Annotated in this window: 58 protein-coding genes (2 of these 58 running past the window's edge); 33 read left to right on the top strand and 25 right to left on the bottom strand. The window is 70.5% G+C overall.

The annotated features are described in order from the left end of the window. Positions 1-1,785 carry the 5' portion of a glycoside hydrolase family 2 TIM barrel-domain containing protein gene (locus ADL03_RS44280; protein WP_053739655.1) on the bottom strand. It extends 861 nt beyond the left edge of the window, so 1,785 of the gene's 2,646 nt are visible here — the first part of the coding sequence; the start codon lies at positions 1,783-1,785; its stop codon lies beyond the left edge, outside the window. Positions 1,786-1,935: 150 nt separating this feature from the next. Here ADL03_RS44280 and ADL03_RS44275 point away from each other — a divergent pair, with 150 nt between their 5' ends. The 5 genes from ADL03_RS44275 to ADL03_RS44255 all read left to right on the top strand — a co-directional run bounded on the left by ADL03_RS44275 (position 1,936) and on the right by ADL03_RS44255 (position 6,803). Beyond that, the gene (locus ADL03_RS44275; RefSeq protein ID WP_082374087.1) at positions 1,936-2,523 is read left to right on the top strand and encodes a DUF3558 domain-containing protein; all 588 of its coding nucleotides are present in this window, start codon (positions 1,936-1,938) and stop codon (positions 2,521-2,523) included. A gap of 124 nt (positions 2,524-2,647) precedes the next feature. Then, a complete protein-coding gene (locus ADL03_RS44270) occupies positions 2,648-3,013 on the top strand; it encodes a PE domain-containing protein (RefSeq protein WP_063798914.1) in 366 nt (121 codons plus the stop codon). 18 nt (positions 3,014-3,031) lie between these two features. After that, the gene (locus ADL03_RS44265) at positions 3,032-4,300 is read left to right on the top strand and encodes a PPE domain-containing protein (protein ID WP_053739652.1); all 1,269 of its coding nucleotides are present in this window, start codon (positions 3,032-3,034) and stop codon (positions 4,298-4,300) included. Continuing rightward, entirely contained in the window at positions 4,297-5,103 is an 807-nt protein-coding gene (locus ADL03_RS44260; RefSeq protein WP_053739651.1) for an ESX secretion-associated protein EspG, read from the top strand. Before ADL03_RS44265 ends, ADL03_RS44260 begins: the two co-directional genes overlap by 4 nt. A 56-nt stretch (positions 5,104-5,159) precedes the next feature. Then, positions 5,160-6,803, top strand: a complete 1,644-nt coding sequence (locus ADL03_RS44255; RefSeq protein ID WP_053739650.1) for a glycosyl hydrolase family 28-related protein — start codon at positions 5,160-5,162, stop codon at positions 6,801-6,803. 49 nt (positions 6,804-6,852) lie between these two features. Here the strand turns inward: ADL03_RS44255 and ADL03_RS44250 are convergent, their stop codons facing one another. Further along, positions 6,853-8,406: a hypothetical protein gene (locus ADL03_RS44250; protein WP_053739649.1), complete on the bottom strand. Its 1,554-nt coding sequence runs from the start codon at positions 8,404-8,406 to the stop codon at positions 6,853-6,855. 88 nt (positions 8,407-8,494) lie between these two features. On the opposite strand from ADL03_RS44250, the gene ADL03_RS44245 reads away from it, so the two are divergent. Beyond that, entirely contained in the window at positions 8,495-8,842 is a 348-nt protein-coding gene (locus ADL03_RS44245) for a sterol carrier family protein (protein WP_197289194.1), read from the top strand. A gap of 7 nt (positions 8,843-8,849) precedes the next feature. On the opposite strand, the gene ADL03_RS44240 is transcribed toward ADL03_RS44245, so the two are convergent. Both ADL03_RS44240 and ADL03_RS44235 read right to left on the bottom strand, forming a co-directional pair. Then, the gene (locus ADL03_RS44240; RefSeq protein ID WP_053739647.1) at positions 8,850-10,832 is read right to left on the bottom strand and encodes an alpha/beta hydrolase; all 1,983 of its coding nucleotides are present in this window, start codon (positions 10,830-10,832) and stop codon (positions 8,850-8,852) included. Further along, entirely contained in the window at positions 10,829-11,152 is a 324-nt protein-coding gene (locus ADL03_RS44235) for a type VII secretion target (RefSeq protein WP_053739722.1), read from the bottom strand. The genes ADL03_RS44240 and ADL03_RS44235 overlap by 4 nt, the downstream gene beginning before the upstream one ends. Positions 11,153-11,247: 95 nt before the next feature. Here ADL03_RS44235 and ADL03_RS44230 point away from each other — a divergent pair, with 95 nt between their 5' ends. From ADL03_RS44230 to arfB, 6 genes are all read left to right on the top strand, one after another. Beyond that, on the top strand, positions 11,248-11,994 hold the full coding sequence (locus tag ADL03_RS44230; protein ID WP_053739646.1) for a maleylpyruvate isomerase N-terminal domain-containing protein: 747 nt from the start codon (positions 11,248-11,250) through the stop codon (positions 11,992-11,994). Beyond that, the gene (locus tag ADL03_RS44225; protein WP_053739645.1) at positions 11,994-12,332 is read left to right on the top strand and encodes a hypothetical protein; all 339 of its coding nucleotides are present in this window, start codon (positions 11,994-11,996) and stop codon (positions 12,330-12,332) included. Before ADL03_RS44230 ends, ADL03_RS44225 begins: the two co-directional genes overlap by 1 nt. A gap of 130 nt (positions 12,333-12,462) precedes the next feature. After that, positions 12,463-14,040 carry an amidophosphoribosyltransferase gene (purF, locus tag ADL03_RS44220; RefSeq protein WP_197289186.1) on the top strand — a complete coding sequence of 526 codons (1,578 nt, stop codon included), beginning with the start codon at positions 12,463-12,465 and terminating at the stop codon, positions 14,038-14,040. Between the two features lie 63 nt (positions 14,041-14,103). Then, positions 14,104-15,165 (top strand): phosphoribosylformylglycinamidine cyclo-ligase, encoded by a 1,062-nt coding sequence (purM, locus tag ADL03_RS44215; RefSeq protein ID WP_053739643.1) that lies wholly within the window; start codon positions 14,104-14,106, stop codon positions 15,163-15,165. Between the two features lie 53 nt (positions 15,166-15,218). Beyond that, on the top strand, positions 15,219-16,367 hold the full coding sequence (locus ADL03_RS49205) for a SigE family RNA polymerase sigma factor (protein WP_197289185.1): 1,149 nt from the start codon (positions 15,219-15,221) through the stop codon (positions 16,365-16,367). 9 nt (positions 16,368-16,376) lie between these two features. Then, complete coding sequence (gene arfB, locus ADL03_RS44205; RefSeq protein WP_053739642.1) at positions 16,377-16,799, top strand: alternative ribosome rescue aminoacyl-tRNA hydrolase ArfB; 423 nt, start codon at positions 16,377-16,379, stop codon at positions 16,797-16,799. Here the strand turns inward: arfB and ADL03_RS44200 are convergent. Next, positions 16,782-17,453 carry a response regulator gene (locus ADL03_RS44200; protein WP_053739721.1) on the bottom strand — a complete coding sequence of 224 codons (672 nt, stop codon included), beginning with the start codon at positions 17,451-17,453 and terminating at the stop codon, positions 16,782-16,784. The two genes, arfB and ADL03_RS44200, sit on opposite strands and share 18 nt — an antisense overlap. Beyond that, on the bottom strand, positions 17,450-18,979 hold the full coding sequence (locus ADL03_RS44195; protein WP_053739641.1) for an ATP-binding protein: 1,530 nt from the start codon (positions 18,977-18,979) through the stop codon (positions 17,450-17,452). Before ADL03_RS44195 ends, ADL03_RS44200 begins: the two co-directional genes overlap by 4 nt. Before the next feature lie 135 nt (positions 18,980-19,114). On the opposite strand from ADL03_RS44195, the gene ADL03_RS44190 reads away from it, so the two are divergent. Genes ADL03_RS44190 through ADL03_RS44180 form a run of 3 tightly spaced genes read left to right on the top strand, consistent with a single transcriptional unit; the run spans position 19,115 to position 22,134 of the window. Then, positions 19,115-20,095 (top strand): tripartite tricarboxylate transporter substrate binding protein, encoded by a 981-nt coding sequence (locus ADL03_RS44190; protein WP_231642862.1) that lies wholly within the window; start codon positions 19,115-19,117, stop codon positions 20,093-20,095. Further along, complete coding sequence (locus ADL03_RS44185; protein WP_053739639.1) at positions 20,092-20,622, top strand: tripartite tricarboxylate transporter TctB family protein; 531 nt, start codon at positions 20,092-20,094, stop codon at positions 20,620-20,622. The genes ADL03_RS44190 and ADL03_RS44185 overlap by 4 nt, the downstream gene beginning before the upstream one ends. Before the next feature lie 54 nt (positions 20,623-20,676). After that, positions 20,677-22,134, top strand: a complete 1,458-nt coding sequence (locus ADL03_RS44180) for a tripartite tricarboxylate transporter permease (RefSeq protein WP_053739720.1) — start codon at positions 20,677-20,679, stop codon at positions 22,132-22,134. Between the two features lie 105 nt (positions 22,135-22,239). Here ADL03_RS44180 and ADL03_RS44175 read toward each other — a convergent pair whose 3' ends face one another. Next, complete coding sequence (locus ADL03_RS44175; protein ID WP_053739638.1) at positions 22,240-23,733, bottom strand: CoA-acylating methylmalonate-semialdehyde dehydrogenase; 1,494 nt, start codon at positions 23,731-23,733, stop codon at positions 22,240-22,242. Further along, positions 23,730-24,731 (bottom strand): LacI family DNA-binding transcriptional regulator, encoded by a 1,002-nt coding sequence (locus tag ADL03_RS44170; RefSeq protein WP_053739719.1) that lies wholly within the window; start codon positions 24,729-24,731, stop codon positions 23,730-23,732. The genes ADL03_RS44175 and ADL03_RS44170 overlap by 4 nt, the downstream gene beginning before the upstream one ends. Before the next feature lie 133 nt (positions 24,732-24,864). Here ADL03_RS44170 and ADL03_RS44165 point away from each other — a divergent pair, with 133 nt between their 5' ends. From ADL03_RS44165 to ADL03_RS44120, 10 genes are all read left to right on the top strand, one after another. Continuing rightward, a complete protein-coding gene (locus ADL03_RS44165; RefSeq protein WP_053739637.1) occupies positions 24,865-25,860 on the top strand; it encodes a Gfo/Idh/MocA family oxidoreductase in 996 nt (331 codons plus the stop codon). Positions 25,861-25,862: 2 nt separating this feature from the next. Next, positions 25,863-26,723, top strand: coding sequence for a TIM barrel protein (locus ADL03_RS44160; RefSeq protein ID WP_053739636.1), 861 nt, complete (start codon positions 25,863-25,865; stop codon positions 26,721-26,723). Between the two features lie 14 nt (positions 26,724-26,737). Continuing rightward, a complete protein-coding gene (locus tag ADL03_RS44155; RefSeq protein WP_053739635.1) occupies positions 26,738-27,724 on the top strand; it encodes a sugar ABC transporter substrate-binding protein in 987 nt (328 codons plus the stop codon). A gap of 14 nt (positions 27,725-27,738) precedes the next feature. After that, positions 27,739-28,788 carry an ABC transporter permease gene (locus ADL03_RS44150; RefSeq protein WP_053739634.1) on the top strand — a complete coding sequence of 350 codons (1,050 nt, stop codon included), beginning with the start codon at positions 27,739-27,741 and terminating at the stop codon, positions 28,786-28,788. Next, a complete protein-coding gene (locus ADL03_RS44145) occupies positions 28,785-29,555 on the top strand; it encodes an ATP-binding cassette domain-containing protein (protein WP_053739633.1) in 771 nt (256 codons plus the stop codon). Before ADL03_RS44150 ends, ADL03_RS44145 begins: the two co-directional genes overlap by 4 nt. Continuing rightward, on the top strand, positions 29,552-30,484 hold the full coding sequence (iolC, locus tag ADL03_RS44140; RefSeq protein ID WP_053739632.1) for a 5-dehydro-2-deoxygluconokinase: 933 nt from the start codon (positions 29,552-29,554) through the stop codon (positions 30,482-30,484). The genes ADL03_RS44145 and iolC overlap by 4 nt, the downstream gene beginning before the upstream one ends. Further along, the gene (locus ADL03_RS44135; protein ID WP_053739631.1) at positions 30,481-31,386 is read left to right on the top strand and encodes a hypothetical protein; all 906 of its coding nucleotides are present in this window, start codon (positions 30,481-30,483) and stop codon (positions 31,384-31,386) included. Before iolC ends, ADL03_RS44135 begins: the two co-directional genes overlap by 4 nt. Next, the gene (iolB, locus tag ADL03_RS44130) at positions 31,383-32,270 is read left to right on the top strand and encodes a 5-deoxy-glucuronate isomerase (RefSeq protein ID WP_053739630.1); all 888 of its coding nucleotides are present in this window, start codon (positions 31,383-31,385) and stop codon (positions 32,268-32,270) included. The genes ADL03_RS44135 and iolB overlap by 4 nt, the downstream gene beginning before the upstream one ends. Continuing rightward, complete coding sequence (gene iolD / locus ADL03_RS44125; RefSeq protein ID WP_053739629.1) at positions 32,267-34,120, top strand: 3D-(3,5/4)-trihydroxycyclohexane-1,2-dione acylhydrolase (decyclizing); 1,854 nt, start codon at positions 32,267-32,269, stop codon at positions 34,118-34,120. The genes iolB and iolD overlap by 4 nt, the downstream gene beginning before the upstream one ends. A gap of 120 nt (positions 34,121-34,240) precedes the next feature. Further along, entirely contained in the window at positions 34,241-35,236 is a 996-nt protein-coding gene (locus ADL03_RS44120) for an NADH:flavin oxidoreductase/NADH oxidase (protein WP_053739628.1), read from the top strand. A gap of 72 nt (positions 35,237-35,308) precedes the next feature. Here ADL03_RS44120 and ADL03_RS44115 read toward each other — a convergent pair whose 3' ends face one another. Then, entirely contained in the window at positions 35,309-35,494 is a 186-nt protein-coding gene (locus tag ADL03_RS44115; protein ID WP_053739627.1) for a DUF3073 domain-containing protein, read from the bottom strand. Between the two features lie 371 nt (positions 35,495-35,865). Here ADL03_RS44115 and ADL03_RS44110 point away from each other — a divergent pair, with 371 nt between their 5' ends. Beyond that, on the top strand, positions 35,866-36,531 hold the full coding sequence (locus ADL03_RS44110; RefSeq protein WP_231642860.1) for a hypothetical protein: 666 nt from the start codon (positions 35,866-35,868) through the stop codon (positions 36,529-36,531). Here ADL03_RS44110 and ADL03_RS44105 read toward each other — a convergent pair. The 5 genes from ADL03_RS44105 to ADL03_RS44085 are packed head-to-tail and all read right to left on the bottom strand — an operon-like array spanning position 36,474 to position 40,678. Next, positions 36,474-37,655, bottom strand: coding sequence for an MFS transporter (locus ADL03_RS44105; RefSeq protein WP_053739625.1), 1,182 nt, complete (start codon positions 37,653-37,655; stop codon positions 36,474-36,476). The two genes, ADL03_RS44110 and ADL03_RS44105, sit on opposite strands and share 58 nt — an antisense overlap. A 57-nt stretch (positions 37,656-37,712) precedes the next feature. Further along, positions 37,713-38,282 carry a hypothetical protein gene (locus ADL03_RS44100; protein ID WP_053739624.1) on the bottom strand — a complete coding sequence of 190 codons (570 nt, stop codon included), beginning with the start codon at positions 38,280-38,282 and terminating at the stop codon, positions 37,713-37,715. 60 nt (positions 38,283-38,342) lie between these two features. Further along, positions 38,343-39,167, bottom strand: a complete 825-nt coding sequence (locus tag ADL03_RS44095) for a 3-keto-5-aminohexanoate cleavage protein (RefSeq protein WP_053739623.1) — start codon at positions 39,165-39,167, stop codon at positions 38,343-38,345. Between the two features lie 18 nt (positions 39,168-39,185). Beyond that, a complete protein-coding gene (locus ADL03_RS44090; RefSeq protein ID WP_197289184.1) occupies positions 39,186-40,283 on the bottom strand; it encodes a folate-binding protein YgfZ in 1,098 nt (365 codons plus the stop codon). Beyond that, positions 40,244-40,678: a Fur family transcriptional regulator gene (locus ADL03_RS44085; RefSeq protein WP_082374085.1), complete on the bottom strand. Its 435-nt coding sequence runs from the start codon at positions 40,676-40,678 to the stop codon at positions 40,244-40,246. Before ADL03_RS44085 ends, ADL03_RS44090 begins: the two co-directional genes overlap by 40 nt. Positions 40,679-40,704: 26 nt before the next feature. Here ADL03_RS44085 and ADL03_RS44080 point away from each other — a divergent pair, with 26 nt between their 5' ends. Continuing rightward, the gene (locus ADL03_RS44080) at positions 40,705-41,547 is read left to right on the top strand and encodes an aminodeoxychorismate lyase (RefSeq protein ID WP_053739621.1); all 843 of its coding nucleotides are present in this window, start codon (positions 40,705-40,707) and stop codon (positions 41,545-41,547) included. A 1-nt stretch (position 41,548) separates the two neighbouring features. On the opposite strand, the gene ADL03_RS44075 is transcribed toward ADL03_RS44080, so the two are convergent. The 11 genes from ADL03_RS44075 to ADL03_RS44030 all read right to left on the bottom strand — a co-directional run bounded on the left by ADL03_RS44075 (position 41,549) and on the right by ADL03_RS44030 (position 50,462). Then, positions 41,549-44,083, bottom strand: coding sequence for a glycosyl hydrolase family 18 protein (locus ADL03_RS44075; RefSeq protein WP_082374084.1), 2,535 nt, complete (start codon positions 44,081-44,083; stop codon positions 41,549-41,551). Between the two features lie 84 nt (positions 44,084-44,167). Continuing rightward, the gene (locus tag ADL03_RS44070) at positions 44,168-45,019 is read right to left on the bottom strand and encodes a biotin-dependent carboxyltransferase family protein (RefSeq protein ID WP_053739620.1); all 852 of its coding nucleotides are present in this window, start codon (positions 45,017-45,019) and stop codon (positions 44,168-44,170) included. Continuing rightward, positions 45,016-45,603: a 5-oxoprolinase subunit PxpB gene (gene pxpB, locus ADL03_RS44065; protein WP_053739619.1), complete on the bottom strand. Its 588-nt coding sequence runs from the start codon at positions 45,601-45,603 to the stop codon at positions 45,016-45,018. Before pxpB ends, ADL03_RS44070 begins: the two co-directional genes overlap by 4 nt. Before the next feature lie 70 nt (positions 45,604-45,673). Continuing rightward, positions 45,674-46,285, bottom strand: a complete 612-nt coding sequence (locus tag ADL03_RS44060; RefSeq protein WP_053739618.1) for an FABP family protein — start codon at positions 46,283-46,285, stop codon at positions 45,674-45,676. 267 nt (positions 46,286-46,552) lie between these two features. Continuing rightward, positions 46,553-46,852 carry a DUF1416 domain-containing protein gene (locus ADL03_RS44055; RefSeq protein WP_053739617.1) on the bottom strand — a complete coding sequence of 100 codons (300 nt, stop codon included), beginning with the start codon at positions 46,850-46,852 and terminating at the stop codon, positions 46,553-46,555. A gap of 5 nt (positions 46,853-46,857) precedes the next feature. Next, entirely contained in the window at positions 46,858-47,703 is an 846-nt protein-coding gene (locus ADL03_RS44050) for a sulfurtransferase (protein ID WP_053739616.1), read from the bottom strand. 32 nt (positions 47,704-47,735) lie between these two features. After that, complete coding sequence (locus ADL03_RS44045; protein WP_053739615.1) at positions 47,736-48,122, bottom strand: DUF4395 domain-containing protein; 387 nt, start codon at positions 48,120-48,122, stop codon at positions 47,736-47,738. 124 nt (positions 48,123-48,246) lie between these two features. Further along, the gene (locus ADL03_RS50995) at positions 48,247-48,318 is read right to left on the bottom strand and encodes a putative leader peptide (RefSeq protein ID WP_355300619.1); all 72 of its coding nucleotides are present in this window, start codon (positions 48,316-48,318) and stop codon (positions 48,247-48,249) included. 85 nt (positions 48,319-48,403) lie between these two features. Then, positions 48,404-48,814 carry a thioredoxin family protein gene (locus ADL03_RS44040; RefSeq protein WP_053739614.1) on the bottom strand — a complete coding sequence of 137 codons (411 nt, stop codon included), beginning with the start codon at positions 48,812-48,814 and terminating at the stop codon, positions 48,404-48,406. Then, a complete protein-coding gene (locus tag ADL03_RS44035; protein WP_053739613.1) occupies positions 48,811-49,650 on the bottom strand; it encodes a DUF2993 domain-containing protein in 840 nt (279 codons plus the stop codon). The genes ADL03_RS44040 and ADL03_RS44035 overlap by 4 nt, the downstream gene beginning before the upstream one ends. Next, entirely contained in the window at positions 49,647-50,462 is an 816-nt protein-coding gene (locus tag ADL03_RS44030; RefSeq protein WP_082374080.1) for an alpha/beta hydrolase, read from the bottom strand. The genes ADL03_RS44035 and ADL03_RS44030 overlap by 4 nt, the downstream gene beginning before the upstream one ends. Before the next feature lie 88 nt (positions 50,463-50,550). Between ADL03_RS44030 and ADL03_RS44025 the strand changes: the two genes are divergently transcribed. The 6 genes from ADL03_RS44025 to pstB all read left to right on the top strand — a co-directional run. Beyond that, positions 50,551-51,297: a response regulator transcription factor gene (locus ADL03_RS44025; RefSeq protein WP_082374100.1), complete on the top strand. Its 747-nt coding sequence runs from the start codon at positions 50,551-50,553 to the stop codon at positions 51,295-51,297. A gap of 10 nt (positions 51,298-51,307) precedes the next feature. Further along, positions 51,308-52,183 carry a mycothiol synthase gene (gene mshD, locus ADL03_RS44020; RefSeq protein WP_053739610.1) on the top strand — a complete coding sequence of 292 codons (876 nt, stop codon included), beginning with the start codon at positions 51,308-51,310 and terminating at the stop codon, positions 52,181-52,183. Positions 52,184-52,381: 198 nt separating this feature from the next. Beyond that, positions 52,382-53,488, top strand: coding sequence for a phosphate ABC transporter substrate-binding protein PstS (gene pstS, locus ADL03_RS44015; protein WP_053739609.1), 1,107 nt, complete (start codon positions 52,382-52,384; stop codon positions 53,486-53,488). A gap of 33 nt (positions 53,489-53,521) precedes the next feature. Then, on the top strand, positions 53,522-54,586 hold the full coding sequence (pstC, locus tag ADL03_RS44010; protein WP_082374076.1) for a phosphate ABC transporter permease subunit PstC: 1,065 nt from the start codon (positions 53,522-53,524) through the stop codon (positions 54,584-54,586). Continuing rightward, entirely contained in the window at positions 54,583-55,497 is a 915-nt protein-coding gene (pstA, locus tag ADL03_RS44005) for a phosphate ABC transporter permease PstA (RefSeq protein WP_053739608.1), read from the top strand. Before pstC ends, pstA begins: the two co-directional genes overlap by 4 nt. 10 nt (positions 55,498-55,507) lie before the next feature. After that, positions 55,508-55,922: the 5' portion of a phosphate ABC transporter ATP-binding protein PstB gene (pstB, locus tag ADL03_RS44000; protein ID WP_053739607.1), read on the top strand. 362 nt of this gene lie beyond the right edge of the window; 415 of the gene's 777 nt are visible here — the first part of the coding sequence; its start codon is at positions 55,508-55,510; its stop codon lies beyond the right edge, outside the window.

Genomic DNA, 55,922 nt, shown 5'->3' with positions numbered 1-55,922 from the left:
GCGGACGAAGTCCTCGACGGTGGACGGCTTGCCGTAGCGGTTGTCGAGCGCGGTGCCCCAGAAGGTCAGCTTGTTGAACGTCGACGACGGCGACAGGTGGTACTGCGTCGCGTTGTAGTTCGTCAGCTTGTCGATCTCGGCCTGGGACAGGAACTTCCGCAGCTCGTCCAGCTCCGGGACGGTCGCGCCGGGGCCGATCTCCGAGGCGAACCCGGCCGCGCCGCCGAGCTGCTTGTTGTGCCAGTAGACCGGCGGTTCCCACCAGTACGGGCCGTCCATCTTCATGCCGGGGCTGCCCAGCTGCGGCGAGCCGATGTTCTTGGCCGACGAGATGACCGGCAGGTTCCACTCGGCCCGCTTGAGCGCGTCGAGGTAGATCTTCTCCAGGTCCGCGCCGGGTGCCGCGTCCGAGCCGATCATGAACCCGATCATGCTGGGGTGGTTGCGGACGCGCCTGGCCTCGCTCTCGGCCGACTCGCCGGCGACCCGGTTGTCCTCGGCGTCGAACGAGTCGTAGTCCTCCCACTTCGAGCAGCACTCCCAGCCGGTCAGGACCATGATGCCCCTGCGGTCGGCCAGGTCGTAGAGCTCGTCGTTCTCCGGCTTGCCCTCCAGCCGGATGGTGTTCATGCCCATGGCCTTCACGAGGTCGAGCTGGTCCTCGATGTAGCGCACGTCGGTGCGGAGGAACAGGTCCGACGCCCAGCCGCCGCCGCGCACCAGGAACGGCTTGCCGTTGACGGTGAACTGCCGGCCGCTGCCGCGAATGCCGGAGCCGACCTCGCGGACACCGAACGTCGTGCTCGCGGTGTCTGACTCGGCCGTGCCCACGTTCACGGCGACCGCGGCCTGGTAGAGCGGCTGCGCGCCCATCTGGAACGGCCACCACACCTGCGGGTTCTGCAGCGTCTGCTCGAACGTCACGGTCCTGGTCTGGTTCGCGCTCAGCTGCACCTGCTGCCGCAGCACCTGACCGGCGACGGTGGCGGTGACGTCGGCGGTCACCGGCTGGCCGGTGTTGTTGCGCGCGTCGACCTTCGTGGTGATCTTGGCGCTGGTCAGGCTCGGCAGCGGCAGGTCGGTGTCCACGCGCGGGTTGCGCAGCGAGACCGGCCCGCTCGGCTCGAACGTGACGTCGCGGAAGATGCCCTGGTTGCGGTCGGGTGGCAGCTGCGCCCAGTCGATGAAGTGGATCAGCAGGTCGCTCTGCGGGTCGGCCGGCGACGCCTTGATCGCGAGCGCGTTGTCGCCCTTGCGCAGCAACGGGGTCACGTCGAACTCGTGCGTCGGGTACGCGCCGACGACCTTGTCGGTCCCGGCGACCTTGGTGCCGTTGAGCCAGATCTCACCGCGCGCGATGATGCCGCCCTTGAGCTTCAGGAACGTGTTCACGCCCGGCTGCGGGTCGGCGCTGAACACCTTGCGGTACCACCAGCCGACCTTGAAGTCGCCGGCGTTCACCTGCTTCAGGTTCTCGGAGTAGCGGACGTCCGGGTACCGGTTGTTGGCGATCAGGCCGGCCATGACGGTCGACCGCGCGGGCACGGTCAGCCAGCCGCTGTCCGAGTATGCCGGCCCGGAGATCACCTGCCCGGACTGGGTGGCCCTGGCGCTGCTCTGCATGCGCCAGTCGGGGACGGTGGAGGCGGTGCCCGGCCTGGCGGCCACCGCCAGCGCCGCTCCCGTGCCGGGCACGGGGCCCGCGTTGGCTGAGGTGCCTGGCACGAGCAGGGCCAGACCCACCGCCGCCACGACCAGTACCGGTAGTGGTCGGTTGCGCAGCATGTCGCTCCTCGACGCATCGGGGCGGCGGCGCTTCGGGGTATCGTAAAGAAGGTTTCCTTTTTGTGTGGTCACCGGCAATGCGCCTTCCGGGTGACCCGCCTCACGCCGATCGCGACACTCCGTGCCCGGCGATCCGTTACGTTGACCGTCATGCGTCGAGTGGTGACCCTGTTCCTGCTGGCAGCGGTATTGGCCGGGTGTTCGTCGACCGAACCCGGTACGCCCACCGCGGGCGGGCAGACGCCGACCGGGACCTCGACCGGGACGACCGGCAAGAGCGCCCCGGTGAACCGGCCGAAGGTCGTCGACCTCAAGACCGTCGACCCCTGCGCGCTGGTCACGCCGGAGACGAAGACCGCGCTCGCCATCGCCACCGTCGAGCCGCGCAACCCCAAGGCCGAGTACGGCGAGGGCAGCAAGACGTGCGGGGCGAGCTATGTGGACCACAAGTACACGTGGAGCCTCTACACGATCGTCAACGGCGGTGCCGCACGGCTGAAGGAGACCACGCCGGGGATCACCCCCGTGCAGGTCGCCGGCTACCCCGCGTTCCAGGCCAAGGGGCCGTCAGCGGCCACGAAGTCGCCGGAGTGCGAGTTCTACCTGGACGTGCATGACGAGCGGCTGTTGCGGGTATCGGTGGTCGGGGGCTGGGGTGAGCAGACCACCGAGGACGGTGCGTGCGAACGTGCCAGGCCGCTCGCGGAGGCCGCCGGGAAGGTGCTGGCCGCGGGGTGAACGGATGAGTAGAACTACTCCTCCTTTACCGGGAACCGGTCACCCGCGTCATGCATCAGAGTTAAAGTCGTTCCAAAAGCACACGCGGCCTGGACCCTGTGGGCCGTACTGAGGAGGGTGTGCCGTGTATCTCGCGGATGGTGGGGGCACTTCGTCGACTCCCCCGGAGTTCGGTCAGCGCAAGCTGCGGGTGGACCCGTCTGCCATTCCAGAGGCGCGGAAGGCGTTCGAACACGCTCTGTCGGAGTTCGACAACAAGATCAAGCAGGCGGTCGAGGACCTGCCCACCAGGCCGTGGGCCGGTGACCCGATCAGCAGTGAGACCGCCAAGGCGTTCAACCAGCAGACCTCGGACGCGGCCCTCACCGCGCTGGCGACCTACCGCAAGCAGCTCCAGCAGGTCGTCGACCAGCTGACGAAGATCGAGGAGCAGTACCGGATGGTCGAGGGCGACAACACCGCCCTCTGGGGAAAGCACCTGCAGGGCTGAGAGGAGGGGGACTGACCGATGAGCGACCACCGCTTCCAGGGGTACGCACACCCCGAGCTGTACGAAATGATCAACTCCGGCCCCGGCGTCTCCGCCTCCATCCCGGTCGAGGCCGGGTGGAAGACGATCGCGTCGACGCTCGCCGAGATCGACGAGAACCTGCACACCGCACTGGCCAAGATGGGCGCGGACTGGGAGTCCGACGCCGCCGACGCCGCGAACGCCGCGCTGTCGCCGCTGGCGGAGTGGGCCGGGTTCGCGAACCAGGGCGCGACCACGATGGAGAGCTCCGCGCGGCTGCAGGGCGAGTTCATCGCCGACGCGCGCAAGAAGATGCCCGAGGTCGTCCCGGTCACGACCGAGAAGCCGGGCCTCCTCGACATCGCCGGTGGCGCGCTGACCGGCCCGGCCGGCATCGCGCACGTCATCGGCCAGCAGCGCGACCACGAGCGGCAGGAGGCGGCCGCGGACAACGCCGCCGCCCAGGCCGTGAAGGTCATGGAGGACTACCAGGCCGACAGCCGGTGGAACTCCTCGACGCTGGGTGAGTTCCCCGACCCGCCGCAGGTCGTGATCGACACGCCGCCGCCCGGCCAGACCGGCACGCACAACCAGCACGTGGGCTACACCCCGACGGGCGTGAGCTCGCCGTCGGGCAACGGCCACACGGGCACGACCACGCCGTCGTGGACGGCGCCGCCGACCGGCACGGTCGTCTCCCCGACGCCGACCTGGACGCCGCCCGGCGACAGCACGCACACGTCGTGGAGCCAGCCGACGCCGCCGCCCGTCACGACCCACCTGCCCCCGACGACCCTGCCGACGCCGGAGCCGAAGCCCCTGCCGACGCCGGGACCCGGCCCGGTCTTCACCCGCCCGACCACGGGCGTGCCCGGTGGCGGCCGCGGTGGCTCCGGCGGCACCGGTGGCGGTCGCAGCGGACCCGGTGGCGTTCGCGGTGGTCAGCTCGGCGGCGGCAAGCCGTTCGGCCCGATGTCCGGTTCGCTCGGCGCCTCCGGCCAGGCCGGTGCCGGCCAGGCGGGCGGCGTCAAGGCCGGCGGCATGATGCCCGGTGCCGAGGCGATGCGCGGCGGAGCCGTGGGTGCCGGTGGTGCCGGCAAGGGTGCCGCGGGTGCCGGCATGGGCGCCGGTGGCGCACACGGTGCCAAGGGCGAGGGCGAGGACGACCTCGAGCACAAGGCGGCCGACTACCTGGTCGAGACCGACGACGTGTTCGGCGACGACCGCCTGGTCGCGCCTCCGGTCATCGGAGGCCTGCCGGAGTGAGCCTGTTCGGCGGTCCGGCGGAGAGGGAGCCGATCACCCTGTCCGCCGAGGAGTTCGACGTGGTGTGGGAGCGGCTGAACGCCGGTCCCATGCCGCTCGTGCTCAAGGTCCCGTCACCTGGCCGGACGCGCGACGAGCGGATCGCGCTCGAGAACCGCGTCCACCAGCAGCTGGACCACCGCCGGCTCGGCAACTCGCGTGGCCTGGCACCTGAGCTGGACGGCCTGCTGCGCATGTTCGTCAAGCCCGAGCGGGAGGCGGACGGCCGCCTCTGGCTCGGCCACAGCCTGCGCGTCCTCGCCGTCGCGAACGGCGACTACGGCGCGCTGGCGACGTTGCGGGACGACCGGCTGACGTTCCAGCCGTGGGCGGGCTCCGGCCTGGCCTCCGCGGTGCTGTCGGTGCTGCCGCAGCACGCCGCCGGCACCGGCCTGTCCGTCACGCTGCCGAGCGCGGACATCGAGAAGGCGGCCGCGCAGACCGACGGCTCGCCCAAGTCGATGGAGGCCGCGTTCCGCGGCATCGGCCTGCGCGAGGACGACGCGAAGGCGCTGGTCAAGATGTTCACCGGCGTCGTGCGGACCGGGAACTTCGGTGCCGCCGCCCGGGACAAGTACGGCAAGCGCTGGCGGCCCGAGCGCGTGATCTCGTTCTTCGACACCGAAGAGGGCCGCTACCTTCAGCAACGCCGTTCCGCCAACGGCCAGCCGCCGTGGAGCACCTTCACGCCGACCGACGGCCGCCGCCTGCTGCACCAGGTCGACGAGCTCGTCGCGGAAGCGGTTCGTTCCGCATCCGGCTGACATCTGGTTTGATCTGACCACCGCCGCCGTGGCCAAGACCCCTTGGAGACGGCGAAATGAACATCGGCAGACGGCAGTTCCTCCTGGCCACCGGGGTTGCTGTGGTCGGGTCGCCGGCGTGGGCGGGGACGGCTTGCGCCGAGTCCTCCGCCGCGCTGTGGCAGGAGTTCGTTGCCAACCCGTACGACCACCCGCAGATCCCGAACGTCGCCTACGCCGGCCACCGCACCGGTGAGCGCCCGCCACGCCGTCCGGTGCTGGCCAACGTGCTGTTCTTCGGTGCCCGCCGCGACGGCTCCGCGGACGCGTCCGGCGCGATCAACCGCGCTGTCGAGTTCGTCGGCCGGCTGGGCGGTGGCACGGTCCTCGTGCCACCGGGCCGGTACCGCATCGACGACATCATCCGCATCGGCTACGACAACGTCGTGCTGCGCGGCGCGGGCAGCACGAAGACGACGTTCTACGCGACCCGGTCGCTGGAGCAGATCGTCGGCATCAACCGCAGCCGCTACGGCTCGGAGAACTCGGCGTGGAGCTGGTCGGGCGGCCTGGTGTGGATCTGCCACCGCGACCGCTACCGGCCGCTGGTCGACGCGATCAAGGCGAAGAAGTGGCCGTTCGAGGGCTGGACCGGCAACGAGCTGGAGCTCGGTTCCGTGCTGACCGAGGTGACCGGATCGGCGGCGCGCGGCGCGTTCGTGATCACTGTCGCGAATGGACAGAACCTGCGTGCGGGCCAGCGGGTCCTGCTGCGCCTGGACGACTCCGGCTACTCGCTGCCGAAGCACCTGTGCGGCGACATCCCCGGCACCGCGAGCTACCGCTGGGACGACAAGACGAAGCTGCTGTCCTACTTCCCGTTCCTGTGGCCGGTGCGGGTGGAGTGGGTGCGCGGCAACCGGGTCAAGCTCGCGCAGCCGCTGCCGCTGGAGCTCCGCCCGGAGTGGAAGCCGCGGCTCACCACGATGGCTCCGGTGGTCACAGGAGCCGGCGTCGAGGGCATCAAGATCGAGATGTTCAAGGTGCCGACGCCGAAGCACCTGCAGGACAAGGGGTACAACGGCGTGGCGTTCCAGTGCGCCTGGGACTGCTGGGCCGACGACGTGCACGTCCACGACGTCGACAACGGCTTCCTGCTGGTGTCCGCCAAGGGGATCTCGCTGCTGAACACCCGTGTCTCCGGCCGTGGCCACCACCACGCCTACGCGACCCGCGAGCAGTCGCACGACAACCTCACCGATGGCTTCGTCATCGAGGCACCGTCCGAGCCCTCGCAGGCGGGCGCCGGCAACCACGGCCTCAACGTGGAAGGCCTGTCCTGCGGCAACGTCTGGACGCGCGGCAGGATGGACCACGACGTGTTCGACACCCACCGCGGCCTGCCGTTCGGCAACGTCCGCACCGAGATCACCATCACCAACGTCGGTGCCCACGGCGGCAGCGCGGACGCCGGCCCGTTGTACGGCGCCAGGTTCACGCACTGGAACGTCACCGTCACCAACCAGCGCGCCGGCAACGTCCGCATCGACCAGGTCGCACCGTGCAGCGCCACGGTCGCGATCTCCGAGGTCCGCGACTTCGGCCAGGTCGACAAACCGGACTTCACCGGGCCGCTGAACTCGCGGCTGGAGCTCTACGGCACGACGGACGTGGTGCCGCGCAACCTCTACGACGCGCAGAAGCGGTTGCGGCGCCGCTGAGTCACGGCGCCCCTGGGGCACGGCAGCGCTGAGTCACGGCAGCGCTGGGTCACGGCAGCGCGATCCGCACGGGCAGCCGGTGGGGCACGGACAGGCCGAACCCCGGCCGGTCCGGTACCCGGCCGGCTGCCCGCGCGTCGACCAGCGACGTGGCCGGGTCGTCGAGCCGGAACTCGATGCCGAACGCCAGGCTGTCCCTGATGAACGGTGGCACCTCGTCCCAGGACCGCGCCGTCACGACGATGTGGCGGCTGGGGTCGAGCGGCTCGCCAGGGCCGTCGAGCAGCTGGTAGTCGCTCAGGTCGCCGAGCACGGTCGCGAGCGTCTGCAGCGTGGTGGTCTTGCCGGTGCCGGGTTTGCCGACGATCGCGCCGTGGCGCAGTTCCTGCGTGAACATCGGGTGGAGCACGTCACGGCGTTGCTCGAAGGGCCTGTCCAGGATGCCGATCGCGCCCTGCGGCAGCATGTCGAGGGTGGTGTCGGTGCCGTCGTGGTGCAGGGGCGGCAGGACGATCTCGTGTGCGGGCGGGCCGTCGGCCAGCGCCCGCGGCAGGGTCCCGGCCACGTCGGCGAGGTCGTGCGCGGGTGTCGCGTGCGGCCACCCCGGGATCCGGACCGCCAGCTGGGACGGAAAGGTGTCGCCGGAGAACAGCATGCGGATGCCGAGGAGCCGGCCCACGCGCACGAGGGACTCCAGCACCTGCTGGTAGCCGCGCGGGAGCAGGAGTTCGGCGCTGTCGACGCAGATCAGCAGGTCCGGCAACGGGTCGAGCTCGGCGCCGGCGTCGCGTTTGGCCCGGTAGTCGCCGCTGTTGCGGCACTGCCCGACGCTGTGGATCAGCAACTGGCGCCGGTTGATCTCGCCGTGCAGGCCCGTCGTGAAGCGGTCGAACCACTCCTCGTCGTCCCGGCCGGTGAGCACGAACGTCGCGTGGGCCGCGCTCGGCAGGTCACCGAAAACGCCGTTGTCCTGCATGTCGAAGAACGCGATGTTCAGGTCCTCCGGCGAATGCGTGACCATCAGGCCGAGCAGCGCGCTCTGCAACCGTTGTGCGCGCTCGGCAAGAGGGCCGAGGTACGTGCCGCTGTAGCCGTGTCCGTTCACGCTGATGTCGAGGTACACGGGCCAGCCCTGCGCGTCGACGCCGACCGCGGTCTTGAAGTCACGGCGCTGCCACCTGTCGTGCAGGTCGGCCGAAACCCCGTGCAACGCCAGGAAATCCGTCGCCTCGCCGTGCAGGTGCCTGCGCAGCCGCCTGGGCAGGACGTCCCAGTCCCGTGCCGTCACCACGGTCTGCACTCCGCGTGCGGGCCCGAAGGCGGCGATCCACTCCACCGCCTGGTCGAGCCCGGGATCCATGTCGGCGCACAGCGCCCAGTCGTCGACCAGCAGCACCGCCCCCGACGGCGCACCCCGTTCGAACCAGTCCAGCAGGCTGCGGCACCCCGCCTGGTCGGCCGGGTCGAACGTGGCCGAGACGGGTAACGGGTCCGCACCTCGCCCGATGCGGTAGACGGACAGGTCAGGCGCGGCCGCCAGCGCCGCCGACAGCCGTTCCCTCGTCGCCGGCCCCGGCCCCACGACGGCGAAGTTCCTGATCACCGTCCAGATATACCAACAGCGCCAAATCGGCGGCCGGTACTTCGCTAATCTTGCCCCCGTGCCAGCCAAACCCGTCGACCCGGCGCAGATGCGCGCCGCGGTCGAAGCCGTCCTCCCGTGGCTGCACGGCACCGCCGACCAGCCGGAACGGTCCGTCCTCGCCGCCGCGGTCCGCCTGAGCCTGCGCACCCTCGAACAGGTCGCGCCCGGACGCAGCGTCGAGGTCCGCGTTCCGCCGTTCGCCGCCGTGCAGTGCGTCGAGGGCCCCCGGCACACCCGCGGCACGCCCCCGAACGTGGTCGAGACCGACCCGCGCACCTGGCTCGAACTGGCCATCGGCGCCCTGACCTGGCCCGACGCCGTGGACACGGCCCGGGTCACCGCCTCCGGCACCCGAGCCGACCTGTCCGCGCTGCTGCCGGTCGTGAAGTTCTAGGACCGTTCTAGAACCACGACCCGATCTTGCTGCCGATGCCCTTCACGATCCCGATGCCGCCCTCGACGACGTCGCGGCCGGCCTCGACCGCGTTGCCCACGGTGTCGACCACGACGTCACCGACGTCGCTCGCCACCTCGCCGACGGTGTCGGCCGCGTGACCGGCGGCCGCGCCCCAGTTGCCGCGGGAGATGTCGTCGGCGACCTGGCCGCCACCGCGCCAGACGTCCTCGCCGATGTCGACGACCTCCTTGCCGGTGTTGACGCCCCAGTCGAGCACCGGGCCCACCACGGGCAGGTCGGAGCCGGGCACCTCGACCGGCGTCGGCGAGTCCTGCCAGCGCTGCTCGCTGACCTGGCCGCCGTGGCCGGTGGCGATCTTCGCGAGGTTGTCGAGCGACTCGGTGCCCTTGTCGTAGTACGACGAGTGGGCGTGGCCGATCCAGGACTCGCCGGACGTGCCGAACTGCTTCGCGCCGAACGACGAGTCGTACGGGCCGGTCGAGGACCCGTCCTTGGTGAACCAGTCACCGCTGGTGGCCTGGACGACCGGGTCGTGCTCGGTGCCGCCGACGTACACGTGGCCGGCGCCGACCGACAGCTGGTTCACGTTGGACGCGCCGACACCGGGTGAACCGACGAACGCGATGTCGTCCGCCTTCAGGCCGTGCTCCATCGAGGCGTAGCCGACCACCGTGCTGCCGTAGCTGTGGCCGATGACGGTGACGTGCGCGCCGGGGTTGCGGTCGCGGTACTCGGCGACGTCCTGGGCCAGGATCGCCGCGCCCTCCTTCGCCTGCGCCGGGTCGTCGACCTGGCCGGGCAGGAACTCGGGCGCGTCGTAGCCGAGCCACTGGATCGCGGCGCCGTCGGCACCCATCTTCTGGCTGAGGTTCGCGGCCTGGTCGAGGCCGAAGTCGCCGAGCTTCGACGTGGTTCCGGGGACGCACACGGCGAGGTTGGCCGCAGTGTCCGGGTTGCCGAACGAGACCGCCATCGCGCCCTCCTTGGCGCCGGGGCCGTCGGGGCTCCACTTGAGCACGTAGGCGTCCTTGCCGATCGCCGCCGCCTTCGCGTCGGCGTCCTTCACCGACTTGACCGCGTTGTCCGCGTTCGTCGCGCGGCGGGCGGCCTCGTCGTACTGCTGCATCAGCTGCGAACCCTGCGGGTCGTTGCGCAGCGCGCGCTGACCGTCGGAGGAGTTCGGGTCGACGCCGAGCTGGGCGGCACGGTCCGCGAGCTGCGCCTTCAGGTCGTTCTTCTGCTGGTTGAACCGGATCTGGTCCTGCCTGATCCGCTCGCGGTTGGCGCCGTCGAGGCCGTCGGCGGGCAGGCCCTTGAGCTGGCTGAGCTCCTCGTACTTCGCCTTGACCAGGGCGTCCTTCTCCGCCTGGCTGAGCTTGTTCCACCAGTCGGCGACGGCCTTCGGGTCGCTGCCGGGCGGCGGCATCGGCGGCAGCGCGCCTCCGCCGCCACCGCGCTGGGCCGCGCGGTCCCAGCCGCAGTCGGTCCGCGCGGACTCCTCGAAGCCGGGCGGGATCTTCGTGAGCGCGCCGGCGTACGACCGCAGCACGTTGTCGTAGCCGGACTTGACCCGGTTCAGCGCGTCGTTGACCTGGTTGGCCAGCTGGCGGGTCTGCTGCTCGTCGAGACCGGGCGGGCGGCTGCGCCACACACCGATCGCGTGGTCGGCGGCGCCGCGCATCTGCCCGTAGGCGCGGGAGGCGGCCTGCACGATGTCCACGCCGGCACCGAGGCGGTCGCGGACGGCCTTCGTGGCGGTGCCGGACAGCTCGGCGCGTGCGGAGAACTTCGTGGCGCTCTCGCCGACCCAGCTGCTGACCGCGGTCCTGCCGCCGGCCGCGACCGACTCGGCGGCCCTGCCGACCGCGCTGATCGCGCCGGTGATCGGGTCGGCGGCGGCGGCGATGCGGCCGACGTCCCCCGAGGCGAGCCGGCCGTACAGGCCCTCAGGATCGATGTAGCTCACTTGCCGCCCCCCAGTCCGTTCATGATCTTCGTCAGGAACGAGGCGTGGTCGTCGTCCGTGCGCTGGTAGGCGTCGGCGTTCGACACGAGCCCTTCGGCCGCGTCGGTGAACCAGGCGGAGCCGCGCTGGAGGTCCTGCGAGTGGGTGCCGGCGAACCTCGCGAGCGCGGACGCGAACTCGGCCGCGGCGTCGACCCCGCCGAGCGCTCCGGCGTCGAGCTGGAGCATCGAGATCATCTCCGCCGCCTCGCGCACCGCCTCGGAGCCGTTGCCGAACTCCTTCGACGCGTTGCGCAGCAGCTCGGGCTCAACGCCGAACATCGCCACCCCCTGGTTGGTCGTTGATCCATGCGACGCACCAGCATCATGACCGGTTCCCCGCTCGTGCGCGGAGGGTTTCGGGCACGATGTCGCGCATGGTGCAGACAGGGTGGACGGCCCAGCGGTGGACCGCTGTGTTCGTCGAGCAGGCGGAGATGTTCCGCAAGGCAGTGACCGACGCCGACCCGGCCGCCGAGGTGCCGACCCGTCCGGGCTGGACCGTGCAGGACCTGGTTGTCCACCTGGCGCGGTTCCTGGAGACCTCCACCGCCTACCTGCGCACCGGCAGCCGCAACCCCGTGCAGCCGCCGCCCGCGCCCACCGGCCTCGCGCCGCTGCAGTACCTCGACGAGCAGCTGGTCGCCGCCAGGGAGATCCTGGCCGCCGTACCGGGCAACCGGCCGGTGTGGACCTTCTCGCCGGCCGCGCCCGACCTCGCGTGGGTGTGGCACCGCCGCATCGCGCACGAGACGGTGCTGCGCCGGTTCGACGCGCAGACCACGGTCCGCGAGGTGGCCGCCACCGACGCCGACCTCTGCGCCGACGGCATCGACGAGGTCCTGACCACGATCGTCGCGGCCAAGGTCGCGGGCGACGTGCCGAGCGAGGTGTCCGGCACCGCCGTGGTCAGCCCGACCGACGTGCCCGAGTCGTGGCTGATCTCGCTCACCCCGGCCGAGGTGCCGCAGGTCCGTGCCGCCGCTCCCGGCGAGGAGGGCGACGCGCAGGTGACCGGTGACGCCGAGCTGGTCTACTTCTGGCTGTGGAACCGGATGAACCTCAGGGAGATGACCGGCGACCAGCGCGTGCTGGACGTCCTGCAGGTCGGACGGGGGCACTGATGCGCGGGACGGTCGCGGCCCTGCTGGGCTGCCTCGTGCTGACCGGGTGCGCCTCCGACTGGCAGGCGGAGGTCACCTACGAGGTCACCAAGGTCTACGACTACAAGATGTCGGCGGGCTCCGACCCGGTGAAGCGCGCCCAGCTGGAGCTCTCCGGCTCCGCACCGAGCGGCGTGCTGGCCAAGGACTCGCTGTCGCCGCAGACCGTGGACCTGGCCGACATCAGCGGCTCGGCCGAGGTGGGCGACAAGGTGACCTGCACCGCCAAGCAGCACTCGCGGGGCGCGACGCAGACCAACCCGGTCCAGACCGAGCTGAGCGGGTGCCGCAAGGCCTGACGGGAACGACCGCGGCGGGGTGGTCGGCCTCACCGGACAACGCTCGATCGGGTGTCGCGGACCGGCGAAGCCCAGATTGGGCGCTTCTGCGTGCCGAAGGCATGAGTTTCATCACCTCATCGGGGGTGCGATGGGGGTATATCGGCCCCCGCTCCACATACACTCGGAGAGCAGCCAGCCCCGTCGTGAGGGAGCCAACTCGGTGGTCGCCGACCATTCCCAGCCCGAACAGGAACCTCGTGAGGAGTGCGGCGTCTTCGGCGTCTGGGCTCCTGGCGAGGACGTCTCCAAAATGGCCTACTACGGCCTCTACGCCCTGCAGCACCGCGGGCAGGAGGCAGCGGGCATCTCGGTCGGTGACGGCGCTCAGGTCGTCGTCTTCAAGGACCTCGGGCTCGTCAGCCAGGTGTTCGACGAGCAGGTCCTGCAGAGCCTCAAGGGCCACGTGGCCGTCGGTCACTGCCGCTACTCCACCACCGGGTCCACGACCTGGGAGAACGCGCAGCCGACGTTCCGCACCACCGCCGCGGGGTCGGGGCTCAGCCTCGGCCACAACGGCAACCTGGTGAACACCGCCGAGCTGCGGGAGAAGGCGCAGGAGCTGGGTCTGACCAGCCGCAACGGCGCCACGACCGACTCGGACATCCTCACCGGGCTGCTCGCGCACACGGCGGCGGACAAGGGCATCGAGCAGGCGGCCCTGGAGCTGCTGCCGACCGTCCGCGGTGCGTTCTGCCTGGTCTTCTCCGACGAGAGCACGCTCTACGCGGCCCGTGACCCGCACGGCGTCCGGCCGCTGGTCCTCGGCCGCCTCGAACGCGGCTGGGTCGTCGCGAGCGAGACGGCGGCGCTGGACATCGTCGGCGCCAGCTTCGTGCGCGAGGTCGAGCCGGGCGAGCTGATCGCGATCGACGGTGACGGGCTGCGGTCCAGCCGGTTCGCGAACCCCGAGCCCAAGGGCTGCATCTTCGAGTACGTCTACCTGGCCCGGCCGGACACGACGATCTCCGGGCGCAGCGTGCACGCCACCCGCGTCGAGATCGGCCGCCGGCTCGCCAAGGAGCACCCGGTCGAGGCCGACCTGGTCATCCCGGTGCCGGAGTCCGGCACGCCCGCCGCGATCGGGTACGCCCAGGCCAGCGGCATCCCGTACGGGTCGGGCCTGGTCAAGAACGCCTACGTCGGCCGCACGTTCATCCAGCCGTCGCAGACGATCCGCCAGCTGGGCATCCGGCTGAAGCTGAACCCGTTGCGCGACGTCATCCGCGGCAAGCGGCTCGTCGTCGTGGACGACTCGATCGTGCGCGGCAACACCCAGCGCGCGCTCGTCCGCATGCTGCGCGAGGCCGGTGCGCTGGAGGTCCACGTGCGGATCGCCTCGCCGCCGGTGAAGTGGCCGTGCTTCTACGGCATCGACTTCGCCTCGCGGGCCGAGCTGATCGCGAACGGCCTGGACGACGACGGCATCCGGCGGTCGGTCGGCGCCGACTCGCTCGGGTACGTGTCGCTCGAACAGCTCGTGGCGGCGACCGAGCAGCCCAAGACGCGGCTGTGCTCGGCGTGCTTCGACGGCGAGTACCCGATCGAGCTGCCCGCGGACGCGCTCATCGGCAAGCACCTGCTGGAGGGCCTCAAGGGCGTGGCGGGCTCAGCCGCTCCCGTCCTGCCCAACGGATATGGTGCCGAGGACGCACTGCGTCGCCCCTGATCCGGGTACGCCCGCGATCCGGGCCCGCCCCTGAGCTTGCAGAACCAAGTGGAAGAAGTTGACGTGACCGACAGCGCCAAGGCCACCTACGCCGCAGCCGGAGTCAGTATCGCCGCAGGTGACGAGGCGGTGGAGAAGCTCAAGCCGTGGGCGGCCAAGGCGCACCGGCCCGAGGTGCTCGGTGGCATCGGCGGGTTCGCCGGGCTGTTCCAGCTCAAGCTCGACCGCTGGAAGGAGCCGGTCCTCGCCTCCTCCACGGACGGCGTCGGCACCAAGATCGCGGTCGCGCAGGCGCTCGACAAGCACGACACCGTGGGCATCGACCTGGTCGCCATGATCGTGGACGACCTGGTCGTGTGCGGTGCCGAGCCGCTGTTCGTGCAGGACTACATCGCGGTCGGCCGGGTCGTGCCGGACAAGGTCGCGGCGCTGGTCAAGGGCATCGCCGAGGGCTGCGTCCAGGCCGGCTGCGCGTTGCTCGGCGGCGAGACCGCCGAGCACCCCGGCCTGATGGGCGACGACGACTACGACATCTCCGGCACCGGCGTCGGCGTGGTCGAGCACTCCAAGCTGCTCGGTCCCGACCGGGTGCGCGACGGTGACGTCGTGATCGCGATGGGCTCGTCCGGCCTGCACTCCAACGGCTACTCGCTGGCCCGCCACGTGCTGCTGGAGATCGCCCGCATGCCGCTGGAGGGCCACGTCGAGGAGTTCGGCCGGACACTCGGCGAGGAGCTCCTGGAGCCGACCAAGATCTACGCCAAGGACTGCCTCGCGCTGATCGCCGAGACAGAGGTCCGCGGGTTCTCCCACGTCACCGGTGGTGGACTCGCCGCGAACCTGGCCCGCGTGCTGCCCGACGGCCTGCACGCGAAGCTCGACCGCGGCACCTGGACGCCCGCTCCGGTCTTCCAGCTCATCGCCCAGCGCGGCCGGGTGGAGCGCGAGGAGATGGAGAAGGCGTTCAACATGGGCGTCGGCATGGTCGCCGTCGTCGCGCCGGAGGACGTCGACCGCGCGCTGGCCGTGCTGACCGCGCGCCACGTGCCGTCGTGGGTGCTCGGCGAGGTCACGAAGGCCGAGCAGGGTGGCGCCTCCCTCGTCGGGGACCACCCGCGGTTCTGAGGCAACCTCCCGCGGTCGTCGCCACGTACTAAGCGACGACCGAGGAGGGGGACTTGGACCGTCGCGATCTGCGGGACCGCGAGTTCGGGGAGTTCGTCGACGCACGGGCTCTCGTGATGCGCCGCACGGCGTTTCTGCTGTGCGGCGACTGGCACCGCGCCGAAGACATCGTCCAGACCGCGTTGATCAAGCTCTACGTGGCGTGGCCACGCGTGCGCAAGGACAGCCTGGACGCCTACGCGCGCAAGATCGTCGTGCGCGCCGCCGTGGACGAGACCCGGCGCGGGTTCTTCCAGCGGGAACGGACCGTCGACGTCGTGCCGGACCGCGCGGCTCCCGAGGACCAGGCGGCCGACCCCGACCTGCGACAGGCGCTGGACGCGTTGCCACCGGGGCAGCGCGCCGTCGTCGTGCTGCGGTACTGGGAGGACCTGAGCGTCACCGAGACCGCCCGCATCCTCGGCAGGACGGAGGGCACGGTGAAGAGCCAGGCCGCGAAGGGCCTCGCCGCGTTGCGCGGGCTGCTGGTGGACGAGCCGGCGTCGAACATCCGCCGCAGCGAGGTCATCCGCGCGGGCAGGACGAAGCTCGCACGCAGGCGCACGGCCGTCGCGACCGCGTTGGTCACGGTGCTGGTCGTCGGTCTGGGCACGGTCGTGCACCTGGCCCGGCCGCAGCTCGCCTCCGCACCGGACTCGGCGACGTCGGCCACCTCCGGCCGCGACGCCGAGCTCACCCGCGTGCTGCGGCAGGCGAACGTCCTGCCGGCCGGCGTGACGCCGCAGGACCCGCCGGGGGCGACCGCGCTGCGGTTCGTCGAGAAGGACGGCCGCCACAGGGCTTCGGCGCTGCTGACCGACGCGCGCGGCACAGGTGCGGTGACGGTGCTGCTGTACCGCGACCCCACGGCGGTCGTGCCCGACTGCCTGCCGGTCGAGGGCACCGACTGCCGGATCGAGCAGGTCAACGGCGTCAAGGTCAGGTCCGGCGTCGCGCGCCGGGAGGACGGTGCCTACGCCTACGACGTGCGCGCGTTGCGACCCGACGGCACGTATGTCGAGATCCGCAGCCTGAACATCGGCTCCTTCCTCGCCGACGCCCCCGGTGTGCCGGACTGGAACGCCCCGGCGACCAGGCCGGAGCCGGTGCTCGACCGGGCCGCGCTGATAAAGATCGCGACACTGCCGGGCCTGACCGCTTAGCCTGGAGGCATGAACGACGTGACCGTGACTCGGACGCTGGTGCTGCCGGCGTCCGAGTTGCGCGAACGTTTCTCCAGGTCGGGCGGCCCCGGCGGGCAGGGCGTGAACACCGCCGACAGCCGGGTCGAGCTGAGCTTCGACCTCATGAACTCGCCGAGCGTCCCCGAGCACCTCAAGCGCAGGATGCTCGACAGGCTGGCCGGTCGGCTCGTCGACGGCGTCCTCACGATCGCCGCGTCCGAGCACCGCGCCCAGCTGCAGAACCGCGCCGCCGCACGCGAACGCCTCGCCGAGTTGTTGCGCGCCGCGGCCGCGCCACCGCCGCCGATGCGCAAGCCGACCAAGCCCACCAGGGGCTCGAAGGAACGCCGCATCGCCGGCAAGAAGCGCCGCGCGCAGACGAAGCGCGGCCGTTCAGGCTCCTGGGACTAACGCGTAGATCCGTTCGGGCCGGCCGGTTCCGCCGTAGCGCAACCGGACCTCCGCTCGTCCGGCGGAGACGAAGTGCTCCAGGTACCGGCGCGCGCTGACCCGTGCGACACCCGTCGAAGAGGCACACTCCGAGGCCGACAGCCCATCCGGGTGCGACTTCAGCGCGTTCTCCACGAGCCGCGCGGTCTCCGGCGTCAACCCCTTGGGCAGCAACGGTTTCGACGACGGCCGGGCCCCGAACACCTGGTCCACGTCCGCCTGCGCGGCCGACCCGAGCCGGTCCAGCCGCTCGTGCAACGACGCGAAGTGCGCGAGCTGGTCGCGCAGCGCGTCGTAGTCGAACGGCTTGATCAGGTAGTGCAGCACCCCGCCGCGCATCGCACCGCGCACGGTGTCCACGTCGGTCGCCGCGGTGATCACGATGACGTCGACGTCCTCGTTGGCGCGCAACGACTTCAGCACGTCCAGCCCGCTCATGTCCGGCAGGTAGACGTCCAGCAGCACCAGGTCCGGCTTGAGCGCCGCCACCTGTCGCAACGCGTCCGCGCCCGTGTGCGCGACCCCGGCGACCTCGAACCCGGCCGTGCGCGCGACGTACCCGCTGTGCACCTTGGCCACCATGAAGTCGTCGTCCACGACCAGCACCCGCTTCACCACGGCAGCCTCGCCGTGAACACCGAACCGGACACGCTCACCGAACCACCGCGCCGCAGGCAGGCCCGCCGGATCAGCGCGAGCCCGATCCCGCGTTCACCGTGCGATGCCGCCTTGGTCGTGAACCCGTGCCGGAACACCTCTTCCGCCAGTTCCGGCGCGACTCCCGGACCGGAGTCGCGGACCACGACCTGGACTCCGTCGTCCACCTGCACCACACCCACCTCGATCCACTTCCGGTCGCCGTTCAACGAGCTCAGCGCATCCAACGCGTTGTCGACGAGATTTCCCAGCACCATCACCAGATCAGCGGACAACGCCTCGTCGATGCGGCCCAGCACGCTGTCCGGGTCCAGCCGCAGCGCCGTGCCGCGCTCGGCGGCCAGCGACGCCTTGGCGATCAGCAGCGCGGCCACGGCGGGGTCGCCGATCGACTCGCTGACCTCGGAGCGCCACTGGTCCTGCGCCGAGCTGATCTGGTGGATGTAGTTGCTGACCTCGTCGTACTCCTTCAGCGCGATCAGCCCGGCGATGGTGTGCAGCCGGTTCGCGAACTCGTGCGCCTGCGCCCGCAACGTGTCGGTCGCGTGCTGCGAGGCGTCCAGCTCGTGTTGCAGCGCAAGCAGTTCCGTGCGGTCGCGCAACGTCACGACCGCGCCCGCGCCCTTGATCGGCATGCGGTTCAACGTGAGCACGACCCCCTGCCGCAGCACGAGCTGGTCGACGCCGGTGGCACGCCCGGTCAGCACGTCGCGCAGCCGGTCGTTGAGCTCCAGCTCCTCCACCGACCGCCCGACCGCGTCCCCCGGCAACGCCAGCAGCTCCCGCGCGTGGTCGTTGACCAGCGTGATCCGGTCCTGCGCGTCAAGCCCGACCACACCCTCCCGGATGCCGTGCAGCAACGCCTCGCGGTTCTCCACCAGCGCGGTGATCTCGTGCGGCTCCAGCCCGAGCGTCTGGTTCTTCACCCTGCGCGCCAGCAACAACGAGCCCGTGACACCGATGACGAGCGCCACCAGCAGGTACCGCAGCGCGTCCACCGGCTGGTCGAGCGCACCCTCCCAGATGCCCGGCTCGCGCGCGCCGGCGACCACGATCCCGTTGACCCTGCGGGTGTCCGCGGCGAACACCGGCACGTGCGCCTCGATCGAGTCGCCGGCCGTGCCGACCCACGCCCTGCCGTCGAACGCGGACGTCGTCCGGTCCAGAGTGGACCCGACCTGCGCCGGGTCGGGCGAGGTGAGGATCCGGCCGCGCAGGTCGACGATCAGCACGTAGGTGGCGCCGGAGAGGCTCCGCGCGGTCTCCGCGGCCGGTGCCAGCAGGTCGCGGTCGCCCATCTGCGTCTGGACGACGCTCGTGGCGGCGACGTTCTCCGCGACGGACAGCATCCGGCGTTCCTCGTTGGAGCGAAAGTTGCGGCCCGTCTGGACGACGGTCAGCGCGCCCACCGCGCAGAGTAGGCACACGACGACTACGAGTTGCCACACGAGCAACTGGCTGGCGAGGGATCGGCGGCGGCGCATCAGACCTCCCCTCGTCGTGATCGGGCTCTGACCAGAAAGACCGAAAGAAACCTTAGAAGCGCAAGAGCGACATCAAGGTTTACACGAGAGCAACATGTCCAACCACGCGGACGAGAGGCGGGGATCACAGTGTCGGTGAAGGTGTGGGTGGCGGTGGCGACGGCGTTGCTCGCCGTCCTGCTGGTGCCACCGCTGCTGACGCCGGGTGCGGACAGCAGCGACACGGCCTCGGTGCGGACGCTGCGCGTCCTCGTGCCGAACCAGCCGGGCGGCGGGTACGACATCACGGCGCGCACCGCGGCGAAGGCCATGGAGGACGCTGACCTGCTGCGCAACGCCGAGGTGTTCAACCTGCCCGGCGCCGGCGGCACGGTCGGCCTCGGGCGCACGGTCGGTGAGCGCGGCAACGGCAAGATGATCATGTCGATGGGTCTGGGCGTGGTCGGCGCGGTGTACACGAACAAGTCGCCGAACTCGCTGCTCGACACCACCCCGATCGCGAAGCTGATCGAGGAACCGGACATCGTCGTGGTGTCGAGGGACTCGCCGTACACGTCGATGAAACAGCTGGTCGATGCGTGGAAGGCCAACCCGGGCACGGTGACCGTCGGCGGCGGTTCGGCACCGGGCGGCCCTGACCACCTGGCGCCGATGCTGATCGCGAAGGCCGTCGGCCTGCCGCCCAGGACCGTGAACTACATCCCGTTCGACGGTGGCGGTGAGCTGCTGGCCAGCGTCCTGGGCGGCAAGGTCGCGTTCGGCGTCTCCGGCGTCGGCGAGTACCGCGACCAGATCCAGGCCGGCACGCTGCGGGTGCTCGCGGTGACCAGCAAGGACCGCATCCAGGGCGTCGACGCGCCGACGCTGCGGCAGGCGGGCGTGGACGTCGAGTTCACCAACTGGCGCGGCATCGTCGCGCCGCCGGGCATCACGCAGACCGACCGCGACCGGCTCGTGGACCTGTTCGCGCGGATGCACAAGACGCCGCAGTGGTCGGAAGCCTTGCAGCGCAACGGCTGGACCGACGCGTTCGCGCCGGGCGACGAGTTCGGGACCTTCCTCGACAACGAGAACAAGCGGGTGGCAACGGTGCTCAAGGACTTGGGGCTCGCATGACGACCACGACGGGACAACGGCCCCGGCAGGGGGCCGCGGGCTGGCTGCGCGAACGTTCCGAGCTGGGCATCTGCGCCCTGCTGGTCGTGCTCGGCGTGCTGGTGCTCAGCGACGCGGTGCGGATCCCCACCGACTTCGCCCAGCGCGGACCGGTCGGCCCCAAGGCGGTGCCGATCCTGGTCGGCTCGCTGCTGCTGGTCGTGGCGGTCCTGCTGGCCCGCGACGTGCTGCGCGGCGGCCGCGGCGAGGCCGAGGGTGGTGAGGACGTCGACCTGTCCGCACCCGCCGACTGGCGCACGGTCCTGTTGCTGTGCGGTGCTTTCCTCGCCAACGCCGCGCTGATCGGCGTGGTCGGGTTCCCGATCTCCGGCGCGATCCTGTTCTGGGGCGCGGCCTACGCGCTCGGCAGCCGCAACCTGGTGCGCGACCCGTTGATCGCGGCCGGCATGTCGATCGTGACGTTCCTGGTGTTCAACAACCTGCTCGGCGTCCCCCTGCCCGGCGGCCCGCTGATGGAGGTGTTCTAGGTGGAACAACTGCTCGACGGCTTCGCGACCGCGCTGACGCCGACACACCTGCTGATGGCCGCGATCGGCGTGCTCCTGGGCACCGCGATCGGCGTCCTGCCGGGCATCGGCCCGGCCATGGCGGTGGCGCTGCTGCTGCCGGTCACCTACGGCATGGAGCCGACCGGCGCGTTCATCATGTTCGCGGGCATCTACTACGGCGGCATGTTCGGCGGCTCCACGACGTCGATCCTGCTGAACACACCGGGTGAGAGCGCGGCGGTCGTCACGGCCTTCGAGGGCAACCCCATGGCCCGCAAGGGACGTGGCGCGCAAGCGCTTGCCGCCGCCGCGATCGGCCACTTCACCGGCGGCATCATCGGCACACTGCTGATCGTGCTGCTCGCGCCGTTCGTGGCCAAGCACGCCGTCGACATCGGCGCGCCGGACCTGTTCGCGATCATGGTGCTGGCGTTCATCGCGGTCACCTCGGTGCTGGGCGCCTCCCGCATCCGCGGCGTGGCGTCGTTGCTGATCGGCCTCACGCTCGGACTGGTCGGCCTGGACGAGATGACCGGCCAGCAGCGCCTGACCTTCGGCTCGCTGCACCTGGCCGACGGCATCGACGTGGTCGTCGTGGCTGTGGCGCTGTTCGCGGTCGGCGAGGCCCTGTGGGTCGCGGCGCACCTGCGGCGCAAGGCCTTCGAGCCGATCCCGGTCGGCCGCCCGTGGCTGTCGAAGGCGGACCTCAAGCGCACCTGGAAGCCGTGGCTGCGCGGCCCGGTGATCGGGTTCCCGTTCGGCGCGATCCCAGCCGGTGGCGCGGAGATCCCGACGTTCCTGTCGTACGTGACCGAGAAGCGCCTCTCCAAGCACAAGGACGAGTTCGGCAAGGGCGCCATCGAGGGCGTGGCCGGCCCGGAGTCGACGGCCTCGGCGTCCGCCGCGGGCACCCTGGTCACGATGCTGACCCTCGGCCTGCCCACCACGGCGGTCGCGGCGGTCATGCTGGCCGCGTTCCAGCAGTACGGCATCCAGCCCGGCCCGTTGCTGTTCCAGCGCGAGGCCAACCTGGTGTGGGCGCTGATCGCGTCGCTGTTCATCGGCCTGACGCTGCTGCTGGTGCTGAACCTGCCCCTCGCGCCGTTGTGGGCGAAGCTGCTGCGCATCCCGCGCCCGTACCTCTACGCGGGCATCCTGTTCTTCGCCTCCGTCGGCGCGTACGCGGTCAACGCGGACATCTTCGACCTGCTGCTGATGCTGGTGATCGGCGTGCTCGGCTTCGCGATGCGCCGCTACGGCCTGCCGGTGCTGCCGGCCATCATCGGCGTGATCCTCGGCCCGGCCGCGGAACAGCAGATGCGCCGCGCGTTGCAGCTCTCCGACGGCTCGCTGACCGGCCTCGTCAACACCCCGATGGCCGTGATCGTCTACGTCGTGATCCTGCTGATCGTGTTCTTCCCGCTGCTCAGGAGGTTCCTGCCGAAGCCGCCCGCCACGACGGCACCGGAACGCGAGAAGATCGACGCCTGACCACGTCACGAGAAAGCCCCCGCTCTCCCGGCGGGGGCTTTCTCATGCACCGCGCACGACCAGGAACGCGGTCGGTGCCGGTGGCGGACGAGACGGCCGAACGGGTCAGCCGTGGGTGGGGAAGCCGAGGTTGACGCCGTGCTGCTGCGGCCATCGGGCCGTGATCGCCTTGGCGCGGGTGTAGAACTTCACGCCCTCGGCGCCGTGCACATGCGTGTCGCCGAACAGCGAGTCCTTCCACCCGCCGAACGAGTAGTAGGCCATCGGCACGGGGATCGGCACGTTGATGCCGACCATGCCGACGTGCACGCGCCGCTGGTACTCGCGGGCCGCCAGCCCGTCACCGGTGTAGATCGCGGTGCCGTTGCCGTAGGGGTTGGCGTTGACCAGGGCGAGGGCGTCCTCGAACGTCTCGGCGCGCACGACCGACAGCACCGGCCCGAAGATCTCGTCGGTGTAGATCGTCATGTCGCTGGTGACGTGGTCGAACAGCGTCGGTGCGAGCCAGAAGCCGTCCGGGTGGCCCTCCGGGGCGTACCCGCGGCCGTCGACGACCAGCGTGGCGCCCGCCGCCTCACCGGCGTCCACATAGGACCGGACGCGGTCCCGGTGCGCGCCGGTGACCAGCGGGCCCATCTGGGCGGCGGGATCGGTGCCGGGCAGCACGGCCGGGTGCAGCTCACGGGTGCGAGCGGCGATCTTGTCGACCAGTTCGTCCCCCGCGGAGCCCACGGCCACGACCACCGAGATCGCCATGCAGCGCTCGCCGGCGGAGCCGTAGCCCGCGGACACGGCGGCGTCGGCGGCCACGTCGAGGTCGGCGTCCGGCAGCACGACCATGTGGTTCTTCGCGCCGCCCAGCGCCTGCACGCGCTTGCCGGTCGCCGTGCCGCGCGCGTAGACGTGCCGTGCGATCGGGGTGGAGCCGACGAACGAGGCGGCCGCGACGTCCGGGTGGTCCAGCAGCGCGTTGACGGCGAAGGCGTCGCCGTGCAGCACGTTCAGCACGCCGTCGGGCAGTCCGGCCTCCTGGAACAGCTCCGCCAGGCGGACCGACGCCGACGGGTCGCGTTCGGACGGCTTGAGGACGAACGTGTTCCCGCAGGCGATGGCGATGGGGAACATCCACATCGGCACCATGACCGGGAAGTTGAACGGCGTGATGCCCGCGACCACGCCCAGCGGCTGGCGCAGCGAGTACGCGTCGACGCCGCGCGACACCTGCTCGGAGTGCTCGCCCTTCAGCAGCTGCGGGATGCCGCACGCGAACTCCACGACCTCCAGGCCGCGCTGCACCTCACCGGCCGCGTCCGACAGCACCTTGCCGTGCTCGGACGTGATGATCGCCGCGAGCTCGTCGCGTGCCTCGTGCAGCAGGTGGCGGTAGGCGAACAGGATCCGCGAGCGCGTCGACAGCGACGACTCCGACCAGGACTGCGCGGCCTTCAGCGAGGACGACACCGCGAGGTCGACGTCGGCCTGCTCGGCGAGCACGACCTGCTTGGCCACCGCTCCGGTCGCCGGGTCGAAGACGTCGGACGTGCGCGACGACACCCCCGTGGTGCGGGCGCCGTCGATCCAGTGGGGGATGGTGCTCAACGCGGTCCTCCTGGGGGAGCTGTCGTGGTGCGGACTACGAGCGAGGGGTTGAGGAGGTGGCGCACGGGTTCAGTGCGCTCTTCGCGGACGCGCTGCAGCAGCGCCCCGGCGGCCAACCGGCCGAACTCGGCACGGGGCTGGTCGATCGTGGTCAGCGAGACGTGGCGCAGCGCCGCCAGCGACGTGTTGTCGTACCCGACCACGGACACGTCGGCCGGGACGCGCAGACCCGCGTCCTCCAGGGCCGAGATGGCGCCGACCGCGTTGAAGTCGTTGCAGGACAGGATGGCCGTGGGCAGGGCGCCGTCCTCGATCAGCGAACGGATCGCACGCGCGCCGGCCGCGTCGGTGTACTCGGACGGCACGACCTGCGGCGCCAGCCCGTGTGCCGCCATCGCGGCGACGTACCCGCGCCGCCGTGGACCGGCCTGCGAGCCCTCGCCCCCGTCGAGGTGGGCGATGCGCTTGTGCCCCAACGAGACCAGGTGGTCGACGGCCAGTCGTGCGCCCTGCTCGCCGTCGTCGTTGACGGTGTCCACAGTGGACACGCGTGACGACCGCGCGACCAGCACGACCGGAAGTTGTTCCGCCGCCTTGCCGATCGCCGTCGCCGGTACGACCGGTGACAGCAGGACGAGGCCGGCCGGGCGGAAGGACAGCAGCGACTCCAGGGCCCGGCGTTCACGGGCGGGCGAGCGACCGCCGGTGTTGATGATGATGTCGAACCCCTGGTCGCGCGCCACCTCGTCGATGCCGTCGACGACCTCGGCGAAGAACGCGTTGTGCAGGTCGGACACCATCACGCCGAGCACCGTCGACGTGCGCGAGGCCAGCGACCGCGCCATGGCGTGCGGCGAGTACCCCAGCTCCTCCGCGGCCTTCAGCACAGCGGTGCGTCGCGCCTCGCTCACCTTGGGTGAGTTGCGCATCACCAGTGACACCAGTGCGCGGGAGACCCCCGCGCGCAGGGCGACGTCTTCCATCGTCGGCCTGACCACCGGCAACACCTCCCCTCACGTCACGGGCCGGAAACGCACCCTTGACACCCGTGTGACGCAAGCTACAGCATTAGAGCGCTCCAACCAATAGAGCGCTCTAACAGAACTCAGCTACGAACAGGGGAAACGCGCGATGCGGATCGGAGTAGCGGGTGTCGGCCGGATCGGCACCATGCACGCGGCCAACCTCGCCGCACTGGACCGGGTCGACGAGGTGCTCCTCTTCGACCCGGTGCCCGGTCGCGCCGCGCAGGCGTCGGCGGAGCTCACCGGCACCAAGGCGGTGGACGACCTCCCCACGCTGCTCGGCAACGTGGACGGCGTCCTGCTCGCCACCCCGACGAACACCCACCCGGAGATGCTGCGGGCGGCCATCGCCAGGGGCGTGCCCACGCTGTGCGAGAAGCCGATCGCGAGCGACGTCGCCGAGATGGCCGCGCTGGTCGAGGACGTCGAGAAGTCCGGCGTCGAGGTGCTCGTGGGCTTCCAGCGCCGGTTCGACCCGGCGATCTACGAGCTGCACCGGCGCATCCGCGCGGGCGAGGTCGGCGACATCTACCTGGTCAGGGCCGTCGGCAACGACGCCACCCCGCCGGACTTCTCCTACCTGCCCGCGAGCGGCGGCATCTTCCGCGACCTGCTGATCCACGACCTGGACTGCGTGCCGTGGCTGGTCGGCGAGCCGGTCGTCGAGGTCTACGCGTCCGGGTCGGTCCTGGTGCACCAGGCGTTCGCGGACGCCGACGACGTGGACAACGCCGTGGTGCTGCTCAAGTTCGCGGGCGGAGCGCACGCCACGCTGGCCGGCGGCCGGCACGACCCGGTCGGCTACGACCACCGCATTGAGGTGCTGGGCAGCAGGGACTCCCTGGTCGCCGGCGTCGACGCGCGCACGCCGCTGAACTCGCTGGAGCCCGGCGGTCACGTGGCCGGGCCGGACGCCTACCCCGGTTTCCCCGAGCGCTTCCACCGCGCGTACGTCAACGAGATGAACCTGTTCACCCAGGTCATCGCGGGCGAGGTCGCGAACCCGTCACCGGCGGGGCAGAGTTTGATCAGCCTACGCCTGGCTGAAGCGTGTGAGCAGTCGCGCCGCAGTGGCGCACCGGTTCGGATCGAGGGGAACTAGGCATGGCGAAGATCGCGGGGGCACCGATCTCCTGGGGCGTGTGCGAGGTCCCCGGCTGGGGTGCCGTGCTCCCGGCCGACACGGTGCTGAGCGAGATGCGCTCGCTGGGCCTCACGGCCACCGAGCTCGGCCCGCCGGACTACCTGCCGGCCCAGCCCGAGGCGTTGAAGGCGCTCCTGAGCGGCCACGGGCTGACGCTGGTCGGCGGCTTCCTCGCCGTCACGCTGCACACGGACGTGCAGGCCACCCTCGCCGAGGCCGACCGGGTCGCCGGGGTGCTGCGCGCCGGTGGCGCCGAGGTGCTCGTGCTCGCCGCGGCCACCGGCCTGGACGGCTACGACGAACGACCACAGCTCACCGCCGACGAGTGGGCCACCCTCGTCGGCACCTGCGCGAGCATCCGCGAGATCGCCGCCGGGCACGGCCTCAGGACCGTGCTGCACCCGCACGTGGGCACCCACGTCGAGCGGGAGGCGGAGGTCGAGCGGTTCCTCGCGGACTCCGATCTCCAGCTCTGCCTGGACACCGGCCACCTGCTCATCGGTGGCACGGACCCGGTCGAGCTGGCGCGCCGCCACCCGGACCGGATCGGTCACGTGCACCTCAAGGACGTGCGTGACGAGGTCGCGGCGAAGGTGCGCAGCGGCGAGATCGGCTACACCGATGCCGTGGAACAGGGCATCTACGTGCCGCTCGGGGACGGCGACGTGGACGTGCAAGCGCTGGTGGAGCTCGTCCACGAGGCGGGCTACACCGGATGGTTCGTGCTTGAGCAGGACACGCGGCTCAACCACGGAAGTCTTGAAGACAAGCCCGTGAAGGACACCGCGCGCAGCCTCGCGCACCTCAGCAAGATCCTCTGAAGGGACTGGAGACGATGAAGTCTCGTCTGGTCATCCGTGCGAGCGCTGCGGGCGCAGTTCTCGCAGTTGCTCTACTCGCCGCGTGCAGCGGTCCCACTGGCACGAACAGCCAGAACACGCAGAACAACAGCGCCCCGACCGGTGACCTCAAGGTCTCCGTCATCACACACGGCACCGCGGGTGACGCGTTCTGGAGCGTGGTGAAGGTCGGCGCCGAGGACGCGGGCAAGCAGCTCGGCGTCGGCGTCAGCTACAACTCCGACGGCGACCCCGGCGCCCAGGCCAAGCTCATCGACAACGCCGTGTCGCAGAAGGTCGGCGGCATCGTGGTGTCGATGGCGAACCCGGACGCGCTGAAGACCTCGGTCGAGGCCGCGGTCAAGGCGGGCATCCCGGTCATCACCATCAACTCCGGCGGCGCGAAGAGCGCGGAGTTCGGTGCGCTGGCCCACGTCGGCCAGGAGGAGTCGATCGCCGGTGAGGAAGCCGGCAAGAAGCTCAAGGCCGCCGGCCGGACCAAGCTGTTGTGCGTGATCCACGAGGCCGGCAACACGGGCCTCAACCAGCGCTGCGACGGTGCCCGCACCGGTTTCGGCGGCGCGGTGGAGAACCTCCAGGTCGACATCTCCAACCCGACCGACATCGAGTCGCGGATCAAGGCCAAGCTGCAGTCCGACGCCTCGATCGACGGCGTGCTGGCGCTGAACCCGCAGGTCGCCGTCAACGCGGCCAGCGCGGCGAAGGGCGCGGGCTCCAAGGCGCAGGTCGCGACGTTCGACCTCAACGCCGACGTGGTCAGCGCGATCAAGGCCGGTGACGTGCTGTTCGCCGTCGACCAGCAGCAGTACCAGCAGGGCTACCTGCCGATCGTGATGCTCAAGCTCTACCGCGACAACGCCAACACCCTCGGCGGCGGCAAGCCCGTGCTGACCGGTCCCGGCTTCGTCGACAAGTCCAATGTGGACAAGGTCGCGGAGTACGCCAAGAACGGCAAGAGGTAGGGAAGGGCGGGGAGATGACCGTGACGGCCACAGCTCCACCGGCTGCCGACGAACGGCTGAGCAGGCCCAGGGCCGTCGATCAGCTGATCAAGCGCCCGGAGATCGGCGCCATGCTCGGCGCACTGCTCGTGTTCCTGTTCTTCTCCGTGGTCACCGAGCAGTTCCTCAGCATCGGCGGTGCGGCCAACTGGCTGGACGACGCGTCCATGCTCGGCATCATGGCGGTCGCGGTGGCGCTGCTCATGATCGGTGGCGAGTTCGACCTGTCCGCCGGTGTCATGACCGCGTCCACGGCGCTCGTCACGGCCCTCCTCGCCACCCGGCTGGGACTCGACGTCTGGCTGTCGTTGCTGGTGTCGCTCGCCTTCGCACTGGCGGTGGGCGCGTTGAACGGCTGGCTCGTGATGCGCACCGGCCTGCCGAGCTTCATCGTGACGCTCGGCAGCTTCCTCGCGTTGCAGGGCCTCAACCTCGGTGTCACGCGGCTGGTGACCGGCAGCGTGCAGGTCTCCGGCATGCGCGACGCGGCGGGATACGAGTCGGCCGGGTTCGTCTTCGCGTCGACGTTCCAGATCGGCGGCACGAGCTTCTACGTGTCGATCATCTGGTGGGTGCTGTTCACGGTCGTCGCGTCGGTGGTGCTGATGCGCACGAGGTTCGGCAACTGGATCTTCGCGATCGGCGGTGCCGCGCAGAACGCGCGGTCGGTCGGCGTGCCGGTGGTGCGCTCGAAGATCCTGCTGTTCATGACGACGGCGTTCGCCGCGTGGCTCGTCGGCTCGATCAACATCCTGCGGTACGCGAGCGTGCAGGCGAACCAGGGCATCGGCGAGGAGTTCAAGTACATCATCGCCGCGGTGATCGGCGGCTGCCTGCTCACCGGCGGCTTCGGTTCCGCGGTGGGCGCGGCGATCGGCGCGCTGATCTTCGGCATGGCCAGGCAGGGCATCGTCTACGCGGGCTGGAACAGCGACTGGTTCCAGCTGTTCCTCGGCGTGATGCTGCTGGCCGCCGTGCTGGTCAACAACGTGCTGCGCCGCCGCGCGGAAAGGGTGAGGCGATGACCCCGCTCATCGAGGCCGAGGGCATCGGCAAGACCTACGGCAGCGTCATCGCGCTGAGCGAGGTGTCCACCGTCGTCAACGCCGGTGAGGTCACCTGCGTGCTCGGCGACAACGGTGCCGGCAAGTCGACGCTGATCAAGGTCCTGGCCGGTGTCCACCAGCACGACCAGGGCACGTTCCGGGTCGAGGGCGAGGAGATCCGCTTCTCGTCACCGCGCGAGGCACTGGACCGCGGCATCGCGACCGTGTACCAGGACCTCGCCGTCGTGCCGCTGATGTCGGTGTGGCGCAACTTCTTCCTCGGCTCCGAGCCCACCACGCGCTTCGGGTTCCTGGACCGGCGCAAGGGCCGCGAGATCACCAGGAAGGCGTTGTCCGACATGGGCATCGACCTGCGGGACGTGGAGCAGCCGGTCGGCACGCTCTCCGGTGGCGAACGGCAGTGCGTCGCCATCGCGCGCGCCGTGCACTTCGGCGCCAAGGTGCTCATCCTGGACGAGCCCACCGCCGCACTCGGCGTCAAGCAGGCCGGTGTGGTGCTGAAGTACGTGGCACAGGCCCGCGACCGCGGCCTGGGCGTCGTGCTGATCACCCACAACCCGCACCACGCCTACCCGGTGGGCAACCGGTTCCTGCTGCTCAAGCGCGGCAGGGCACTGGGCAGCTACGAGAAGTCGGAGATCGACGTCGCGGAGCTGACCCGGCAGATGGCCGGCGGTGCCGAGCTCGAAGCGCTGGAGCACGAGCTCCGGGGAGCCGAGGCGTGACCTCGCTGGAGGTGCTGACCGTCGGCCGGGTCGGGGTCGACCTCTACCCGGAGCAGGCGGACGTCCCGCTGGCCGACGTCAGCACGTTCGCCAAGTCGCTCGGCGGGACCGCGACCAACGTCGCGGTCGCCGCCGCACGGCTCGGCCGCCGTTCCGCCGTGCTGACCAAGGTCGGCCCGGACGGGTTCGGAACCTACGTGCGCCAGGCGCTGGAGGGCTTCGGCGTGTCGTCGGCGCACGTCGGCACCGCGCCGGAACTGCTGACACCGGTGGTGTTCTGCGAGCTCAACCCGCCCGCCGACCCACCGCTGCTGTTCTACCGCCTGCCGACCGCGCCGGACCTGACCCTGACCGACGCCGACGTCCCGTGGGACGTCGTGCGCGACGTGCCGCTGCTGTGGGTGACCGGAACCGGCGTGTCCGCGGAACCGGCCCGCGCGACCCAGCGCAAGGTGCTCGAACACCGCGGCCGCAGGACGCACACCGTGCTGGACCTGGACTACCGGCCGATGTTCTGGCCGGACGCCGAGACCGCGCGCACCGAGATCGGCTGGATGCTCGACCACGTCACGGTCGCCGTCGGCAACCGCACCGAGACCGAGGTCGCCGTCGGCACCGCCGACCCGGACCTCGCGGCCGACCGGTTGCTGGAGCGCGGGGTGTCACTGGCGCTGGTGAAGAAGGGCGCCGAGGGCGTGCTCGTGGCCACGCCGGAGGGCCGGTGGACCGTCGAGCCGAACCCCGTCGAGGTGGTCTGCGGGCTCGGCGCCGGAGACGCGTTCGGTGGCTCGCTGGCGCACGGCCTGCTGTCCGGGTGGGACCCGGTGAAGATCGCCCGCTACGCCAACGCGGCGGGCGCGCTCGTGGCGTCCCGGCTGGCCTGCGCCGACGCGATGCCCGACCAGAGGGAGATCGAGGAACTGCTGTGATCACTGATGGGCAGTGGCGTGAACTGCTGTGGCGGCGTGCCGAGGACCCCGGCTCGATCAGACGGGCCTACCAGACGCGCAAGCGGCGGCAGTCCCTGCTGAACGGCAAGTCCACGCTGTTCCTGGTCGCGGCGGACCACCCGGCGCGCGGCGCTCTCGGCGTGGGCGGTGACCCGCTCGCGATGGCGGACCGGCGTTCGTTGCTGGCGCGGCTGCTGACGGCGCTGGCCAACCCGCACGTCGACGGTGTGCTGGGCACGCCGGACGTCATCGAGGACCTGTTGCTGCTGGACGGCCTGCACGACCGGGTGGTCATCGGCTCGATGAACCGCGGTGGTCTGGCCGGTGCGGACTGGGAGATCGACGACCGGTTCACCGCCTACGACGCGTCGTCCATCGCCACGTTCGGCCTCGACGGCGGCAAGATGCTGCTGCGGCTGGTCGACTCCGACCCCGGCACGATCCCGACGTTGGAGGGCTGCGCGCGGGCCGTCACCGAACTGGCCGAGCACGGCCTGATGGCGATGGTCGAACCGTTGCCCTACAAGCGTGACCACGACGGCAAGCTGGTGCTGCAGAAGGATGCCGCCGCCCTGTCGCGCGCTTCGGCCGTAGCCGCCGGGCTGGGCTCGACCTCCGCCTACACCTGGCTGAAGCTGCCCGCACCGGAAGAGCCGGAGGTGGTGCTGGACACCACCGCGTTGCCCGCGTTGGTCCTCGGCGGCGTGCCGTCCGCACGGCCGGAGGATGACCTCGCGTCGTGGGGCCGCTCGCTGCGCCACGACGCCGTGCGCGGCCTGGTCGTCGGCCGGGCGCTGCTCTACCCGCCGGACGGTGACGTCGCCGCCGCGGTCGCCGCCGCCGCCGAAGTCCTCCGCGCCGCGAAGGGGATCACGGAATGACGCTGCACCGTCCACACGGGACACTGTCGACCGGTTCCGACGTCATCTCGCTGACGCCGGAGGACGCGGGCTGGTCCTACACGGGTCTGCGCGTGCTGCGGATCGAGGCGGGCGGCTCGCGCACGGTCGACACCGGTGAGTTCGAGGCGTTCGTGCTGCCGCTGGCCGGTTCGCTGGCGGTCGAGGTCGAGGGTGAGCGGTTCGAGCTGCGGGGCCGTGACTCGGTGTTCACCCGCGTCACGGACTTCGCGTACGTGCCGCGCGACGCCGCGGTCGTTCTGTCCACCGTGGATGGTTGTGAGGTCGCGCTGCCGATGGCGCGGTGTGAGAACCGGCTGTCCGCGCGGTACGGCCCGGCCGACGGCGTGCCGGTCGAGGTGCGCGGCGCGGGCAACGCGACCCGCCAGGTCACCAACTTCGGTGTGCCGGGCGTGTGGGACCACGCGGACCGGCTGAACGCGTGCGAGCTGATCACCCCGGACGGCAACTGGTCCTCGTACCCGCCGCACAAGCACGACGCCTCGCAGCCGTGCGAGGTCGAGAACGAGGAGATCTACTACTTCCGCATCGCCGGCCGGGACGGCGTGACACCGTCGCGGACCGGCTTCGGGTTCCACCGCACCTACACCGATGACGGCACGATCGACGAGGACGTGACCGTGCGCGACGGCGACGTCTTCCTGATCCCGCGCGGCTACCACGGTCCGTGCGTCGCCGCGCCGGGTTACCCCATGTACTACCTGAACGTGCTGGCCGGGCCGGGTGCCGAGCGCTCGATGGCGTTCTGCGACGACCCGGCGCACACCTGGGTCCGCGACAGCTGGGCCGCGCAGGAGCTCGACCCGCGCTGCCCGGTCACCACCGCAGAGGGGCGGGTCGAATGAAGCTCACCACCGCACAGGCGCTGGTCCGCTGGATGCTCGCCCAGCAGACCGAGCTCTTCGACGGCTCGCACGCGCCGCTGTTCCCCGGCGTGTTCGCGATCTTCGGCCACGGCAACGTGCTCGGCATCGGCACCGCGCTGGAGGAGGTCCGCGACCGCATCCCGGTCTGGCGCGGCCACACCGAGCAGGGCATGGCACTGGCCGCGGTCGGCATCGGCAAGGCCACGCACCGCCGCCAGGTCGGCGTCGCCACCTCGTCCATCGGCCCCGGCGCGCTGAACATGGTCACCGCGGCCGGCGTCGCCCACGCCAACCGCCTGCCGTTGCTGCTGCTGCCCGGCGACACGTTCACCGGCCGCGCCCCCGACCCGGTGCTGCAGCAGGTCGAGCACTTCCACGACCCCACCGCCACGGTGAACGACGCCTTCCGCGCCGTCTCCCGCTACTTCGACCGCATCACCCGCCCCGAACAGCTGCTGTCGACGTTGCCGCAGGTCGCGCGCGTCCTGACCGACCCGGCCGACTGCGGTCCGGTCGTGCTGGCGCTGCCGCAGGACGTGCAGGCCGAGTCCTACGACTTCCCGGAGTCGCTGTTCAAGTCCGTGGTGCACCGCCTGGTGCGCCCCCGCCCCGACCTGCACTCGCTGGCCGATGCCGCACGCGCGATCCGTTCGGCGTCCCGCCCGCTGCTGGTGCTCGGCGGCGGCGTCCGCTACTCCGGTGCCGCGGGCCGCGCCCTGCGCTTCGCCGAACAGCACGGCATCCCGATCACCGAGACCACCGCGGGCCGCACGCTCGTCCCCCACGACCACCCCCTGCACGCGGGCCCGTTGGGCATCACCGGCTCGACCTCGGCGAACGTCCTGGCGGGCGAGGCCGACCTGGTCATCGCCGTCGGCACGCGCCTGCAGGACTTCACCACCGCGTCCTGGACCGTCTTCTCCCCGGACGTCCACCTGCTGTCGCTGAACACCGCCCGCTTCGACGCCGTGAAACACGGCTCGTCGGCCCTGGTCGCCGACGCCGACGAGGGCCTGCGCGAGCTCACCGACGTCCTCGGCTCCTGGCAGGCGCCGGCCGACTGGGCCCGGCGGGCCGCCGGCGAGCGCGGCAAGTGGGACGCGCACATCACCTCGCTGCGCTCCCCGTCGGAGGGCCTGCCCACGTATGCCCAGGTCGTGGGCGTGGTGAACGACTGCTCCGCCCCCACCGACTACGTGATGACCGCGTCCGGCGGCCTCCCCGGCGAGCTCATCGGCGGCTGGCGCGCCACCGGCGAGGCCACCATGGACGTCGAGTACGGCTTCTCGTGCATGGGCTACGAGCTGGCCGGCGCCTGGGGGGCCGCGATCGCGCACACCTCGGGCGTCGTCACCACCCTGCTCGGCGACGGCTCGTACCTGATGCTCAACTCCGAACTGTTCTCCGCGGCCTTCGCCGGCCACGGCTTCGTCGCCGTGGTCTGCGACAACGACGGCTACGCGGTCATCCACCGCCTGCAGACCGGCCAGGGCGGCACCGGCTTCAACAACCTCTACGCCGACTGCCGCACCGTCCACACCGACCCGCCGCGCACCGACTTCGCCGCCCACGCGGCGGCCATGGGCTGCGCGGTGTTCCCGGCGGACTCGCTCGCCGACCTGGAGGGCGCCTACCGCAAGGCCCGCGAGGTGGCGGCCGGCGAACGGCGCCCGGCGGTCGTGGTGATCCGCACGCACCCGTCGGCATGGACGGAGGCCGGGGCGTGGTGGGAGGTCGGTGTGCCGGAGGTCTCACACCGGGCGGAGATCGCGGCGGCCAGGGACGAGGTGCTGGAGGGCAAGGCCAGGCAGGTCCGCTACATGGGCTGACCGCCGGCCGTACCGCTGCGTCACCGCCCAGTGACTGAGACAACCACCCCGCCGGGAACAACGCGCCGAGCCGCTCCCTTGAACATTTAGTTAGGTCTACGAACGTTCTAGGGAGCCCTCGTGAGCTTGCTCTTCTCCCCGCTGACCCTGCGCTCGGTCACGCTGCCCAACCGCATCGCGGTCAGCCCGATGTGCCAGTACTCGGTGACCGCGGAGGACGGCGTGCCGACCGACTGGCACCTCGTCCACCTCGGGTCACGCGCGGTCGGCGGCGCCGGTCTGGTCATCGCCGAGGCGACCGCGGTCGCGCCGGAGGGCCGGATCTCGCCGCAGGACACCGGCATCTGGAACGACGAGCAGGTCGCGGCCTGGCAGCGGGTCACGAGGTTCGTCAAGGACCAGGGCAGCGTCCCCGGCATCCAGCTCGGGCACGCCGGGCGCAAGGCGATCGGTGACTGGGTGCCGGTGGCGCCCACGACCGAGCCGTTCCCCGGTGGCAACCAGCCGGAGAAGATCACCAACCACACCGCGATCGTCAAGGCGTTCGTCGACGGCGCGCTGAACGCGGTCAGGGCCGGGTTCGAGGTGCTCGAGATCCACGCCGCCCACGGCTACCTGCTGCACGAGTACTACTCGCCGCTGACGAACGAGGGCAGCCTGGAAGAACGCATCGCCGTGCCCGTCGAGGTCACCGCCGCGGTCAGGGCCGCCGTCGGGCCGGAGGTGCCGGTGATCGTCCGGATCAGCGGTACCGACTGGGTCGACGACGGCTGGACTGCCGACGACAGCGTGGTGCTGGCGCAGGCGCTCAAGGCCGCGGGTGCGGACCTGATCGACGTGTCCAGTGGTGGCAACGTCGCGCAGGCGGAAATCCCGATCGGGCCCGGCTACCAGGTGCCGCTGGCCGAAGCCGTTCGACGCAAGGCAGACGTGCCCACGGGTGCGGTCGGCCTGATCACCGAGGCGAAGCAGGCCGAACAAGTTCTGACGGACGGTTCCGCCGACCTGGTCCTGCTCGCGCGCGAACTGCTCCGCGACCCGTACTGGCCGCTGCACGCGGCACAGCAGTTGGGTGTGGAGGTCCGGGCACCGAGGCAGTACGCCAGGGCGTTCTGAGCAGCCCTCAGAGTTCAAGGGTTGGGTGGCTGATCAACCAGCCACCCAACCCTTGAACTCCTCAGGCTGGATTCAGCGACGGTAGTCGTCGTAGTCGTCGTACGGATCGTCGTGGCTGTCATCGCCACCACGTCCGTTCGGCGACGTTTCGCCACCAGACAGCTCACGCTGCAGCGCAGCGAAGTCGGTCTCATGAGAGCTGTATTTGAGCTCCCTGGCGACCTTCGTCTGCTTGGCCTTCGCTCGGCCGCGCCCCATGGCTCGACCCCCTCGCACAGGGACGGGGGCGGCCGGGGGAACGGCGGCCCCACTCGTCTCGACAACTAGTTCCTGGTAACTACCGTACCGTGCCGATGGGGTTCCTCGCGACGCGGTAGGCGTGACACGTACCGCCAAATCTCCCGGCCCCCCTCGCGTGGGAGGATGCACACGTGCCCAGACCGTTCGTCGCCTACCTGCGGGTGTACGAACCGTTATCGGTTTTGGACGCACCGCTAGCGGACAAGGTGCGAAAAGCCCTGGATACGGGCCCTGTCCCCCGTGCCGAGGTCGGTGACCGGGAACGGGAGCTGTGGTTGCGATCACAGTTGGCGAAGAAGTTGCTCCCGGGCGGCTCGCACGTCGAAGTGATGACCATCAGTCCGGCCGAGGTGCCGACGTCCGACGCGGCCCGTGTGGGGCCGGGACCCCTCGTCTGCCCGCTGGACCTCAGGGCGCGGTCCGCGGCGGCTCTGGTGGGCTTCCTGGCGTCTTCCCCGCCCGTTCTGCAGGACGCGGCCCTCGGGATCGCGCCGGAGACGGTCAGGACGCGCGCGTCCGCCGTGATGGCCGAGCTCGCCGCGGGGGCCGTGCACGTGATCTCCACGACCTGGACCGTGCCGCTGCCGTGGTTCGCCCTGGTCGACCCCGCCCAGCGGCGCGTGGTGCTCGCGAGCGCCCAGGACGACCCGGAACGGCAGGTCTCCTGGCGGGTCGCGATGGCCGACGCACGCCGGCGGGTCGCGCGGGCGTTGAAGGTCGTGAAGACCGCGCTGGGCGAGGACGGCCCGGCCAAGGTCCTCGCCGACACCGGCCGCTGGCTGGAGCACTTCCACCCGCACTCGGCGGTCGAGCTCGACTACGGCGGCCTGGTCCAGCTGCTGAACGACAAGGACCTGCTGGAGGACTCCTCCGCCGCCGACGTGAACGCCATCGTCGACGCGCTGGAGACCGGCGACGCCGAGGAGGTCGCGCTGCGCTACGAGTCGCTGCGCGAGTTCTGGGGCGAGCTGGCCCGCCGCGAACGCCACGGCTGAAGCAGCGCCCAGCCGGCCGCCGACGCCACCGCCGCGAGCAGCATCGCCGCAGGCCAGCCCACGTGCACGGCGACCGACGCCGACACCGCGGGCGTGATCGTCGCGCTGAGGTAGTTCGAGGTGTTCTGCATGCTGATCGCGGTCGCGCTGCGGCCAGGCGGAGCCAGCTCGCCCGCCTCGGTGACGGCCAGCCCGTTCCACGCCAGCGCGACCACGGCGGTCGGCACCAGCACCGCCACCAGCACGGGCAACGGCGCCTGGTCCAGCACGGCGGTCAGCACGAAGCCCGCCGCCATCACCACGGCGAGCACCCGCAGTGGCCCGACCCGGCTGCCCACCCGGTCCGACCAGACGCCCGCGGCCAGCCGGCCGGCGCCGCCGAGTGCCTGAGCGACGCCGAACACCACGGCCGCCGTCGTGACGGCCAGCCCGCGGTGCTCGTGTAGCAGCGGCACCAGCAGCGTGGCGGCCGTGAACTGCGGAACGACCAGCAGCCCGCTGGCCACGGTCAGGCGGAGCAGCTTCGGGTCCTTCAGCACCAGCCCGTGCGCGCCGCCACCGCGGGTGGCCCCCGGCGGTTCACGGACCAGCAGCGCCACCGCGAGGGCCACGGCACCGGTCACCGACGCCAGCGCCACGAACGCCGCCGGAACACCCGACGCGAGGGCGATGCCGGGCAGGAACGCGGCCGTGAGCGCGGCGCCGAGCGGGGTCGCGGTCTGCCGCACGCCCATCGCGAAGCCGCGCCGGCCGGTGGGGAACCAGGACATCACCGCACGGCCGCTGGCGGCGTTCACGCTGGCCCCGAAGAGCCCGGCGCCGAGCAGGGCGGCGCCCGCGAGCCACGCGTTGCCGACCGCGACGCCGAGCAGGCAGGCGGCGGCACCGATGCCGCCGATGGTCATGGTGAGCCGTTCGCCGCGGTTGTCCGCGAAGAGGCCCCACGGCACCAAGGCGATCATCGTGCCCAGGTTGACCGCGCCCAGCAGTAGCCCCACCTGGGGCAACGTCAGGCCGAAGTGATCACGCAGCTGAGGGCTGACGGCCGAGAGGCCGAGGAAGACGGCGGCGTTCGTGCCCTGCGCCAACGCCCCGACGAACAGCACGACCCAGCGGTACCCCATGGGGGCACGCTAGGTCCGCCGCCCAAAAAGTGGAACGACCCTCCCAGACTGTGGGAGTCAGCGCTTGGGCCGGTGGTGCCCGCGCTCCGCGGCCAGCAGCTCGTCCACCGACGCGCTGCCGCGCTGGTAGCGGGACGCGATCTCGGCGTTGAGCCGGTCCACGACCACCTGGACCTCCCGCCGCCGCACCGACACGGAGGCCTCCTCCGAGATGAACGTCTCCAGCACCTCGCCGAGGCGTTCGTCGGACAACTTGCTCACGTCGGAGAGGTCGACATCGGAGATGAGCGCTTCCACGTGCCGTTGGTGCGCATCAGCGCGTGAGGGCTCATGTGTCTGGTACCGGCCGAGGCCGGTGGCCGGCCCCACGGCGTTCGAGGAGAGGATCGTGGCCAGCTGCTCGACCACCGCCGAGCCGCCGGAGCTGCGGCGCTGCTGTTCGGCCCGCACGATGTCGATCCGCGCGTGCAGCAGCCGCCGCAGGTAGGACAGGTCGGTCTCTTCCTGCGCGGCCTCGTCCCGCAGTTCGCGCACCTCGACGAGCGGGCGTTGCTCGACGCCCTCCGTGTAGTCAGGGGCGAGCACCCGGTCGATTCGGCGGCGCCCGCCAGGACGCACCTCGATCACGTGTCCATCCTGCGGTAGATCCTCCTCACCCGCCAACACATCCCATGCACCAAAGTTGTCTCAAATGTGCACGCCGAGGAGCTTGCGTGCCTCATCGGGCGACAACGGTGGCCGTTGCGCGATCTTCGCGAGGCCCGCGGCACGGGCGACGAGCTGTGCGTTGTCCCGCACGGGCACGCCTCGCGAATAGCTGATCGTGTCTTCCATACCCACGCGGAGGTGGCCACCCGCTCCCAATGCGGTGAACATCACGGGAAGCGTGGTCCGGCCGATCCCGGTGGCGGAGAACGTTGCCCCGTCCGGCAGAGCGTTGACTGCGGCAACCAGCGTCGCGGCGTCTCCCGGCATGCCGCCGGGCACCCCCATGACGAGGTCGACGTGCACGTGCCCGCCCGCGGGCAGGCCGTGCTGGTCGAGCAGCCGCTTCAGCGACGCCAGCTGTCCGAGGTCGAAGATCTCGTACTCGGGCACGATGCCGCGTTCCTGCATGCCCTTGTGCAACGCGACGATGAACTCCCAGCGGTTCATGAACACGTCGTCGCCGAAGTTGACCGTTCCCATCGTGCAGGACGCCGAGTCCGGCATCGCCTCCAGCACGCGCAGCCGGTCGGCCTCGGGGTCGTGCACCGACCCGCCGGTGGAGAGCTGGACCACGAGGCCGGTCTCGGCGCGCAACGCCTCGACCGCCGCCTTCAGCAGACCGAGGTCGAGCGACGGTTTCGCGTCCGCGCCGCGGATGTGGACGTGGATCATCGCCGCGCCGACCTGCTCGCAGCTCCGCGCGGTCGAGACCAGCTCCTCCAGGGTCACCGGGAGTGCCGGGACGTCGGCTTTCGCGTGCTCCGCTCCGGTGGGAGCGACGGTGATGAGCGTGCCCAGGGACATGACCCGGACTTTAGGGCGTCAACCCCTCAGGTTGCGAACAGCTTCCCGGCCCAGGCCGGGCGTGTCCGGCGGCACCGAGTCCGGGTCGATGCGGGCCGGCACCTGGCGGTCCTCGGCACCCGCGACCAGGTCCGACTCGACCGGTACAGACCGTTTGACCAGAGCCAACGCGACCGGTCCGAGCTCGTGGTGCTGCACAACGCTGCCCACCCGGCCCACCGTGCGGCCGTCCAGCAGGACCGGGTCGCCGGTCTCCGGCTGGCCGTCGGCAGAACCATCCAGGTGGAGTAGGAGCATCCGGCGCGGCGGCCGTCCCACGTTGTGGACCTTCGCGACCGTCTCCTGGCCGCGGTAGCAGCCCTTGCTCAGGTGCACGGCGGGCTCGACGAGGTTCACCTCGTGCGGGATCGTGCGCTCGTCGGTGTCGATGCCCGGCCGGGGCCGCAGCGCCTCGACCCGCAGCGCCTCGAACGCGAAGCTGCCGGCCGGACGGGCGCCCGCGTCGGTGAGCCGCTGCCACCACGCGGCCAGGTCGGCACGCGGCACCAGCAGGTCGAACGAGCCGTGGCCCGGCCACGACCTGCGCCGCACGAACCCGTCGCCCAGTGCCGTGACGTCCGCGGGCACCGGCACGTCGACCTTCTCCAGCACCGCGGCCGCGTCCGGCCCGATGACCGACAGCAGCGCGAACTCGGCGGAGGCGTCCCGCGGCTCGACCTTCGACCAGAAGACCATCTTCTTGAGGTACGCGAGCAGGCCGTCGACCTGCTCCACGTCCAGGAACACGGTGCCGCCGACGTTCGCGACCACCATGTGGTGCTCCAGCCGGCCCTGCGCGTCGAGGATCAGCGCCTCGGTGCCCGCGTTCTCGCCGAGCTGCTCGAAGTGCTGGCTGGTGAGCTGGTGCAGCCAGGTCAGCCGGTCCGCGCCGGGCACCGCGATGATCCCGCGGTTCGAGCGGTCCACGACGACGACCGAGCGGGCGGCCGAGCGCTGTTCGGCGAACGGGTCGCCGTAGTGCCAGGCGACGCCGGCATCGGTGGAATCGTCTGGCGGCGGGACGGCTCCTGGGAAGCTCACTCGGTCTCCTGCTCCTGCTTGAGGCAGTCGCGGCACGTGCCGGACAGCGCGAGGTGGCTCGCATCCAGTTCGAACCCGTCGCGCTGCCGCAATGTTCCGGCCAACGGCTCCATCAGCTCGCACGGGATCTCGTCGACGCGGCCGCAGACGTGGCAGACCAGGTGCACGTGCTGGTGCTCGTCCACGGAGTAGCTGGGCGCGCCGTGCCCGAGGTGCGTGTGCCGCACCAGCCCGAGCCGGTCGAGCAGGTCGAGCGTGCGGTAGATCGTGGTGATGTTGACCGTCGGCGCGGTCTCCTGGACGCGCTGGCAGATCTGCTCCGGGGTCGCGTGGCCCAGGAGCCTGACCGCGTCCAGCACGAGCTGGCGCTGCGGCGTCATCCGCATGCCGCGGTCGTGCAGCGTTTTGCGCAGGCCTCTTGCGGTCTCCACGACACCGATGTTAGTAGGCTCACTCCATGCGCGTGCTGGCACTGCTCGACGGAACCCTCGCTGACCCCGACGCCCCTCAGATCCGCGTGGACGACCTCGGTCTCATGCGCGGCGACGGCGTGTTCGAAACCATCCTCGTCGTCGACGGGAAGCCCCGTGAGCTGTCGCCGCACCTGGACCGCCTGGAGCGGTCGGCGGCGATGCTCGACATGCCCGTCCCGCCGCGCGCCGAGTTCGAACGCGCGGTCGAGCTCGTCATCGGCAACTGGACCGGTGGCAGCGAGTTTGCGCTCAAGCTCGTCTACACCCGCGGCATCGAGGGCGGCGACGGCACCGGCACCGGCTTCGCGCTGGGCATGGAGATCGGCCAGAAGGTGCTCAAGCAGCGCGCCGAGGGCCTGGCCGCGGTGACGCTGGACCGCGGCATCGAGCCGGACCTCGCCGACCGCGCGCCGTGGCTGCTGCTGGGCGCGAAGTCGCTGTCGTACGCGATCAACATGGCCGCGATCCGCGAGGCCGAGCGCCGCGGTGCCGCCGAGGTCGTCTTCACGACCTCGGACGGCTCCGTGCTGGAGGGCCCGACCTCCACCGTGGTCCTCGTGCGCGGCAAGACGCTGGTCACGCCGCCGTCGAAGCTCGGCATCCTGCCGGGCACCACGCAGTACGCGCTGTTCCGCGCCGCCGAGCGCGCCGGCTGGACCGTGCTCGTGGAGCCGGTCCAGACCGGCGAGCTCTACGACGCCGACGGCGTGTTCCTCGCCTCCAGCGTCCGCAAGATCACGCGGGTGACCACGCTGGACGGCAAGCAGCTGCCCGACTCGTCGGCCCTGCTCACCGAGCTGCAGGGCCTGTACGAGTCGGAGTACTGACCTACCTGAGTCCGGCGTCGACCGCGGCCATCAGCGGGCCGCGGTCACCCGACATCTCCCAGAACATCGCGCCCAGCAGGTTCTTCGACTTCAGCCACGCGGTCTTCTTCTGGATCGACCACGCGTCGTCGAAGGTCCACCACTGGTTGCCGGTGTAGCAGGACGTCGCCACGGCCACCTCGTCGTGGTAGACGGTGCAGTTCGGCACGGACGCGACGAGGTTGGCGTACCCGCGCGTGCCCGACTCCTCCGGGAACTGGCCCGGCGCCGCACCACCCGCGGCCTGCCACTCGCCGTTCTTGCCGCCGTTGGTCACGTTCTGCCAGCCGCGGCCGTAGAACGCGAGCCCGAGCGTGATCTTGCGCGACGGCACCCCGGCGTCGAGGTAGGCCTGCACGGTGCTCTCCACGCTGAACTTCGTCGTGTACGGGTCGTCCGGGTCCGGGTACAGGTTGCCCTGGTGGCCGGTCCGGTTCGGCTCCCACGAGTTGTCGCTGCCCGAGCCGTGGAAGTCGTAGCCCTGGACGTTGAAGATGTCCATCGACTGCGCGACCCGCCCGAGCTCCCAGCCCGACGCGATCTTCGCCGGGTCGGCCGGCGTGAACGCGGTCAGCTGGTAGCGCTTGCCGGTCGTGGTGCTGTAGGCGTCCATCTGCCGGCGGAACTCCTCGATCAGCAGGGTGTTGTTGACCTTGTCCTGCGGTCCGAAGTGGTTGCCCGCGTGGCCTTCCGCGCCCGGCCACTCCCAGTCGAGGTCGAAGCCGTCGAAGATGCCCGCCGCCGTGCCGGGGCCGCCCGCGCTGTTGTAGACGGGCAGGTTGCCCTTGAGGTAGAGGTCGATGCACGACGACACGAACTTCTTGCGCGCCGCGTCGGTGGCCGCGACGTCGGAGAAGTACTTCGAGTAGGTCCAGCCGCCGAGCGAGATCAGCACCTTCAGGTTCGGGTGCTTCGCCTTGAGCTTCTTGAGCTGGTTGTAGTTGCCGCGCAACGGTTCCCAGCCGCTGTCCGCGACGCCGTCCACGGACTGCGACGCGCTCATCGGCCGGCTGTAGTCGGCTTCCGCGTCACCGGCGCCGTCGCCCTGGTTCGGGTCCTGCGGGTCCGGGCTCGTGCCCTTCGTGACGCCGTGCAGGCACGTGAGGTTGACCGGGTCGATGTTGCCGAACGCGTAGTTGACGTGCGTCAGCTTCGCGGCGTCCATGTCCTTCACGAAGTACTGGCGTCCGTAGATGCCCCACTGCACGAAGTACCCGACACGGGCGTAGCCGCCGACGATGTCACTGGTGCGTTCGTTGAGCGCATTGCTCGGCGCCGAGACGTTGTCGTAGAGGTCCCGCGCGCGCACGGTGAACGTGTAGTCCGTGGACGGCGCGAGCCCGTTGACGACCGCCGTGGTGCCGGAGACCGTCAGCTTCACGGTCGTGCCCACGTAGACGTCGTAGTTCGCGACCCCGCGGTTGTCGGTGGAAGCGTTCCACGCCAACGTGATGCTGCCCGCGTCCTTCGCCGTGGCGCGCAGGTTGCCCGGTGCGGTCGGCGGGGTCGTGTCGTCGGCGGGGTTGTTGGTGGTGACGGCCAGCGCCGCGCTCGGAGCGCTTTGCGTGCCCTTCGAGTCCTTGGCCCTGACCGTGAACGAGTACGCGGTGTTCGGGGTCAGGCCGGTGATGATCGTGGACGTCGTGGTGGAGCTGCCGGCGAGCGTGGTGCCGTTGTAGACGTCGTAGCCGGCGATCGGCAACGAGCCCGGCGTGGATCCGTTCCACTGCAACGTCACCGTGCGCGTGGTCTTCGTCGGCGAGGCCAGACCCGTCGGGGCGCTTGGCGGTGTGTCCGCGCTGCCGTCGCAGTTCGCGTTGTTGATCCGGCAGGTGACCGGGTCGGCGTCGGCGCTGATGGCGAACGTCGGGCTGTAGGGCTCGGTGCTGCCGCCCGCGGCCACGGTCTTGTTGTAGTGCAACGGGGTGATGGTGACCTGGTTGCCGTTCTGGCTGACGGTGCCGTTCTGGCCGTTGCTGACCGTCACGCCGTTGGGCAGCGTCAGGGAGATCGACCAGTCGCTCACCGCGGCGGTGGTGTGGTTGCGCACGACGAACTTCGCCGTGCCACCGGCCACCGAGTACTCGGCGGTCAGCCCGGTCGGCGTCGGCGCGGGGTCACCGCTGCCGTCGCACGCCATGCCGTTGATCGTGCAGGCGGTCGGGTCGGCCGCGGCGCTCAGGGTGAACGTCGGGCTGTAGGGCTCGGTGCTGCGTCCCGATGGGAGGTTGGCGATGTAGAACGACGGGGTGAGCGTCACCCGTGTGCCGTTCTGGGTGGTCGTGGCGTTCTGGACGGAGCCGACCGTGACACCGGCCGGGAGGTCGAACTTGATCGACCACCCGTTGAGCGCGGTCGTGCTCGCGTTGGCGACCACGAACTTGGCACTCGTGCCGGTGCGGGAGAAGGTCGCGGTGACGCCAGTGGCGGCCTGTGCAGGGACCGCCAATGCGAGCACAGCGACCAGGATCGCTAACAGGGCAGGGATTCGGCGCATGCGGAAACTCCAGGTTGGAGAGGTCCGCGGCGGCCTGCGCGTTACGGTATTTGGTCTGGACCACTTACGTCAACGTCGTGTTCCTCAGCCGATCGGGCGGAACCTGACCGTCGTCCCCGGCCGCGCCTGGCCGAGGAACCGCAGGTGCTCGCGGCCGACCACGCCGATCACCGGGTAGCCGCCGGTGGTCGGGTGGTCGTTGAGGAAGACCACGGGCTGCCCGTCCGGCGGCACCTGGATCGCGCCGGTGATCATGCCCTCGCTGGGAATCTCGCCGTCACGACGATTCAGAACCGTCCCCTGCAACCGCGCGCCGACCCGGTTGCTGCGGTCGCTGACCGTCCACGACCCCTGCCGCAGCTGGGTTTCCGCGTCCTCGAACCAGTCGTCGCGCGGGCCGGGCGTGACCGGCACGGTGATCGTGTCCGGTGCGTGGAACGGCGGCACGACGTCTGCGCCGAATGCCGCGTTCGGAGTGCCGAGCGTGAGGACGTCGTTGTCGCGCAACGGGTCTGGACCGATTCCGGAGAGCAGGTCGGTCGACCGGCTGCCGAGCTCCTGCCGCGCGTCGACGCCGCCGGAGACAGCGAGGTAGGTGCGCAGGCCGGTGGCCGGTGTGCCGATCTCCAGCGTCGTGCCGGGGGCGAGGTGCAGCGGCTGGTGCGAGTCGGCGAGCCGCCCGCCGACCCTGACCTCGACCGCCGGCCCGGTGACGGCGACCGTGCACGAGGCCTCTGCCCTGAGGTGCAGGCCGCCCAGCAGCAGTTCGAGCCCGGCGGCGGCCTCGTCGTTGCCGACCAGCCGGTTGGCCAGCGTGAGCGAGTGCGGGTCGACCGCACCCGACGGCGGCACGCCCAGGTGGGCGTGGCCGGGGCGGCCGAGGTCCTGGACCAGAGCCTGCGGGCCGGTGCGGACGACCGTGACGCGGCGGCTCATGCGACCACGAACCTGACCACGTCACCGGGTGCGAGCAGCGCCGGTGTCTCGGACCCCGGGTCGAACAGCGTGATCTCGGTGCGCCCGATCAACCGCCACCCACCCGGTGTGGCGCGCGGGTAGGCGGCGGTGAACTCACCGGCGATGCCGACCGATCCCGCCGGGACCTTGGTGCGCGGCGAGTCGAGCCGCGGCTGCTGGAGCTGCGCGGGCAGGCCGGTCAGGTAGCCGAAGCCGGGGGCGAACCCGCAGAACGCGACCTCGTAGGTGGCGCCGGTGTGCAGCTCGACGACCTCCTCGGCGCTGATTCCGGCCGTCCGCGCGACGAGGTCGAGGTCGGGTCCGTCGTAGCTGACCGGGATGGTGACCTGGCGCGACTCCGCAGCGGGTGCGCTGGTCAGGTCCACGGTCTTGAGGACTTCCCTGACCTGCGGCAACGCGCCCTTGACCAGCACCGTCCTGGCGGCCGGGACGAGCTCCTCGACACCGGGCAGCCCGTGCAGGGCGGCGCGGACGGCCGCGACCTCGGTCAGCGAGTCGACCTCGACCAGGAGTGCGTCAGTACCGCAGCGCCGCAGCAACATGAACCCATGCTACGGGGAATCGTGGGATTGTTGAACAATCCCACGACCCCGAGTTGTTCGTGTCCGGCTCTCAGCCGACGACGCGCTGGAGCTGCGCCGACGCGTGCGCCTGCATCGGCTGCCCCATCATGGCGCGCTCCTCGACGTAGGCGAGGTCGCCGTTGACGATGCCGTAGAGCCGCTGGGCCGCGGTGACGTCCTTGGCCGTGGCGGTGCGGATCAGCGCGTCGGTCTGGAACTCCCAGGCCGTCTGCTTGATCGGCTTGCCGTAGTACATCTCGATGATGCCCGTGTTGTGCGTCAGCAACACCTCGATGGTGTCGTCCGCCTGCGGCCGCCAGAACCCGCTCTCCCTGGCCGCGGGCCGGATGACCTCACCGGCCTCGTTGAGCAGCCACGACCGCGCCTCGTAGATCAGGAACGGCCGGCCGTCGTGCGCGAACGTGATCTGCTGCCCGAACCGGAACGGACCGTCGATCGTCGGGTAGACGACCTCGCCCTCACCCCGCCACACACCTACCAGCGGGAGGACCGACAGGAGGGCGTCGTTCAGGTTCGCACCCTCCCGCAGGTTCGCCGTGTCGCCCGGGATGGGCATGTCGGTGAACTGCGGCAGGTTGCGGGCACGCGTCGCCTCCGCGCGTTGCTCGGCCAGGCGGATGGCCTCGTCGCCGCTGGTCATCGCTGGTCGGAGTAGAGGCGGTACACGACGTAGGCCGAGAACCAGACGACCGCGATGGTCACGAGCACCAGGAGTCCGGTGAAGATGTGTTCCACCCGGAGAGGATATCTCGGGGCGGCTGACGTGCAGGGTTGTGGTGGTGGACGACACGGGTCACACACCGCCGCCGGCCACTACCGACCAGGGCGCACGCCGCGGTGCCAGCGGCCTCGGACGTGCGAAGGCCCCGGCAGTGGCGTGACTGCCGGGGCCCTCCGGTCGGAGCGGTCAGGCGACCGCGATCTCCAGCGAGTGCACGCCGGGACCCGACGCCGAGACGTCGGCCTGGCCGTTGCCCGTGCGGTGCAGGGCGCGGACGGTCCAGCTGCCGGGTGCGGCGAAAAAGCGGAAGTCGCCCTCCGGGGAGGAGACGACCTCGGCGGTGAACTCGCCGGTCGAGTCCAGCAGGCGGACGAAGGCGCCGCCGACGGGGGTGCCGTCGGCAATGACCTTGCCCTGCAGGACGGTTTCCGAGGAGGAGACGTCGATGGAGCCGCCCTGGACGGGCGCGCCGCAAGAGTCGCTCATGAAGATCAGGCCTCCTTGCCGGAACCGAGCTCGATCGGCACGCCGATGAGCGAGCCGTACTCCGTCCAGGAACCGTCGTAGTTCTTGACGTCCTCGTGGCCGAGCAGCTCGCGCAGGGCGAACCAGGTGTGCGAGGAGCGCTCGCCGATGCGGCAGTACGCGATGGTCTTGCGGGAGCCGTCGAAGCCGGCCTCCTCGTAGAGGGCGCGCAGCTCCTCGTCGGACTTGAAGGTGCCGTCCTCGTTCGCGGCCTTGCTCCACGGCACGTTCACGGCCGAGGGGATGTGGCCGCCGCGCTGGGCCTGCTCCTGCGGGAGGTGGGCCGGGGCGAGGAGCTTGCCGGAGAACTCGTCGGGGGAGCGGACGTCGACGAGGTTCTTGTTGCCGATGGCGTCGACGACCTCGTCGCGGAAGGCGCGGATCGAGAGGTCCTGCTCCTTGGCCTGGTACGAGGTGGCCTCGCGGACGACCTCCTGCTTGTCCAGCGGGCGGCCGTCGAGCTCCCACTTCTTGCGGCCGCCGTCGAGGAGCTTGACGTCGTTGTGGCCGTAGAGCTTGAAGTACCAGTAGGCGTAGGCGGCGAACCAGTTGTTGTTGCCGCCGTACAGGATCACGGTGTCGTCGTTGGAGATGCCCTTGGCGGAGAGCAGCTTCTCGAAGCCCTCGCGGTCGACGAAGTCGCGGCGGACCGGGTCCTGCAGCTCGTTCTTCCAGTCGATCTTGACGGCGCCGGGGATGTGGCCGCCTTCGTACGCGGTGGTGTCCTCGTCGACCTCCGCGAAGACGACGCCGGGCGTCTGGAGGTTCTCCTCGGACCAGGCTGCCGAGACCAGCACGTTCTCACGGCTCATCGAAGTTGCTCCCAATTAAGGTTCAGTGCTTGTCATTGCGGACGTGCGAGGGCGGGTGCGTACCGGCGCAGCAGCAGGTACATCTCGCACCCGAGGCACAGGCCGAACGCGGCGTTGAGGAACGCGGCGACCAGTGCGAGGCCGGTGGCGACGGTGCCGAACGTCGGGTAGCCGGCGGCGTAACCGACGGTGCCGAGCAGCGCGAACACGAAACCGACGCCCTGGGCGAAGCGCAGCGGGGCCGCTTCCTCGCGTTCGGTGGTCGGGGTGATGCGCGGCTGGATGGCGAAGCGGTAGACGTGGCCCCAGGGGTTGAGCTTCAGCGAGATGAACGCGCACATCGCGAAGAGCACGGTCTGGGCGCCGAGCAGGCGCCACCAGCCGGTCAGCAACACGATCGCGAGGACGACGGTCGTCATCCAGGCGGAGAAGCGCGGTCCGCGCGGGTCTACAGGGGCATCTTTGGGCACGACGACCTCCGGACATTCGGACGAGGGGGAAATCAGTCCGTCAGAGGTGGCTGATGGGCGTCAAGCGGCCCAATCAGCTCGTCGTGCGACACAGGCTGCTGCGCACGCGGCACAGATCAACCGCGCGTCGCTTCGTGAGCAGCATGGTCATGCCAGCGAGGGTAGTACCCGATCCCTCGGTCCGGGAGATATGTCCAACTGGTGGAACAACGCAGGTTCACCCGACCGGATTAGCCCAGATGCGGGCGCAGCGCTTCGAGCAACGTGTCGCGTTTCGGCACGCCACCGACTCGCAACACCTCGGTCCCGTCGGCGGTCAGGGCCAGTGTCGTGGGGGTGCGCATCACGCCGAGCTGTGCGGCGACGTCCGGCAGGTTCGTCACGTCGAGCTCGGCGTGGGTGAGGCCGTCGGTGCGGTCGGCGAGGTCGCGCAGGACGACCTTCGCGTGCCGGCACGGCGCGCAGAACGTGGTGGAGAGCTGCACCAGCGTCACGCCCGGCGTGAGGAGCTCACGCACGGGCGCCGGCAGGTCGGCCGCGGGACGGGACGACTTCTTGACGCGGCCCTCGCGGACCTTGAGCAGCGCGCCGATCACACTGGCCACGGCCAGCGCGCCCAGCAGCGCCCACACACCGGTCATCGTCCGGCCAACGGTACATCCGTGACGATGCCGCTCAGGGTGAACGCGCCGTTCTCCACCTCGACGGCCGTGGGCTTCGCGCCGAACGGGAGTGCGCCGGGGTCGATCTTGATCGCGAGCGCGTTGCGCAGCTGCGGGACGAGCTGCTTGAGCGACGCGTCCTCCAGCTCGATGTCGTCGACGGTGATCTGGATGGCGCCGTCGAGGAGCGCGATCTGGCCGTACGCGCTGACGGTGATGGTCTTGCCGGCGACGTTGGTCTGACCGGAGAGCTTGATCGCGGCGGTCGTCTTGTTCTTCGGCGTCGCCGGGGTCGCGGGCGTCGGCGCGGTGGTCGTGACGCGGTTGTCCGGCTCGATCGAGAGCTTGTCGAACGGCGTGACCTGGTTCGCCAGGCGGTTCAGGTCGAGCGCCTTGATCCGCACCTTGCCGTCGACCTGGTCGATGGTGGCCTTCGAGACGTTGCCCGCCAGCAGGTCGCCGAGCTCGACGCGGGTGTGCAGCAGGTCGGCCTCGACGTCGAGGTCGCGCAGCTCGATGTCCTTCTGCTCGTCCTTGATCGGCACGCCGTACGCGTCGATCTCCACGCGCGTGTAGTCGCCGCGGATCGCCTGCAGCACGAACGGGAAGCCGTTGATGCGGACCGACGGGTCTTCCTTGAGCTGCAACTTCTCCCGCATCCGCTGCGCGATCTGGTACTCGGCGGCCGCGGCCAGCGCGAAGTCGGCGGCCACCAGCAGCACGCCGAGCACGAGCACCGCGATGACGAGGAACTTGCCGCGCCGCGACTTCCGCTTCTTGCGCGCACCGGTCTGTCCAGAGTGCCCTGCAGTCATCCCTCGTCCTCGACGTTGCCGGCGGTCCAGGCCGCCATCCGGTCTACCAGGTCAGGAGTCGTCGCCGATTCCGCGTGCCGCATGCCGGGTTCCAACCACAGCTGCGCATGTCCGGAGGACGCGCGGTGCAACGACTTGGCGTGCTCGGGCCCGAAATAGTGATCCAGCTCACCGTGCACGACCAGCAGCGGGGTCGGCGTGATGCGCGAGACCACCTCCAGCGGGCTCTCGGGCACCTGTACCCAGGGCTCGCCGAGCCGAACCCCCATCGCGCGGGCGGCGAGCTTGCCGTGCGGCTGCTCCAGCAGCCAGTGCACCCGCCGCATCGGGGCCGTCTCCCGCGACCACCAGCGCGCCGGTCCGCTCACCGAGATCACCGCGTCCGGCTTGGTCTCGCCCAGCGCCGCGTGCCGCACGACGATCGAGGCACCCATCGAGAACCCGACGGTGGCAACACGGGTGTAACCCAGTTCATGAGCCGTGCGGACGGCGGCCTCGATGTCGTGGACCTCGTCCGCGCCGACCATGCACCGCCCCTCCGACCGCCCGTGGCCGCGGAAGTCGAACGCGACGACGCCCCCGTACCGGGCGAAACGGGCGAGGACCCGAGCCACGTAGGGCTTGCTCACGTTGTTCGTGAACCCGTGGCCCACAACGAAAGCGAGAGAGCCTTCACCCTTGTGGTGGACCCCGCGCAGGCGCACGCCGTCGTGTGACACGGATGTAACAGGCGTGACGCTTGTGGAAACAACTGTGAGCACGACTTCTTGACCTGGGACTTTCTGGGGTGGCACCGGTATTGTCTCCGTCATCCGCAGGCAACGGGGCCCGGTCACCGTACGCCCGTGGCTGGTCAGAGGTGACCAGACCACGGCCGACTAGGAGGGCGCCGCGATGAGCATCGACGTGCTGCTGTTGACGACAGACCCGGACCCGGAAGCCGTGCTTCCCGCTCTGGCACTGCTCCCGCACGCGGTCCGCCCGCTGCGTCCCGAGGTCTCCGCGCTGCTGGAGGCCGGCCCGCACGACATCGTGCTGGTCGACGCCCGCACCGACCTGGTCGGCGCACGCTCGCTGTGCCGCCTGCTCGACTCGTCCGGCGTGGACGTCCCCGTCGTGGCCGTGGTCACCGAGGGCAGCCTGGTCGCCGTCAACTCCGACTGGTCGGTCGACGAGATCCTGCTGCCGACCTCCGGTCCCGCCGAGGTCGACGCCCGCCTGCGCCTGGTCCGCTCGCGGCGCGGCACCACCCAGCCCGGTGGCGACGGCGCACTGCAGCTCGGCGACCTGGTGATCGACGAGGCCACCTACACCGCGCGTCTCAAGGGCCGCCCGCTCGACCTCACCTACAAGGAGTTCGAGCTGCTCAAGTACCTCGCGCAGCACGCGGGCCGGGTGTTCACCCGCGCGCAGCTGCTGCAGGAGGTCTGGGGCTACGACTTCTTCGGCGGCACCAGGACGGTCGACGTCCACGTGCGACGCCTGCGCGCCAAGCTCGGCCCCGAGCACGAGGCGTTGATCGGCACCGTGCGCAATGTCGGCTACAAGTTCGTGCGGCCGCCGCGGCCCGGTTCGTCGCGCCGCTCGCCCGACTTGGAGATCAACGACTCGGTTCGCGTCCTGGATGAGGAATTGCTCGCGCGGTAGGTTCGCCCTCGTGGCGCAACTGAGCTGGTTCGACGAGCTGACGACCGACCAGGCTGCGGAGGTCGCGCAGCTGCTGACGGCCGCCGAGGCGACAGACGGTGTCGCCCCGGTGGGCGAGGCCGTGCGACTGCGGATGAGGCCTGGCGCCACCGGCAGCAGGCACCTGCTCGCGTCGGTGGACGGCGAGCTCGCCGGCTACGCGCACCTCGACGTGCTGGGCGACTCCGGCGGCCACCAGGTCGCCGAGCTCGCCGTGCACCCGAAGCACCGCCACCGCGGCGTGGGCGCGGAGCTCGTGAGCGCGCTTCCCGCGGAGAACCTGCGGATCTGGGCCCACGGCGGCCACCCCGACGCGGACAAGCTCGCGCAGGAGCTCGGCTTCGGCAAGGTCCGCGAGCTGCTGCGGATGCGCCTGCGGGTGCAGGACGACCTGCCCGAGCCGAAGCTGCCGCAGGGCGTGACGATCCGCCGGTTCGTGCCGGGCAAGGACGAGGCCGCGGTCGTCTACGTGAACCACCGCGCGTTCGACTGGCACCCCGAGCAGGGTGCGATGTCCATCGAGGACGTTCGCGCGAAGGAGGAGGAGCCCTGGTTCGACCCGGCCGGGTTCCTGCTGGCGTTCGACGCCGACGACCGGCTGGCCGGCTTCCACTGGACCAAGGTGCACACCCCCGAGCTCGGCGAGGTCTACGTCGTGGGCGTCGACCCGGACCGGCAGGGCGGTGGTCTCGGCAAGGCGCTCACGCTCGCCGGGCTGCAGCACCTCAGGGAACAGGGCGTCGAACAGGTCATGCTCTACGTCGAAGCGGACAACGCTCCGGCGGTGCGCGTGTACACAGCGTTGGGCTTCACCCTTTGGGACGCTGACGTCCAGTACGGCCGGTAGTGAACATAGCGTCACAAACCGCATACGTGCAGGTCACGGCGTCACCCATCTGGCGGTGTGCCTGGTCACTTCCCGTTCTGTGTTCACCTTGCGTTCACCTCGTCTAGGTGGGTTGTCCACCATGGCTACCTACCTTCCGTAGCGAGCGGCGACGTCCGTCGCGAAACCGCTAATGCTTCCGCAAGGTGGAGGACCAAGGTGAAGATCCAGCGGCACGGCGCCGTGCTCGGCCTCGTCGCGGCCAGCGCGCTTCTGCTCAGTGCGTGTGGTTCCGACAACAACGCGGGCACGGGTGGCAACACGAACACGCCCGCCGCCTCCGGTGCCGAGTGCGGTGGTAAGACCAAGCTGAACGCCGAGGGCTCCTCTGCCCAGAAGAACGCGATCGACGCGTTCGTCCAGGCGTACCAGGCGGCTTGCCCGGGCACCGACCTCGCCTACAACCCGTCCGGCTCCGGTGCCGGCGTCAAGAACTTCAACGCCGGTCAGGTTGACTTCGGCGGCTCCGACTCCGCGCTGAAGGACGGTGCCGAGACCGAGGCCGCCGCCAAGCGCTGCCAGGGCAACCCGGCGTGGAACCTCCCGCTGGTGTTCGGTCCGGTCGCGATCGGCTACAAGGTGTCCGGTGTGGACAGCCTCGTGCTGGACGCCAAGACCACCGCCGCCATCTTCTCCGGCGCGGTCAAGAAGTGGAACGACCCGGCCATCAAGGCGCTCAACGGCTCCGCGAACCTGCCGGACAAGGACATCGCGGTCATCTACCGCTCGGACGAGTCGGGTACGACCGACAACTTCCAGAAGTACCTGAAGGTCGCCGGCGGCTGGACCAAGGGTGACGGCAAGCAGTTCAAGGGTGGCGTCGGCGAGGGCAAGGAGAAGTCCGCCGGTGTCGCGCAGGCCGTCGGCTCCATCGACGGTGCGATCACCTACGTCGAGTGGTCGTTCGCGCAGGACAACAAGCTCTCGACCGCCAAGATCGACTCCGGTGCCGGTGCCGTCGAGCTGACCGCCGAGTCGGCCGGCAAGGCCATCGACGGCGCGAAGGTCAAGGGTGAGGGCAACAACCTGGTCCTCGACCTCGACTCGATCTACGGCTCCAAGGCCGCCGGTGCGTACCCGCTGCTGCTCGCGACCTACGAGATCGTCTGCTCCAAGGGCTACGACGCCGACACCGCCAAGGCCGTCAAGGCGTTCCTGACCGTCGCCGCCTCCACGGGCCAGCAGCAGCTGACCGAGGCCGGCTACGTGCCGCTGCCCAAGGCGTTCCAGGAGAAGATCCTGACCGCCGTGAAGGCGATCGCCTGAGGTTGATGCGAAACTTCGGCTGACGCAGACGCGATGAACGATCCAGTCGTGGCCCAGCGCCCCGCCGGCTCCGGTGAACCCGGAGCCGAGCGGGGCGTTGCGGCTGCTCCCACCGCCTCGGAGGCTCCGATTCCCCCGACACCGGAAGCTCCAGAAACCGCCAAGGCACCACACGTCCGGCCGGGTGACCGCATCTTCCGCGGCCTGGCGACGGGGTCTGGTGTCTTCATCGTCGTCCTCATCGGCGCGATCGGCCTGTTCCTCATCCTGCAGGCAATCCCGTCGCTCGGGCTGGACAACGTCAACTTCCTGACCAGCCGCGAGTGGAACACCACGGACCCGGCGAACCTGCGGTTCGGCATCCTGGACCTGACGCTCGTCACGGTCGTGGTCGCTGTGCTGGCCCTGCTGATCGCCATGCCGATCGCGCTGGGCATCGCGCTGTTCCTCACGCAGTACGCGCCGCGCAACCTCGCCCGGCCGTTCGCCTACGTCGTGGACCTGCTGGCGGCCGTGCCGTCGATCGTCTTCGGCCTCTGGGGCCTGTTCGTGCTCGGCCCGGTGCTGTTCCCGTTCTCCGAGTGGCTGATCGCGCACCTCGGCTGGATCCCGCTGTTCGCCAAGGGCAACGTGAACGTGCAGCTCGGCGGCACCGTCTTCACCGCGGGCATCGTCGTCGCGGTGATGATCCTGCCGATCATCACGGCCGTCAGCCGTGAGGTCTTCGAGCGCACGCCCACGATGCACATCGAGGGCGCCATCGCACTCGGCGCGACCAAGTGGGAGGTCGTCCGCACGACGGTCCTGCCGTTCGGCAAGGCCGGTTACGTCAGCGCCTCGATGCTCGGCCTCGGTCGCGCGCTCGGTGAGACCATCGCCGTCGCGATCATCCTGAGCACCGCGACCAGCTCGTTCGGCTGGTCGCTCTTCGACGGCGGCTCGACGTTCGCGTCGAAGATCGCGCTGGCCGCGCCGGAGTTCAACGACACGCGCTCGGCGGGTGCCTACATCGCCGCCGGCCTGGTGCTGTTCGTGCTCACCTTCGTCGTGAACGCCATCGCGCGCTCGATCGTCGCCGGCCACAAGGAGTACGAGTGAGCACCGACCTCGCGGACCCCACGCGCCTCGCGACGCCGCCGACGTTCCAGTCGGTCAGCGTCGCCCGCCAGATCAAGAACGGGCTCGCCACCGCACTGGTGTGGGGCGCGTTCCTGGTCGCGATCATCCCGCTGGTGTGGGTGCTCTACACCGTGATCCAGCGCGGCTTCCCGGTCATCCTCGACGGTGACTGGTGGCAGAAGTCGATGTCGGGCCTGCTGGCCCGCCAGCAGGGCGGCGGCGCGTACCACGCGATCTACGGCACCCTGGTCCAGGGCGTCATCTGCGCGGTCATCTCCGTGCCGATCGGCATCATGATCGCGATCTACCTCGTCGAGTACGGCGGCCGCTCGCGGCTGGCGAAGTCGACGACGTTCATGGTCGACATCCTCACCGGTGTCCCCTCGATCGTCGCCGCGCTGTTCGTCTACACGGTGTGGATCACGTACTTCGGCCTCGGCCGCAGCGCGCTCGCCGTGTCGCTCGCCCTGGTGCTGCTGATGGTGCCGGTCGTGGTGCGCACGACCGAGGAGATGCTCAAGATCGTCCCGGACGAGCTGCGCGAGGCCTCCTACGCGCTGGGCATCCCGAAGTGGAAGACGATCGTCAAGATCGTCATCCCGACCGCGCTGTCCGGCATCCTGACCGGCATCATGCTGGCCCTCGCCCGCGTCATGGGTGAGACGGCACCGGTGCTGGTGCTCGCGGCGTACGCGCCGTTCATCAACTACAACCTGTTCGACGGCCCGATGGCCTCGCTGCCGTTGATGATGGTGAACGAGCGCAACAACCCGACGCAGGCGGGCTTCGAGCGCATCTGGGGCGCGGCGATCACCCTGGTGCTCCTCATCACCCTGTTCAACCTCCTGGCGACCGTGATCTCGCGGGCGCTGGCGCCGAAGACGAAGTGAGCGGGCGGACATGGCCAAACGACTCGACATCAAGGACCTGAACCTCTTCTACGGCAAGTTCCACGCCGTGGAGAACGTCTCGCTCGCGGTGCCGCCGAAGAACGTGACCGCGTTCATCGGCCCCTCCGGCTGCGGCAAGTCGACCGTGCTGCGGTCGCTCAACCGCATGCACGAGGTCGCGCCCGGCGCGCGCGTCGAGGGTAAGGTGCTGCTCGACGGCGAGGACATCTACGCGTCCACTGTGGACCCGGTCGAGGTGCGCCGCACCATCGGCATGGTGTTCCAGCGGCCGAACCCGTTCCCCACGATGTCCATTCGCGACAACGTGGTGGCCGGCCTGCGGCTCTCGGGCGTGAAGGACAAGCGGAAGCTCGACGAGGTGGCGGAGCGCTCGTTGCGCGGCGCCAACCTCTGGAACGAGGTCA

The sequence above is a fragment of the Nocardia sp. NRRL S-836 genome (assembly GCF_001279525.1).
Lineage (GTDB): Bacteria > Actinomycetota > Actinomycetes > Mycobacteriales > Pseudonocardiaceae > Lentzea.
This window is presented reverse-complemented; position numbering and strand designations above follow the sequence as displayed.

Bases quoted from the DNA above. Each gene is read 5' to 3' on its own strand.
- ADL03_RS44105 (WP_053739625.1), bottom strand. From the start codon at position 37,655: ATGGGGTACCGCTGGGTCGTGCTGTTCGTCGGGGCGTTGGCGCAGGGC.
- ADL03_RS44060 (WP_053739618.1), bottom strand. From the start codon at position 46,285: ATGACCAGCGGCGACGAGGCCATCCGCCTGGCCGAGCAACGCGCGGAG.
- ADL03_RS44040 (WP_053739614.1), bottom strand. From the start codon at position 48,814: ATGACCGGTGTGTGGGCGCTGCTGGGCGCGCTGGCCGTGGCCAGTGTG.
- ADL03_RS44165 (WP_053739637.1), top strand. From the start codon at position 24,865: ATGCGGATCGGAGTAGCGGGTGTCGGCCGGATCGGCACCATGCACGCG.
- ADL03_RS44235 (WP_053739722.1), bottom strand. From the start codon at position 11,152: ATGTTCGGCGTTGAGCCCGAGCTGCTGCGCAACGCGTCGAAGGAGTTC.
- ADL03_RS44180 (WP_053739720.1), top strand. From the start codon at position 20,677: ATGGCCGCGATCGGCGTGCTCCTGGGCACCGCGATCGGCGTCCTGCCG.
- ADL03_RS44155 (WP_053739635.1), top strand. From the start codon at position 26,738: ATGAAGTCTCGTCTGGTCATCCGTGCGAGCGCTGCGGGCGCAGTTCTC.
- iolB (WP_053739630.1), top strand. From the start codon at position 31,383: ATGACGCTGCACCGTCCACACGGGACACTGTCGACCGGTTCCGACGTC.
- ADL03_RS44150 (WP_053739634.1), top strand. From the start codon at position 27,739: ATGACCGTGACGGCCACAGCTCCACCGGCTGCCGACGAACGGCTGAGC.
- ADL03_RS44030 (WP_082374080.1), bottom strand. From the start codon at position 50,462: ATGACGGAGACAATACCGGTGCCACCCCAGAAAGTCCCAGGTCAAGAA.
- ADL03_RS44230 (WP_053739646.1), top strand. From the start codon at position 11,248: ATGGTGCAGACAGGGTGGACGGCCCAGCGGTGGACCGCTGTGTTCGTC.
- ADL03_RS44185 (WP_053739639.1), top strand. From the start codon at position 20,092: ATGACGACCACGACGGGACAACGGCCCCGGCAGGGGGCCGCGGGCTGG.
- pstC (WP_082374076.1), top strand. From the start codon at position 53,522: ATGAACGATCCAGTCGTGGCCCAGCGCCCCGCCGGCTCCGGTGAACCC.
- ADL03_RS44045 (WP_053739615.1), bottom strand. From the start codon at position 48,122: ATGACGACCGTCGTCCTCGCGATCGTGTTGCTGACCGGCTGGTGGCGC.
- pxpB (WP_053739619.1), bottom strand. From the start codon at position 45,603: ATGTTGCTGCGGCGCTGCGGTACTGACGCACTCCTGGTCGAGGTCGAC.
- ADL03_RS44050 (WP_053739616.1), bottom strand. From the start codon at position 47,703: ATGAGCCGTGAGAACGTGCTGGTCTCGGCAGCCTGGTCCGAGGAGAAC.
- ADL03_RS44035 (WP_053739613.1), bottom strand. From the start codon at position 49,650: ATGACTGCAGGGCACTCTGGACAGACCGGTGCGCGCAAGAAGCGGAAG.
- ADL03_RS44095 (WP_053739623.1), bottom strand. From the start codon at position 39,167: ATGTCCCTGGGCACGCTCATCACCGTCGCTCCCACCGGAGCGGAGCAC.
- iolD (WP_053739629.1), top strand. From the start codon at position 32,267: ATGAAGCTCACCACCGCACAGGCGCTGGTCCGCTGGATGCTCGCCCAG.
- ADL03_RS44080 (WP_053739621.1), top strand. From the start codon at position 40,705: ATGCGCGTGCTGGCACTGCTCGACGGAACCCTCGCTGACCCCGACGCC.
- ADL03_RS44110 (WP_231642860.1), top strand. From the start codon at position 35,866: ATGACCATCAGTCCGGCCGAGGTGCCGACGTCCGACGCGGCCCGTGTG.
- ADL03_RS44160 (WP_053739636.1), top strand. From the start codon at position 25,863: ATGGCGAAGATCGCGGGGGCACCGATCTCCTGGGGCGTGTGCGAGGTC.
- ADL03_RS44275 (WP_082374087.1), top strand. From the start codon at position 1,936: ATGCGTCGAGTGGTGACCCTGTTCCTGCTGGCAGCGGTATTGGCCGGG.
- ADL03_RS44070 (WP_053739620.1), bottom strand. From the start codon at position 45,019: ATGAGCCGCCGCGTCACGGTCGTCCGCACCGGCCCGCAGGCTCTGGTC.
- ADL03_RS44055 (WP_053739617.1), bottom strand. From the start codon at position 46,852: ATGAGCGACTCTTGCGGCGCGCCCGTCCAGGGCGGCTCCATCGACGTC.
- ADL03_RS44145 (WP_053739633.1), top strand. From the start codon at position 28,785: ATGACCCCGCTCATCGAGGCCGAGGGCATCGGCAAGACCTACGGCAGC.
- ADL03_RS44115 (WP_053739627.1), bottom strand. From the start codon at position 35,494: ATGGGGCGCGGCCGAGCGAAGGCCAAGCAGACGAAGGTCGCCAGGGAG.
- ADL03_RS44225 (WP_053739645.1), top strand. From the start codon at position 11,994: ATGCGCGGGACGGTCGCGGCCCTGCTGGGCTGCCTCGTGCTGACCGGG.
- ADL03_RS44255 (WP_053739650.1), top strand. From the start codon at position 5,160: ATGAACATCGGCAGACGGCAGTTCCTCCTGGCCACCGGGGTTGCTGTG.
- arfB (WP_053739642.1), top strand. From the start codon at position 16,377: ATGAACGACGTGACCGTGACTCGGACGCTGGTGCTGCCGGCGTCCGAG.
- ADL03_RS44245 (WP_197289194.1), top strand. From the start codon at position 8,495: ATGCGCGCCGCGGTCGAAGCCGTCCTCCCGTGGCTGCACGGCACCGCC.
- ADL03_RS44075 (WP_082374084.1), bottom strand. From the start codon at position 44,083: ATGCGCCGAATCCCTGCCCTGTTAGCGATCCTGGTCGCTGTGCTCGCA.
- ADL03_RS44265 (WP_053739652.1), top strand. From the start codon at position 3,032: ATGAGCGACCACCGCTTCCAGGGGTACGCACACCCCGAGCTGTACGAA.
- ADL03_RS44195 (WP_053739641.1), bottom strand. From the start codon at position 18,979: ATGCGCCGCCGCCGATCCCTCGCCAGCCAGTTGCTCGTGTGGCAACTC.
- purF (WP_197289186.1), top strand. From the start codon at position 12,463: ATGGGGGTATATCGGCCCCCGCTCCACATACACTCGGAGAGCAGCCAG.